The sequence below is a fragment of the Variovorax paradoxus NBRC 15149 genome (assembly GCF_001591365.1).
Taxonomy (GTDB): Bacteria; Pseudomonadota; Gammaproteobacteria; order Burkholderiales; family Burkholderiaceae_C; genus Variovorax; species Variovorax paradoxus.
This window is the reverse complement of sequence record NZ_BCUT01000006.1, coordinates 1-56,920: the sequence shown is the minus strand read 5'-3', so window position 1 is coordinate 56,920 and position 56,920 is coordinate 1. Positions and strand designations below refer to the sequence as shown.

Below are 56,920 nucleotides of genomic sequence, written 5' to 3'. Positions count from 1 at the left end.
CGATCAGGCCGAACACGTCGCCCTGGTGGATGTCGAGCGAGAGCGACTGCACGGCGTCGAACACCTCGCCGCTCGGCAGTGCGAATGACTTCTGCACGGATTGAAGACGGATCACGGGCTGCGCGTTGCCGCGGCCCGCATCGGACGGAGGGTTGCTCATAAAAAAGGCAGCGGCGGGCGCGGAGCCGGCCGCAAAGGTTCGCGAAAAGGGGCCGAGTATGAAAACAAAGGCGTCAAAAGGGAACGAACAAATTGGCTCGTGCTTATGCGGAAAAACACATAAGACCTCGGATTGAGCGTTGCGCATTGCCATATCGATATGAAGATTCGTTCGTTCCCAAACGCGCCGGGCAATGCCACATTCGCGCCTTCTTTTTTGTTGTGAAACGCACATCCGATCTATGCAGAACCTCTTTCGCCGCCGCAGCCTCGTCCTTGCCACGCTGGCCGCCTCCCTCATCTTCTGCGGCAGCGCCGCCTTCGCGCAGGACAACGGCAACAAGAACACCGTCAAGGTCGGCATCTCGGTCGGCAGCGCCGAGCAGGTGTTCGAGGTGGTGAAGAAGGTGGCCGCCAAGGACGGCCTGAACATCCAGCTCGTGGTGTTCAACGACTACCAGCTGCCCAATGCCGCGCTGGCCTCGGGCGACCTGGACGCCAACGCCTTCCAGCACCAGCCCTTCCTGGACAACCAGAACAAGGCGCGCGGCTTCGACATCGTGCCCGTGGGCCTCACCATCACCGCGCCGCTGGGCTTCTACTCGCGCAAGATCAAGACGATCGAGCAGTTGCCCGACGGCGCGGCGGTCGGCATCCAGAACGACCCGTCGAACGGCAACCGCGCCCTGCTGCTGTTGCAGTCGGCCGGCCTCATCACGCTGAAGGCCGAGGCGGTGAAGAACAACACGGCCACGCCGCTGGACGTGGTGAGCAACCCCAAGAAGCTCAAGCTCGTGCCGCTGGACGCCGCCCAATTGCCGCGCTCGCTCGATGACCTGGCGATTGCCGCCATCAACAACGACTACGCCGAGAAGGCCGGGCTGTCGCTCAACAAGGACGCCGTGATCAAGGAATCGGCCAAGAGTCCGTATGCCAACCTGATCGCCGTGCGCCGCGCCGACAAGGACAAGCCCTGGGCCAGGCGGCTGGTGGCGGCCTACCAGTCGCCCGAGGTGAGGAGCTTCATCGAGACGCAGTTCAAGGGCTCGCTGGTGCCCGCGTTCTGATCCAAACGCAGATTCCCCCTTGCCCCCTGTGCGCCCGCGCCGCGCACAGGGGGCTTTTTGCTTCTACGGCGGGTTGCCATCGATGACCTCCTCCGGTATTCCCAACCAGAACTACAACCGGAAAATCATCGCGGTCAGTTTTTCAGTAACTTATTGAATTTAAAAGGCTTTCATCCTAAACTAACCAGAACTTAAACCGGAATCCATGTCCGTCAATCCCGCACCTTTGCAGGTCTACGACCAACCTCATCAGTTCGAGCCATTGCTGCCAACGCAAAAACTCGGCGAACTGAGCGAAATCACGCGCCGAATATTCGAGAAGTCGTCCGAGATGAAAGGCTCCGCAAGTCCGCAAGCACGGGCTGCGCTGCGCGAGATCGTCCGATCGATGAACTCGTACTACTCGAACCGCATCGAGGGACAAAGCACACATCCCGTGAACATCGAGCGCGCGCTGAGCAAAGACTTTTCCGACACGCCGGACGTCGCCAGACGGCAGCGTGTCGCACTGGCACACATCGACGCCGAACGGGAACTGGAAGAAATCGTCACCACCGAAGCGGGCGCACTGAGCAGCGGCTTCCTGAAACAAGCGCACGAGAACCTGTACCGCCGCCTCCCGGAACCCGATCGCCTCACCGATGACGGTCGGGTCATCATTCCCGGAAGCCTCCGCACGCATGACGTCGCGGTGGGCCGCCACCAGCCGCCAGCGTGGAAATCGATCCCTCGGTTTCTCAAGAGGATGGATGAGGTCTACGGTGGCCTCAAGGGCATCGATGCTGTGATCTACACCATCGCAGCCGCACATCATCGAATGGCCTGGACGCATCCCTTCGAAGACGGAAACGGGCGTGCCATCCGGCTGCAGACCCATTGCGCCCTGCATTTGATGAGCGGCGGCCTCTGGTCTGTCAATCGCGGCCTGGCTCGCCAGCGCGACCGCTACTTCGGGATGCTGGACAACGCGGACAGCGCAAGGCAGGGAGATCTCGACGGGCGGGGGAATCTCAGCGAAAAAATGCTCTGGGAGTGGTGCCGCTACTTCCTCGAACTGTGCGAAGACCAAGTCAGTTTCATGGCTTCGATGCTCGACCTTTCCAAGCTCAAGGACCGCATGCGCGCCTACTTGCTGGTGCGCGGCGCGACGGAGGGCATCACGGAATATCGCCAGGAGGCACTGCTGCCGCTGCATACGATTGCCGTTGGTGGCACGGTGTCGCGCGGAGAGTTCATCCGGATGACCGGACTGGAAGAGCGAACGGCCCGAAAAGTGATTTCTCGATTCATCAAGGACGGACTTCTGAAAAGCGACAGCCATCGTTCGGAGCTGAGCATCGGTTTTCCGCTGCGCTCGCTGAACATCCTGTTTCCGAACCTCTACCCCGAGGCGGCAACGGCGGTGCTGGAATAGGCCGCACCGAATGCGGGAACCGCCCCCATCCCAGCCTTCTCCCGGAAGGGGAAGGAGCAATACAGGGGCTCTGCAGGGCGGGTTATCGGTCCGTGAGAAAATGCCGGGTTTCCCCCGAACACAGTCAGGACACCCCATGGACGCAGAACAAATCAACCAGATCGGCGCAACGCTTGCAGACCTGAGCGCCCGGACTGCGGATTTACGGAGGTATCTTTGACTACGATGCCAAAGCCGAACGCCTGAGGACGGTCAACGCCTCGCTCGAAGATCCCAACGTCTGGAACGACCCCAAGAAGGCCCAGGAACTGGGCCGCGAGAAAAAGTCGCTCGACGACGTGGTCGTCACGCTCGACCGCCTCACCAGCGGCCTGTCGGACAACACCGAGCTCTACGAGATGTCGAAGGAAGACGGCGACATGGACGGCTTGCAGTCCATTGCCGATGACGCCGCCGCGCTCGAAGCCGACATCAAGCAGCTCGAATTCCGCCGGATGTTCAACAACCCGGCCGATCCGCTCAACGCCTTCGTCGACATCCAGGCCGGCGCCGGCGGCACCGAGGCCTGCGACTGGGCCAGCATGCTGCTGCGCCAGTACCTGAAGTACGCCGAGCGCAAGGGCTTCAAGACGCAGATCGAGGACGAAACCCCGGGCGACACCGCGGGCATCAAGGGCGCGACCATCAAGGTCGAGGGCGACTACGCCTTCGGCCTCTTGCGCACCGAAACCGGCGTGCACCGCCTGGTGCGCAAGTCGCCGTTCGACTCGTCGGGCGGGCGCCACACCAGCTTTGCCTCGATCTTTGTCTACCCGGAAATCGACGACTCCATCGAGATCGAGATCAACCCGGCCGACGTGCGCACCGACACCTTCCGCGCCAGTGGCGCGGGCGGGCAGCACATCAACAAGACCGACTCGGCCGTGCGCCTCACGCACATCCCGACCGGCATCGTGGTGCAGTGCCAGGACGGCCGCAGCCAGCACAGCAACCGCGACGTGGCGTGGAAGCGCCTGCGCTCGCGCCTGTACGACCACGAGATGCGCAAGCGCCAGGAAGAGCAGCAGAAGCTCGAGGACAGCAAGACCGACGTGGGCTGGGGCCACCAGATCCGCAGCTACGTGCTGGACAACAGCCGCATCAAGGACCTGCGCACCAATGTCGAAGTCTCGGCCACGCAAAAGGTGCTCGACGGCGACCTCGATGTGTTCATCGAAGCCTCGCTCAAGCAGGGCGTGTAAGCGATGAGCCTGAAGCACGGGAAGGTCGAAGCCTTCATCTTCGACATGGACGGCACCATGATCGACTCCATGCCGTGGCATGCGCGCTCGTGGGTGGAGTTTGTCGAACGCCACGGCCTCACGCTCGACGTGACCGACATCCTTGCGCGCACCACGGGCCGCACCGGCGCCGAGTGCATGCGCGAATTGTTCCAGCGCGAGCTTTCCGACGCCGAGTGCCTGGGCCTGGTGCACGAGAAGGAAGAAATCTACCGCGCCATGTTCAGCGACAACTTCACCGAAGTGGCCGGCTTCACCGCCTTTGCCAAGGCCGCCGTGGCACGCGGCCTGAAGGTGGCCGTGGGCACCGCCGGCGACCGGCACAACATCGAGTTTGCGATGTCGCGCCTGAAGATGGACCCGTTGCCGCTGGCCATTGTCGGCGGCGACGAAGGCTTTGCCGGCAAGCCCACGCCCGAGATCTTTCTGGAAGCCGCGCGCCGCATCGGCGTGGCGCCCGAGCGCTGCATCGTCTTTGAAGATGCGCCCTTCGGCATCGAGGCCGCGCGCCGCGGCGGCATGCGTGCCGTGGCCGTGTGCAGCACCCATTCCGCCGCCGAGCTTGCCGGCCCCCATGTGATTGCCGCGGTTCGCGACTACGACGAACTCGCCCATTCGAATTTTCTGGAGACACTCGATGCTGCTGCAGCGTGACGCCCAAGGGCAACCGATTGCCATTCGCCGCGAAGACTATGCCGCTCCGGCATTCTGGATCGACACCGTCGACCTCACCTTCGACCTCGACCCCGCCAAGACCCGCGTGCTCAACCGCATGCAGCTGCGCCGCAACCCCGACGCGCCGGCCCAGCCGCTGCGCCTGGACGGCGACGAGCTGAACCTGGCGCGCGTGCTGGTCAACGGCCAGGGCGCATCGTTCCGCATGGAAGGCGACCAGCTCGTCATCGACGGTTTGCCCGATGCCTTCGAGCTCGAGATCTTCACCACCTGCTGCCCCATCAAGAACACCAAGCTGATGGGCCTGTTCGTGAGCGAAGACACCTTCTTCACGCAGTGCGAGGCCGAGGGCTTTCGCCGCATCACCTACTTTCTCGACCGTCCGGACGTGATGGCGATGTACACCGTCACGCTGCGCGCCGCCAAGGCTGCGTATCCGGTGCTGCTGTCGAACGGCAACCTCGTCGAGCAGGGCGATCTGCCCGAAGGCCGCCACTTTGCCAAGTGGGTCGACCCCTTCAAGAAGCCCTGCTACCTGTTCGCGCTGGTGGCCGGCAAGCTGGTGGCGCGCGAGCAACGCATTACCGCGCGCAATGGCAAGGAACACCTGCTGCAGGTGTACGTGCGCGCCGGCGACCTCGACAAGACCGAGCATGCGATGAACTCGCTGGTCAACTCCGTGCTGTGGGACGAAGCGCGCTTCGGCCTGCCGCTGGACCTGGACCGCTTCATGATCGTGGCCACCAGCGACTTCAACATGGGCGCCATGGAGAACAAGGGCCTGAACATCTTCAACACGAAGTACGTTCTGGCCAACCAGGCCACCGCCACCGACGCCGACTACAGCAACATCGAAAGCGTGGTCGGCCACGAGTACTTCCACAACTGGAGCGGCGACCGCGTGACCTGCCGCGACTGGTTCCAGCTCTCGCTGAAGGAAGGCCTCACCGTCTTCCGCGACCAGGAATTCAGCCAGGACCTGTGCGCCGACGCCTCGGCCCGTGCCGTCAAGCGCATCGAGGACGTGCGCGTGCTGCGCACCGCCCAGTTCCCCGAAGACGCCGGCCCCATGGCCCACCCGGTGCGGCCCGACAGCTACATCGAGATCAGCAACTTCTACACCGTCACCATCTACGAAAAGGGTGCCGAGGTGGTGCGCATGATGCAGACGCTGGTCGGCCGCAAGGGCTTCGAGAAGGGCATCACGCTCTACTTCGAACGCCACGACGGCCAAGCCGTGACCTGCGACGATTTCGCCCAGGCCATTGCCGACGCCAACCCCGATTCCGAACTCGCCCGCCTGCTGCCGCAGTTCAAGCGCTGGTACAGCCAGGCCGGCACGCCGCGCCTGGCCGCCCACGGCGTGTACGACGCGCAGAACCGCAGCTACACCCTGAGCATCGTCCAGAGCTGCCCACCCACGCCGGGCCAGCCCACCAAGGAGCCCTTCGTCATTCCGGTGAACATCGGCCTGCTCGACGCCAGCGGGCGCGAACTGCCGCTGCAGCTCGAAGGCGAAAGCGAAGTGACCCGCGGCGCGCCGGGCACGCCCTGCACGCGCACCGTGGTGCTCTCGCGCGCCGGCGAGCAGATCACCTTCGTCGGCCTCGACGCCGAACCCGTGCCCTCCATCCTGCGCGGCTTCAGCGCGCCGGTGATCCTCGACTTCGAGTACACCGACGCCCAGCTGCTCACCCTGCTGGCCAACGACCCCGACCCCTTCAACCGCTGGGAAGCCGGCCAGCGCCTGGGCCTGCGCGCCGCGCTGCAGGGCATTGCCGCGCTGGCCACCGACACCACCCCGGTGCTGAACGACGCCTACCTCGACGCCATGCGCAGCGTGCTGCGCAACCCCAAGCTCGACGCCGCCTTCAAGGAACTGGTGCTCACGCTGCCTTCGGAAACCTACATTTCCGAGCAGCTCGACGTGGTCGATCCGCAGCGCGTGCACCTGGTGCGCGAAGCCATGCGCGCGCAGCTGGCCACCGCCCTCTTCCAGGACTGGCAGCAGGTCTACGAAGAAAACCACGACACCGGCGCCTACACGCCCGACCCGACCTCGTCGGGCCGCCGCGCGCTGGCCGGCATGGCGCTCAACTTCCTGTGCCTGGCGGCGCGCTCATCTGGCGACACCGTGTGGCCCGGCAAGACGCTGCAGCGCTTCAAGGACGCCGGCAACATGACCGACCGCTTCAACGCGCTCAACGCGCTGGTGTCGTCGGGCCACACGCTGGCTGCGCAGGCGCTTGCGCGCTTCCATGCCATCTTCAAGGACGAGGCGCTGGTCATCGACAAGTGGTTCTCGCTGCAGGCCGGCGCGCCCGACCGCGGCGGCGACATCCTGCCGCTGGTCAAGCAGCTGATGAAGCACCCGGACTTCTCCATCAAGAACCCCAACCGCGCCCGCAGCGTGATCTTCAGCTACTGCAGCGCCAACCCCGGCGCGTTCCACCGCCCCGACGCGGCCGGCTACGTGTACTGGAGCGAGCGCGTCATCGAGCTGGACGCCATCAACCCCCAGGTGGCCGCCCGCCTCGCCCGCGCGCTCGACCGCTGGAGCAAGCTGGCCGAGCCCTACCGCAGCGCCGCGCGCGAAGCGATTGCCCGCGTGGCGGCCAAGCCCGACCTGAGCAAGGACACGCATGAGGTGGTGACGCGTGCGCTGGCCGGCAACTGAACGCCTTCCGAAGCGGCCGGCACTCGCGGCGGTGCTGATGCTGCTCTGCGCAGCGCTCGCCGGCTGCGCGGGCGGCAGCAGCTCGCGGCAGCCGTGGATCAAGTCTTCGCAGCTGGCCACCCTGCCCGGCTCGACCGTGCAGGTGGTAGCGCCCGATACCGGCATCGGCGTGGAAAACGATCCCGCAGCAGGCTCAAAGCGCATGCGAGCCGTGGGCGCCGGCTTGTCGGCGATTCCCGGCGTGGGAATCATTGGCGCCATGGCCCTCGGTGGCGCGGCCGGGGCCGCCAACCAGGGCTACCAGGCATCGCTTCAGGAAGACAGCGAGTCTCGGTCGGCCCTCTATCTGGCGGTCATGGGAAGCTATGAACTGGCGCCTCAACTCGGCGCGCGCCTTGAAAAGGCATTGCGCACCAGCCCTCACTATCGCGACGCCACCTACCAGCCCCCCACCCGCGATCAGTTCAGGGGCTACCCACTGAACGCCGGCAATGCCCAAACCGTGGTCGAAGGCTGGGCCAGTGTTTCCGACGACGAGGACCAGGCCGTCGTGCGCGCCAATGTGCTCATCGGCTCTGCCGACAAGCGAACGCTCTGGCACGAGTATTCGTACCGCTCGACCGTGTCGCTGTCGGACCTCGTCGGACCTTCGCTGAAACAGGAACTGCGCGGCAAGGACGCCAATACGCAGCGCAGCACCCGCCGCGCGCTGTGGCTGGCAAACCAGGGCAAGCTGCTCAACGAAGGGCTCGCCAAGGCGGCCACCGACGTTGCAACGCGCATCGCCTACGACCTCGGCGCCCCCTGGCCCGAAGACAACGCCGACTGACCCCGGCCAACCACGACATCGCAACCGAACCCCATCCAGGAAGCAGAACCCTATGGCTCAACAAAAGATCTCCCTCACCCGCTACCTCGTCGAACAGCAACGCGCCGACGGCCTCATTCCCGGCCAGCTGCGCCTGTTGCTCGAAGTGGTGGCCCGCGCCTGCAAGAGCATCAGCCAGGCCGTCAACAAGGGCGCGCTGGGAGGAGTGCTCGGCACCGCCGAGAGCGAGAACGTGCAGGGCGAGATCCAGAAGAAGCTGGACATCATCGCCAACGAAGTGCTCATCGAAGCCAACGAATGGGGTGGCCACCTTGCGGCCATGGCCAGCGAGGAAATGGACAGCATCTACGTGGTGCCCAACCGCTACCCGCAGGGCGAATACCTGCTCATGTTCGACCCGCTCGACGGCAGCAGCAACATCGACGTGAACGTGAGCATCGGCACCATCTTCAGCGTGCTGAAGAAGCCCGACGACACCCCCGGCGTGCAGGAAGCCGACTTTTTGCAGCCCGGCACCCAGCAGGTGGCCGCCGGCTACTGCATCTACGGCCCGCAAACGACGCTGGTGCTGACCGTGGGCAACGGCGTGGCCATGTTCACGCTCGACCGCGAGCAAGGCAGCTTCGTGCTCACGCAGGAAGACATCCAGATCCCGGCCGATACAAAAGAATTTGCGGTCAACATGAGCAACATGCGCCACTGGGACGAGCCCATGAAGCGCTACATCGACGAATGCCTGGCCGGTAAGGAAGGCCCGCGCGGCAAGGACTTCAACATGCGCTGGATTGCCAGCATGGTGGCCGACGTGCACCGCATCCTGATGCGCGGCGGCGTGTTCATGTACCCGTGGGACAAGCGCGAGCCCGAAAAGGCCGGCAAGCTGCGCCTGATGTACGAGGCCAACCCCATGAGCTGGCTGGTCGAGCAGGCAGGCGGCGCCGCCACCAACGGCAAGCAGCGCATCCTGGAGCTGCAGCCCACCAAACTGCACGAGCGCGTGAGCGTGATGTTGGGTTCGCGTAACGAAGTCGAGCGTTTGACCAAGTACCACGCAGAAAAGGCCTGACGGTGTTGCTATAATCCGAGGCTTCGCCGGTGTAGCTCAGTCGGTAGAGCAGCTCATTCGTAATGAGAAGGTCGGGTGTTCGATTCATCTCTCCGGCACCAAATAAAAAGCCCCGTTGCTATCAGGACGATAGCGACGGGGCTTTTGTCTTAGGCGATGTAAGAAGGATTTGAGGCATGACTCTGATGCTGTCGCATTCCACGCCGATTCCTACCCGCCATGCGCTTTGGCGCCCGCTGTGCTTGGCCACTGCCCTGTTGGCCATCGCGATCTTCCCAGCCGCGGCGCAACACCCGGTCTATCGCTGCGAGACGAACGGCAAGGTCAGCTACTCGGACGCCCCATGCGTCGGGGCCAAGGTGATCGACGCGACACCCACGCAAGGCATGGACAAGATGAGCGGGCAGTCCCGCAAAGGCCGCGAGGTGCAGCGCGAAGAGTTCAATACGACCTTCGACAATGCACTCCGTCCGCTCCATGGCCGCTCGCATGCCGACATGGACGTGATGCGTCGCCGCGTCAAGCTGCCCAGGGACGATCAGGCCCAGTGCGCCAATCTCGACAATCGTCTATCCCAACTGGAGTCGGACGCAGCGGGAGCATCGGGCGAAGCAAAGGCTCGTGCCGATGTCGACCTTTACAAGGCCCGCAAGCGATTCTTCGATCTGAAGTGCTGAAACGCGCTTTGCACGCTCGGCATCCGGGCGGCAAGCACCGCCGTCCACTCCGCCGGAGTGACCGGGCCGCCGCGTTCCGCTCTTGATCATGTCCCACTCCACGTCGTAAGACCCGCTCGCGAAAGGCTGTCTGATCCAGGTCGCCAAGCTATATACGAGCGATGCCTTCGACATCATCGATTTCGGCAAAGTTGGTGATCTTCACGGCACCATCGGGAAAGCGAGCCACTACCTCCAATTCGCCGCCCATCGCCTTGATGTGGCTACGCAGGGTCGAGAGGTACATATCCGTGCGTCGCTCCAGCTTTGCAATCGACGGCTGCTGCACGTGCAAAACTTCGGCGAGCATCTTCCGAGACAGGCTGCGCGCTTGACGCAGTTCGAAGAGCGGCATTTCTGCCAGCATTTCCAGCACCTTGGTGTTGGAATGTGCCTGAGCATCGGGCTTCATCTTCGCCCGCAGGTCTGCAAATTTCTTAGCCATTGATCAGCCCTTCCTTCCGAAGTTGTTCAAGGTGTTCGTCATAACGGCGATCACAGAGATGCAGTTGCTCGGCCGCTTGCGTGAGGCTGCCGCATCGATCGATCTACGCGACAAGGGAAAATCCGTGACATCGTAGTGCCCCCCCACTCTCCGGAGCCCGCATGCCACCCGCATCTCCCGCCACCCACCCCCACTACGACCGCCTGATCGCCGCAGCGCGCGCCCTCCCACCGCTGCGCGTCGCGGTCGTCCACCCAGCCAACGCCGTCTCGCTCGAAGCCGCCTTGGCTTCAGCCGCGCTCGGTCTCATCGCCCCCACCCTGGTCGGCCCCCGCGCAAAGATCGAGGCTGCGGCACGCGAAGCCAACGCAGATCTCTCCAACATCCCCATCGTCGACGCCCCGCACAGCCACGCCGCAGCCGACGCCGCCGTCACCATGGCCCTGCGCGGCGAGGTCGATGCGTTGATGAAGGGCAGCCTGCACACCGACGAGCTGATGGGCGCGGTGGTGCGGCGCGAAGGCGGGCTGCGCACCTCGCGGCGCATCAGTCACTGCTTCGTGATGGACATTCCGGGCCACTCGCAGCCGCTGATCATTTCGGACGCCGCCATCAACATCGCGCCCACGCTCGATGAAAAGGTCGACATCGTGCAGAACGCGATCGACCTGGCGCATGCGCTGCTGATGCCGGCGGTGCGGGTGGCGATTCTCTCGGCCACGGAGACGGTCAATACCAAGGTGCCTTCCACGCTGGATGCCGCCGCGCTGTGCAAGATGGCCGACCGCGGCCAGATCACCGGGGCGCAGCTCGACGGACCGCTGGCCATGGACAACGCCATCGACCCTGAGGCGGCGCGCATCAAGGGCATCGTCTCGCCGGTGGCGGGCCGCGCCAACGTGCTGATCGTGCCCAGCCTGGACGCGGGCAACATGCTGGCCAAGAGCCTGAGCTTCCTGGGCGGGGCCTATGCGGCGGGCATCGTGCTGGGCACCCGGGCGCCGGTGATCCTGACGAGCCGGGCCGACTCGGAGCCGGCACGCCTGGCCTCCTGCGCGGTGGCTTCGATGCTGGCCAAGGCGGGGCGCGAGCGGCTCATCAAGGCGGTGGGCTGAAAAAACCCCCAGCCACCTACCTCGTTACCGCTGAAACAACCGAACTACGACTTGTATGCCAACGCGGCGCTGACTCGCCATAGGTAGTTTTCCGGCACGCAAGATTGCCGCGCACGCGAGCCAAGTGGCCGCGGAAAGCGCATCATCGCGCTGGACGGACCCCCGGTTCAGACTGTGCGAGGCAGCATGACAAGGTTCAAGAAGGTCTTCTGGATCGGCACTGGACTCGCCGTGGTAGGCGCGCTTGCCACTTTTGCGGTGGTCGACGAGCTGAAGACCTCCCGATGGCAATCGGCCCTGTGGCGCGACTTTGCCAGCGGCGCGGGCTTCAGCGTCGTTGACGGCGCCAGCGACGCCATCCGCTTTCCTCATAGCGGGCCGTACGACGCGCGGCTCGGCTACCACGATCTTCCCGACTTCATCGAACGCCTGCAGCCGCGGGGCTTTGCCATCACGCGCCAGGCGCGCATGTCGCCGCGGCTGGTCGAACTGCAAGAGCGCGGGCTTTTCACGCCCTACCGCGAGAAGAACCAGGCCGGCCTGACGGTGCGCGACTGCCGCAACACGGCGCTGCTGCACACGCGCGTGCCCCAGCGCGCCTACGAGCGCTTCGAAGACGTGCCGCCGCTGCTGGTGAGCGCCCTGCTGTTCGTCGAGGACCGCCATCTGCTCGACGCGGAGCCGGCGCAGCGCAATCCCGCGCTCGATCCGGAGCGCTTTGCCAAGGCCGCGGTCGAGCAGGGGCTGCGGGTGTTCAGCCCGGGCGCGACCGCGACCGGCGGCAGCACGCTGGCCACGCAGATCGAAAAGTACCGCCATTCGCCGCAGGGGCGCACCGGGTCGGTCCGCGAGAAGCTGCGCCAGATGGCCTCGGCCTCGGTGCGCGCCTACCAGGACGGCGACGACACGCTGGCACGCCGCCGCCAGATCGTCGTCGACTACCTCGACACCGTGCCGCTGGCCGCGCGCCCCGGCATCGGCGAAGTGCACGGCATGGGCGATGGCCTGTGGGCCTGGTACGGGCGCGACTTCCGCGAGGTCAACCGCCTGCTCGCCGACAACGCGGAAGGGGCGACCACGCCCACGCCCGAGGCGCTCCAGCGCCAGGCCGAGGCCTTCAAGCAGGCGCTGTCGCTGATGATCGCGCAGCGCCGCCCTTCGCAGCACCTGCTCGGCGACGGCACCGGCCTGGCGCGGCTGACCGACAGCTACCTGCGGCTGATGGGCGATGCGGGCCTGATCGCGCCCACGCTGCGCGATGCGGCGCTGCCGCTGCCGCTGAATCTGCGGCCCGAACTGCCGACCAGGCCGCGCACGGACTTCGTGCAGCGCAAGGCCACCATCGCGCTGCGCACCCACATCTCCACGCTGCTCGACGTGCCGCGCGCCTACGACCTGGAACGGCTCGACCTGGAGGCTGAGACCAGCCTGGACGGCGAAGCGCAGGCGCTGGCGGCGCAGGTGCTGACCGGCCTGCGCACGCCCGCCGCCGCCAAGGCCGCGGGCTTGTTCGGCGCCCACATGCTCGACCCGGGCGCGGACCCGGCCCCGCTGATCTACAGCTTCACGCTGTTCGAGCGCGGCGCGCAGGCCAACCTGCTGCGCGTGCAGGCCGACAACATCAACCAGCCTTTCGACGTGAACCAGGGCGCGCGGCTGGACCTGGGTTCCACCGCCAAGCTGCGCACGCTGGTGAGTTACCTCGAGATCGTGGCCGAGCTGCATGCCCGCTGGGCGGACCTGGGCGCCGCCCAGCTGACGGCGCTGCCGAACAACCCGCGCGATCCGCTCGGCGCGTGGGCGCGGCAGTACCTGTTGCGCGCCAAGGATCGCCGCCTCACGCCGATGCTCGAGGCGGCCATGGAGCGCAAGTATTCGGCGAACCCCGGCGAATCGTTCTTCACGGGTGGCGGCCTGCACCAGTTCGAGAATTTCGAGCGCTCGCGCAACAGCGAATCGATGACGGTGCGCGAAGGCTTCAAGCATTCGGTCAACCTGGTGTTCATCCGCCTGATGCGCGACGTGGTGCGCCACCGCATGTTCGGCGGCGCATCGGATGCCGAGAGCCTGCTGAAGGACCCGGCCGACCCGCGCCGGCGCGAGATGCTCGAGCGCTTTGCCGACCGCGAAGGCTCGGCCTACCTGATCCGCTTCTATCGCAAGTACCAGCGCCAGTCGGCCGCGGGCGCCGAGGCACTGCTGCTGCGCAGCCTGAAGCCATCGGCGCCGCGCCTGGCAAGCGCGCTGTTCACGATCGAGCCCGGGGCCAGCGAAGAACGGCTCGACGAGCTGCTCACGCAGCGGCTGGGCAAGGGCGCCGGCTCGCCGCGCGCACTGCGGGCGCTGCACACCACCTACTCGGGCCTGTCGCTCGCGGACCGCGGCTACGTCGCGCGCGTGCATCCGCTCGAACTCTGGCTGGTGGGATACCTGCGGCGCCACCCCGGCGCAACCCTGACCGAGGTGCTCGACGCGAGCGCGAGCGAACGCCAGGAGGTCTACGCCTGGCTCTTCAAGACGCGGCACAAGAGCGCACAGGACAAGCGCTTGCGCGAGCTAGTCGAGCTCGATGCGTTCGCGGAAATCCATCGCTCGTGGCAGCGCCTGGGCTACCCCTTCGAATCGCTGACGCCGTCCTATGCGAGCGCCATTGGCGCCTCGGGCGACCGGCCGGCCGCATTGGCGGAACTGATGGGCATCATCGCCAGCGACGGCGTACGGCGGCCGGTGCAGCGCGTCGGCGCACTGCACTTTGCGCGCGACACGCCCTACGAGACGCGGCTCGAGGCGCAAGGCGCGGGCGCCGAGCGCGTGCTGCCCGCCGAAGTGGCCGCAACGCTGCGCCGCGCGCTGGTGCAGGTGGTGCAGGACGGCACGGCGCGGCGCCTGAAGGATGCCCTGGTGGACGCGAACGGCCGGGCGATAGAGATCGGCGGCAAGACCGGCACCGGCGACCACCGCTACGGCCACAACGGCCGCGGCGCTGGCGCGGGCCCGGAGCGCAAGATCAGCCGCTCGGCCACCTTCGTGTTCACCATCGGCGACCGCTACTTCGGCACCATCATGGCCTACGTGAACGAGCCGTACGCCGCGCGCTACCGGTTCACGAGCGCACTGCCGACGCAGCTGCTGAAGTCGCTCGGGCCGCAATTGCTGCCGGTGCTGGAGCGCGGGGGATGCGGAGGGGATTGACTCGCCTCCCGCAGCAGGTATTAAAAAAACCGATGCCTGCAACAAGCTATCGATAGCTAAGCTGGGGAATCGACGCCCCTCGACAGCGCATGGGCCACGCCCCGCACGACGAGGCTCCTTCATCGATCGATCCATCCCCAGGTGCCACACACGATGACATCCCTCCTTTCCGATGAACGGCAGGCCGATGATTTGCCTGACGACGATAACGACAACAGCAACCCTCTTCTCCCCTCACCCGCCGGCCAGCTGACCCGCCGCGCCTTCCTTGCGGAAAGCGGGACGACCGGCATCGCCGGCATCCTGGCGTCCGCGCCCATGGCAGCGTCCGTCGCAACGGCCGCGCAGGCGAATGCCGATCCAGCGCCGCCCTCTTCGTCTTCCATGGCCCTGGCCCTGCGCGTCAACGGCAAGCCGCATGCGCTGCAAGTCGATCCGCGCACGACCCTGCTCGACCTGCTGCGCGAGCAGATGGCGCTGCCGGGTACGAAGAAAGGCTGCGACCACGGCCAATGCGGCGCGTGCACGGTGCTCGTCAATGGCCGGCGCATCAACTCCTGCCTGGCGCTCGCGCTCTCGCACGACGGGGCGGAAGTCACCACCATCGAGGGGCTGGCGCGCGGCAGCGAGCTGCATCCGATGCAGGCCGCCTTCATCAAGCACGACGGGTTCCAGTGCGGCTATTGCACCTCGGGGCAGATCTGCTCGGCCGTGGGCATGCTGCGCGAGGCGGAGCAAGGCGCGCCGAGCCATGTCACGGCCGATGTGCGGCGCACCGGGCCGGTGGCGCAGCTGAGCGACGCCGAGATCCGCGAGCGCATGTCGGGCAACATCTGCCGCTGCGGCGCCTACCCGGGCATCGTGGCCGCGGTGCGCGAAGTGAGCCTGATGCCGCGTGCGGGCAACGGCCGAAGGAGCCGCGCATGAAGCCCTTCGCATTCACCCGCGCCACCGACGTGGACACGGCCGTCCGGGCGGCCACGCAGCCGGGCGCCCGGTTCCTGGCCGGTGGCACCAACATCGTCGACCTGATGAAGGAAGGCGTGGAAGCGCCCGACCAGCTGGTGGACATCAACCGCCTGCCGCTCGCGGCCATCGAGGCGCAGCCCGGTGGCGGGCTCCGGCTGGGCGCGCTGGCGCGCAACAGCGACACGGCCAGCCACCCCGTGCTGCGCACGCGCTATCCGCTGGTGGCGCAGGCCATTCTTGCGGGCGCCTCGGGCCAGCTGCGCAATGCGGCTACCAACGGCGGCAACCTGCGCCAGCGCACGCGCTGCCCCTACTTCTACGACGTGACCCAGCCCTGCAACAAGCGCGAGCCGGGCACGGGCTGCAGCGCGCTGCAGGGCTTCAATCGCAACCACGCGGTGCTGGGCACCAGCGCGAAGTGCATCGCGAGCTACCCGGGCGACATGGCGCAGGCGCTGCACGCGCTCGATGCGGTGGTGCAGCTGCAGGGGCCCTCAGGCCGCAGGACGATTCCGATTGCGCAGTTCCACCGCCTGCCGGGCGAGACGCCCGAACTCGATGCCAACCTTGCGCCCGGCGAGCTGATCACCGCCATCGACCTGCCGGCCGAAAGCGCCCGCTTCGCGCAGCGCTCGCATTACCTGAAGGTGCGCGACCGTGCCAGCTATGCCTTTGCACTGGTGTCGGTGGCGGCCGCGCTCGACATGGAGGGCAGCCGCATCCGGCAGGCGCGCATCTGCCTGGGCGGCGTGGCGCACATGCCCTGGCGCGCGCGCGAGGCCGAGGCGCTGCTGCAGGGCACCGAGCCCAGCCTGGCGTTGTTCCGCCAGGCGGCGGATGCCGCGCTGGCCGGCGCCACGGGCTTCGAGCACAACCGCTTCAAGATCGAACTGGCCAAGCGAAGCATCGTGCGCGCGCTGGAAACCACGAGCAGGAGCACGGCATGAACAGGCAAGCGACTCCCCTCATCGGCCAGCCCGTCGACCGCGTGGACGGCCGCCTCAAGGTGACCGGCCAGGCGCGCTATGCGGCCGAGTTCTCGTACCCGGGGCTGGTGTACGGCGTTGCGCTGGGCAGCACCGTGGCGGCCGGGCGCGTGCGCGACATCGACACCGCGGCGGCGGAGCAATTGCCCGGCGTGCTGCTGGTGCTCACGCACAAGAACGTGCCCAAAATGGCGCCGCCCGCGCCCGAGACGCCGCAGAACCGCTTCACGCGCGCCACGCCGCTGCTGCAGGACACGGCCATTCACCACCACGGCCAGCTCATCGGCTTCGTGGTGGCCGAAACGCTGGAGCAGGCACGCCATGCGGCCACGCTGGTGAAGGTGAGCTACGACGCGGCGCAGCCCCGCATCGGCTTCGACGCCAACGTCCGCAACGCCTATGCGCCGGCGGCCATCAACGCCGGCTACAAGACCGACACGCGGCGCGGCGACCTCGACCAGGGCCTGCGCGCAGCGGCGGGCACCGTCGATGCGGTCTACAACACGCCCATCGAGCACCACCACCCGATGGAGATGCACGCCACGGTGGCCGCATGGGAGGGCGACAACAAGGTCACGGTGCACCACTCGCTGCAGATGGTGAGCGATGCCGCGCCCGCGATTGCCGCCACCTTCGACATTCCGCGCGAGAACGTGCGCGTGGTGTGCCCCTTCGTGGGCGGCGGCTTCGGCAGCAAGATCCTCACGCGCGACAACGCGATGCTCACGGTGCTGGCCGCGCGCCTCGTGAAGCGGCCGGTCAAGCATGTGCTCACGCGGCAGCAGATGTTCATGGTGGTGGGCCTCCGCCAGCACAACCGCCAGCACATGCGGTTGGGCGCGGATGCGAGCGGCCGGCTCACGGGGCTGGGCCACGACACCGTCACCCACACCTCGGTGCACGAGGAGTTCGTCGAGCAGACCGGCGTCATCTCGCGAATGATGTACGAGGTGCCCAACTCGCAGGTCACCCACCGCGCCTTCAGGCTCAACGTGCAGACGCCGAAGTGGACCCGCGCACCGGGCGAGGCGCCCGGCAGCTTTGCGCTCGAATCGGCGATGGACGAGCTTGCCGAGCAGCTGAAGATCGACCCGGTGGAACTGCGCGTGAGGAACGATGCCCGCACCGACCTCGACACGGGCAAGCCCTTCGGCAGCCGATCGCTCGTCGAATGCCTGCGCATCGGCGCCGAGAAATTCGGCTGGAGCAACCGCAGCGCCATGCCGCGCAGCCGCCGGCAGGGCCACTGGCTCGTGGGCTACGGCATGAGCGCAGCATCGCGCGGCGCACCGCATCGCGGCGCTTCGGCCAATCTTTTGCTTACGCGCAGCGGCCGTGACGTGCGCGCGGTGGTCGAGATGTGCGCGACCGATCTCGGCACCGGCAGCTACACCGTCATTGCGCAGACCGCGGCCGAAACGCTGGGCCTGCCGCTCGACAAGGTGCAGGTGCGGCTCGGCGATTCGGCCCTGCCTCCCACACCCGGCTCGGGCGGCTCCTGGGGCGCCAACACCTTCTGCACCGCGGCGCTCGCGGTCTGCGAAGCGGCCAAGCGGCAGTTGCGCGAGAAGGTCAACCTGCGCTTCGTGCGCGAACCCAGCGTGGCGGAGCTGCTGCAGGCGGCCCAGCTGAACGAATGGCGCGCCAGCAACACGGCCACGCCGGGCGCAGACATCGCCGCCTGGTCGCACTACGCTTTCGGTGCCAACTTTGCCGAAGTGTGGGTCGACGAAGACCTGGGGCTGGTGCGCGTGCCGCGCTACATGGCGGTGATTGCGGCCGGGCGCATCCTCAACCCCAAGACCGCGGCGTCGCAGATCATCGGCGGCATCGTCTGGGGCATTGGCAACGCGCTGATGGAAGAGTCGGTGCTCGACGAGCGCAGCGGCCACTTCGTCACGCGCACGCTGGCCGACTACCACGTGCCCGTGAACGCGGACATCGGCGACGTGCAGGTGCTCTTTGCGCCCGAAACCGACACCCGGGTCAACCGCATGGGCGTGAAGGGCGTGGGCGAGATCGGTATCACCAGCGTGGCCGCCGCCATTGCCAACGCGGTGTACAACGCCACCGGACGCCGCGTGCGGGACCTGCCGATCACGCCCGACAAACTGCTGACGCCGATCCAGGCATGACGTGGGCGCGGCCGGTGATGACGCCAACGGCATCGCGCTGTCGCCTGACGGCCGCACGCTTAGGGGGGCCTGTCCAGGCCTGACCGAAGTCCTTCTTGGTCCGATCCTCAGGACACCACCTGGTAGTACAGGTTCTGCGGATGCTTCGCCTGCGCGAAGAAGAACCAGCGCTCCGCGAGCAGCCCGGGCGCCTGCACCAGCACCGCCAGCAGCCACGGCCACACGGCCCCGCTGGCAACGCCCCACAGCAGCAACAGCGAAGGCAGCACGAAGGCCAGCAGCAGGAAACCGAGCTTCATGTTCCTGAGCGCGGCCAGCGTCGCGCCATGAAAGAACTCGCGCGTGTTGAACGAGCCGGCCGACATGCCCATCGACTTTTGCACGAGCTTCTCGGCGCGGATGCCGGTGGCCGATTGCAGGGTCGACTTGTGGCGGATCGCCGCGTTGCGCCTGAGCGCCCCGCCGCGTGCGGCCCATGCCGCGAGCGTGGCGGCGAGCGCCCAGGGGCCGAACAGGTGCACGAAATGTGCTTCGCCCGACAGCACCGCCATCGCACAGGCCAGCACCAGCCCCGACGACAAACCGATGAGCGTGAAGTTGACGACAGTCAGCGGATGCGCCCATTCCTCGATGAAGCGCAGGCACGCATAGATCATGGCCGTGCAGTACCAGAGCGCGGCCGCGCCGCACAGCACCAGCACCGGCAGCAGCCACGTCCACGGCGCGCCGGCGCCGAAGCGCAGCGACAGCCACCACAGCGCCACCAGTGCGATGAAGGCCGGCAGCACGATGACTTCGCGCGACATCCACGAGGTGCGCCACATCAGCACGGCGCGCCAGGCGCGGCTCTTGCGGCCCAGGTGCATGAACGATGCGGCCAGGCCGGCCACGAGCAGCACTTCGGCCACGCCCAGCGCCAGCGCGAGAAAGCCGGGGGCGAGCGCGAGGCCCAGCAGCACCGCGAGCGCAAGCGCGACGACCAGGCCCTGCGCGGCGCCGGCCAGCGTGGTGAAGAAAAGAATGGAGAACGCGGGATGCATGCTCTTATTCCTCCTGCCCCGCGGTCTGCTGCGTGACGCGGCGCGGCAGGTACTGGTTGGCCGGGCTGGTTTCCCACTCGGGCATCAGTTGGTAGCCGCCGCGTTCGCGGATGGCCCTGGACACTTCGGAGTCCGGGTCCTTCACGTCGCCGAACAGGCGCGCGCCGGTGGGGCAGGCCTTGACGCAGGCGGGCTTGCGGTCTTCCTTGGGCAGGTGCTCGTCGTAGATGCGGTCGACGCACAGCGTGCACTTGGTCATGACCTGGCGCTCCTCGTCGAGCTCGCGTGCGCCGTACGGACAGGCCCATGCGCAGTACTTGCAGCCGATGCACTTGTCGTAGTCGACCAGCACGATGCCGTCTTCCTTGCGCTTGTAGCTGGCACCCGTGGGGCACACGGGCACGCAGGGCGGGTCTTCGCAGTGCAGGCAGCTCTTGGGGAAGTGCACCGTCTGCGTGGCCGGGAAGGTGCCGGCCTCGTAGGTCTGCACGCGGTTGAAGAAAGTGCCGGAGGGGTTGGCGCCGTAGGGCTGCGCGTCGGCCAGCGGGCCGGCGCTGCCGGAGGTGTTCCACTGCTTGCACGAAGTGACGCAGGCATGGCAGCCGACGCAGACGTTGAGGTCGATGACGAGGGCGAGTTGCTTGGCGAGGGTTTCGCCCGGCTCGGCGCGGACGCTGGCATTTCTCCCTCCCCCGGAAGGGGAGGGAGCAGATCCGGGGCCATCAGGTCCTTGAGCCACTGCATCATTTCTTCCCCCTCCCCGCAAAGTACGTCAGCACGCTCGCCGCCTTCCCCAGCACCCCCGGTGCGCTCGGCATGCTCGCCATCTGCGGAAAGCTTTCTTCCGGCTCGCCCGGTTCCGCGGGCCGTATGCGCACGCGCACGTCGTACCAGCCGGCCTGCCCCGTGACCGGATCCGAATTGCTGATGCGGCCGCTCGCGGTGCCTGCGCAAGGCAGTTCCTCGCTGATCAGGTGGTTGAGCAGGAAGCCCTTGCGCGCCTCGTCCGCACCCGGCGCCAGCTGCCAGGCACCATCGGCCTTGCCGATCGCGTTCCAGGTCCACACGGTGCCGGGCTCCACGGCCTCGCTGTAGCGCAGCATGCAGCGCACCTGGCCCCATTGGCTCTCGACCCAGCACCAGCCGCCGTCGGCAATGCCCGCGGCCTGCGCGGTGAGCGGGTTCACGTGCAGGTAGTTGTGGCTGTGGATCTGCCGCAGCCACGCGTTCTGCGAATCCCACGAGTGGTACATCGCCATCGGCCGCTGGGTGATGGCGTTGAGCGGATAGGCGTCGAGATCGGTCGAGGCCTCCTCGAGCGGCGGGTACCAGAAAGGCAGCGGATCAAAGTAGGTGTCGATGCGCTCCCGCAGCGCATCGGGCGGCTGCCGGCCCGCGCTCTTGCCCTGCGCGGCCAGGCGGAAGCTCTGCAGCGTGTCGGAGTACAGCGCCAGCTGCACCGGGTCGTTGCGCTGGCGCCAGCCCTTGTCCTTTGCAAAGTCGAGGTACTCGCGGTTCCAGTTGCGCATGTAGTGCATGGTCTCGGGCATGTGGTACTGGAACACGCAGTTGTTCCGTGCATACGCTTCCCACTGCTTGGGGTTGGGCTCGCCGCGCAGGTGCTCGGTGCCGTCCTTGCCGCGCCAGCCCATCAGAAAGCCGATGCCCGGCTGCGGCTGGAAGTTGACGACAAAGTCCGGATAGCCCGTGAACTTGCGCCCGCCTTCTGGCGTGGTGAAGGCCGGAAACTTCAGGCGCGAGGCCAGCTCGATCAGCACTTCCTGGAAAGGCTTGCACTGGCCGGTGGGCGGCACCACCGGAATGCGCACCGAATCGACCGGGCCGTCGAATTCCGAGATCGGCCGGTCGAGCATGCTCATCACGTCGTGGCGCTCCAGGTAGGTGGTGTCGGGCAGCACCAGGTCGGCAAAGGCCACGGTCTCGCTCTGGAAGGCGTCGCACACCACCAGGAAGGGGATCATGTGCTCGCCCTTCTCGTCCTTGCGGTTGAGCATCTCGCGCACGGCCATGGTGTTCATGCTGGAGTTCCAGGCCATGTTGGCCATGAAGATCAGCAGCGTGTCGATGCGGTAGGGGTCGCCCTTGACCGCATTGGTGATCACGTTGTGCATGAGCCCGTGCGCCGACAGCGGGTGCTCCCACGAGAACGCATGGTCGATGCGGATCGGCGAGCCATCGGGGTTGATGGCCAGCTCTTCCGGGTTGGCCGGAAAGCCCAGCGGCGCGGCATTGAGCGGCGTGTTGGGCTGGATCATTCCGGGGTCGTTGAAGGCGCGGTAGTTGGGCACGATGTGGCGCGGGTACGGCGCCTTGTGGCGGAAGCCACCGGGCGCGTCGATGGTGCCGAGCACGCTCATCAGCACCGCCAGCGCGCGCACGGTCTGGAAGCCGTTCGAATGGGCCGCGAGCCCGCGCATCGCGTGGAAGGCCACAGGCCGCGCCTGCGTGGTCGGGTGCTTCTTGCCCCAGGCATCGGTCCACGCAATGGGCAGCTCGAAGGCCTGGTGCAGCGCGGTCTCGCCCATCTCGCGCGCAAGCTTGCGGATGCGCTCGGCATCGATGCCGGTGATGGCCTCGGCCCATTCGGGCGTGCAGCTGGCCACGCGCTCGCGCAGCAGCTGGAACGAGGGCGCCACGCGCGTGCCGTCGGCCAGCGTGTAGTGGCCTTCGAGCGCGGGATCGCAGCCGTCGGCAATGCCTTCGGGGTAGGCGTTCTTCACGCTGCCGCTCGATCTGTCCCACACCAGCTTGTTGTGCGGATGGCGGCCGTCGCCGGGCGGCCCGCGCGTGGGGTCCGGGTCGAAGGCGAACAGGCCCTGGCGCTCGCAGTCGTCCAGCACCACGAGCTGCGGCGCATTGGTGAAGCGCTTCAAGAAAGCGTGGTCGATCAGGTCGTTCGCGATCAGCTCATGCAGCAGCGCCATGAACAATGCGCCGTCGGTGCCGGGCTTGATCGGAATCCATTCGTCCGCAATGGCCGAGTAGCCCGTGCGCACCGGATTGATCGAGATGAAGCGTCCGCCCGCGCGCTTGAACTTGCTGATGGCGATCTTCATCGGGTTGCTGTGATGGTCCTCGGCCGTGCCGATCATCACGAACAGCTTGGCGCGGTCGAGGTCGGGCCCGCCGAATTCCCAGAAGCTGCCGCCGATGGTGTAGATCATTCCCGCGGCCATGTTGACCGAGCAGAAGCCGCCGTGCGCCGCATAGTTGGGTGTGCCGAACTGGCGTGCGAACAGGCCCGTGAGTGCCTGCATCTGGTCGCGGCCCGTGAAGAGCGCGAACTTCTTCGGATCGGTCGCGCGGATCTTGCCGAGCCGCTCGGCCAGCATGTCGAAGGCGCGCTCCCAGCTGATGGGCTCGAACTCCCCGGCCCCGCGCTCACTGCCGGCCTTGCGCAGCAGCGGCTGCGTGAGGCGCGCGGGCGACACCTGCTTCATGATGCCCGAGGAGCCCTTGGCGCAGATCACGCCCTTGTTCAGCGGATGCTCGGGGTTGCCGTCGATGTAGCGCACCTCCGGGCCATGCTCGCCTTCGCGCAGGTGCACGCGGATGCCGCAGCGGCAGGCGCACATGTAGCAGGTGGTGGTCTTGACCTCGGTGTCCGCCGTGGGCGTGGGGGCGGCGAGCGGATCGTGGACGGGCTCTCGGGACAGGAAACTGAACACTGGCGGTCCTTCGTTTTTTTGTGCGGGGCTGCGCCGATGTTAGAGAGCATCGATCAAACGAAAAAGCGGAGAATATCGCTCACGATGACCGGAAAAACAGATCAGCAGCAGACCGCGCAGCGGCTTCGGCTCAACCTGCGCCAGCTCGAAGTGTTCGTGGCCACGGCCCGGGGCGGCAGCACGCGCGCCGCGGCCGACCGCGTCGCGCGCTCGCAGTCGGCCGCGAGCAGCGCGCTGGCCGACCTGGAGTCTTCCGTGGGCGCCCTGCTGTTCGACCGGCTCGGCCGCCGCCTGGTGCTCAACGAGAACGGCCGCGCGCTGCTGCCCAAGGCCCAGGCCCTGCTCGACCAGGCCGGCGAGGTGGAGGCACTGTTCAGCGGCGAGCATGCGGCGCCGCTGCGCGTGGCAGCCAGCTTCACCATCGGCGAATACCTGCTGCCCGAGCGCGTGTCGCAATGGACGGCGCTCCATCCGCAGAGCCAGGTTCACCTGCACATTGCCAACACGCGCGACGTGATCGAGGCGGTGGCTGGGTTCGACGTGGACGTCGGCTTCATCGAGGGGCCGCAGACGCACCCCGACCTGGTGGTGCGCGCTTGGCGCGAAGACGAGCTGGTGATCGTCGCCGCACCGGGCCATCCGCTCGCCAAGCGCATTGCCACCCACCACCAGCTCTCGCAGGCCACCTGGGTGCTGCGCGAGCACGGATCGGGCACGCGGCAGGTCACCGATGCATGGCTGATCCAGAACCTGGAACAGGTGCGCGTGGGCTTCGAGCTTGGCAGCACCGAGGCCATCAAGCGCGTGGTGGCCTCGGGCACCGGGCTGGCCTGCCTCTCGCGCTACACGGTGGCGCAGGCGCTGGAAGACGGCCACCTGATCGAGCTGCGCACGCGGCTGCCGGCCGGCATGCGGCGGCTGGCCACGGTGATGCACCGGGACAAGCTGCTGGGCCGCGCGACGGCCGACTTCCTGCGGCATTGCGGGGCGACCGTGCCGCGCACGCCGGCCGCGCGATAGGCCGCACGAAGCCGATCAAGCCGGCCGCGACAGCAGGTGCACGTACTCGTACTGCGCCGTGTTGATGGTCGACACGCGGTACTCCACCGGCTTGTCGCCGAAGGTGAGCGCGGTGCGCCGCACCTCCATCACCGGCGCGCCCGGCGCCACGCCCAGGATGCGCACCACGCTGCGGTCGGCCGCCATCGCGCGTGCGCGCTCGCGCGCCAGCGTCACGGTGATGCCGAACTCGGTCTGGTAGAGGTGGTAGATGGTGCTCGGCCGCTCGCGAAAGCGCTTCTCGGTCAGGCCCTTGAAGAGCAGCGCCGGCAGCGTGAGCCGGTCGTGGATCACCGCCCTGCCCTGCAGCAGCAGCCGGTTGTCGATCTGGATGGCGGGCTCGCCGGTTCGCAGGCCCAGCGCCTGCGCCGGCTCCTCGTCCATGCGCACGCGCTCGAAGGCAACGAACTCCACCTGCGGCGCCTGCCTGAGGCCGTCGCTGCGCTCCACGTGGAAGAACTGGAACATGAAGCGGTCGTCGTTGTGCACTGCAACGAAGGTGCCGCGCCCCTGCCGCCGCACGAGGATGTGCTCGGCCACCAGGTCGTCGGTCGCGTGGCGCAGCGTGCCGATCGACACGCCCAGCGCCGCCGCCAGCTCGCTCTCGCTCGGCAGCACGCTGCCGGCCGCGCAGCGCCCCGATTCGATGGCGCGCAGCAGCGAGCGCTTGACGAGCCGGTAGAGCGGCGCACCCGCCGACTCGGCGGGAATCGGTTCGAACGCGGAGATGTCTGTCGAGCGGGGCATGGCGCATTGTGGCGGCCGCATCGCGATTCATCCAAGTCATTCATATGACCTGTTTGACACGCGGAGACGCGCACTCGGACACTGGCCCGGCTGCAAATTCTCAGCGAGTCACAACAGGAGACAACGATGATTCATTTCGTTCTGCACGACGCGAAGGACACGGTCGCGGTCGTGGTGGTGGAAGGCGTCAAGGCCGGCATGTCGCTCAGCGGCTGGATCATGGACGAGGACCGCATGACCAGCGTCGATGCGCGCCAGGACATCCCGATCGGCCACAAGGTCGCGCTCAAGGACATGGCGCCCGGCGACACGGTGTGGAAGTACGGCATCGACATGGGCAAGGTGGTCGCGCCGATCAAGGCCGGCGAGCACGCGCACGTGCAGAACATCAAGACCAAGCGCTGGTAAGACACCGCCCCGCTTCGCCCACTTCCATTCCCCCACGAATCAGAAAGCACCGCATGTCCATCATTTCCAAAGACACCACCTTCCTCGGCTACCGCCGCGAAAACGGCCGCGTCGGCGTGCGCAACCACGTCATCATCCTGCCGCTGGACGACCTCTCCAACGCGGCCGCCGAAGCGGTGGCCCACAACATCAAGGGCGCGCTGGCCATTCCGCATCCCTATGGCCGGCTGCAGTTCGGCGCCGACCTGGAGCTGCATTTCCGCACGCTGATCGGCGCGGGCTGCAACCCGAACGTGGCGGCGGTCGTCGTCATCGGCATCGAGGACAGCTGGACGCAGAAGGTGGTCGACGGCATCGCCGCCACGGGCAAGCCGGTGGCCGGCTTCGGCATCGAGGGCCACGGCGACCACGACACCATCCTGCGCGCGAGCAAGGTGGCGCGCGAGTTCGTGCAAGCGGCCAGCGAGAAGCAGCGCGAGCCCTGCGGCATCCACGAGCTGTGGGTGTCCACCAAGTGCGGCGAGAGCGACACCACCTCGGGCTGCGGCTCCAACCCCACCGTGGGCAACGCCTTCGACAAGCTCTACGAGACCGGCAACACGCTGGTGTTCGGCGAGACCTCCGAGATCACCGGCGGCGAGCGCATCGTGGCCGACCGCTGCCGCACGCCCGACGTGAAGGAGCGCTTCATGTTCATGTTCAACCGCTACCAGGACATGATCAACCGCCACAAGACCAGCGACCTGTCGGACTCGCAACCCACCAAGGGCAACATCGCGGGCGGCCTGACGACCATCGAGGAAAAGGCGCTCGGCAACATCCAGAAGATCGGCAAGAAGTGCATGGTGGACGGCGTGCTCGACAAGGCCGAGGTGCCCACCGGCCCGGGCCTGTGGTTCATGGACTCGTCCAGCGCGGCGGCCGAGATGGTCACGCTGTGCGCCGCATCGGGCTACGCGGTGCACTTCTTCCCCACGGGCCAGGGCAACGTGATCGGCAACCCGATCCTGCCGGTCATCAAGATCTGCGCCAATCCGCGCACCGTGCGGCTCATGAGCGAGCACGTCGACGTCGACACCTCGGGCCTGCTGCAGCGCGAGATGACGCTCGACCAGGCCGGCGACCAGCTGCTCGAATGCATGCTGCGCACCGCCAACGGCCGGCTCACCGCGGCCGAAGCGCTGGGCCACCGCGAGTTCGTGCTGACGCGGCTGTACGAGTCGGCCTGACGGCGCCCGCGCGATGGCAGGCATCATGAAGCGGATAGTGATTGCGGAGTTCATGGACGCCGCCGCGGTTGCGCAGTTGCGCGAGCGGCACGACGTTCTCTACGACGTGGCGCTGGTGGACGACGGCGCCCGGCTCTACAAGGAAGCGAAGTGGGCCCACGCGCTCATCGTGCGCAACCGCACGCAGGTGCGCGGCGAACTGCTGGATGCACTCACGCAGTGCACGGTGGTGGGCCGGCTGGGCGTGGGCCTGGACAACATCGACGTGGCGGGCTGCGAAGCACGCGGCATCCGGGTGATTCCGGCCACGGGCGCCAATGCACTGAGCGTGGCCGAGTACGTGATCGCGAGCGCCATGCTGCTGCTGCGCGGCGCCTACGGCTCCACCGCCGCGGTGGCGGCGGGGCGCTGGCCGCGCAATGCGCTGTCGAACGGGCGCGAGCTGGCGGGCAAGACGCTCGGGCTGGTCGGCTTCGGCGCCATCGGGCAGCTGACGGCGCGGCTTGCGCAGGCGCTCGGCATGCGCACGGTGGCTTTCGACGCCATGATGGACGGCAGCCACCCGGCCTTCGCCGCAACGGGCACGCAGCCACTGGGCCTCGATGCGCTGGTGGCGCAGGCCGACGTGGTGAGCCTGCACCTGCCGCTGGTGGACGGCACGCGCAACCTGTTCCATGCGCCGCGCATCGCGGCCATGAAGGGCGGCGCGGTGCTCGTCAACACATCGCGCGGCGGCATCGTCGACGAAGCCGCCGTGGCGCTTGCGCTGCGCGAAGGCCGGCTCGGCGGCGCGGCGCTCGATGTGTTCGAGGCCGAGCCGCTCGCGGCCAGCCCGCATTTCGAGGGCTGCCCCAACCTGCTGCTGACACCGCACATCGCGGGCGTGACGGCCGAGTCGAACGAGCGCGTGAGCAGCCTCATTGCACAGAAGGTGCTGGAGGCGCTGGAACCATGACGATGCTGAGTCTTGAGGAAGCGCGAAACGCGGTGGCCGCGGCCTTGCGCGCGGCTGGCGCGAACGAGGCGATGGCGGCCGCCGCCGCACGCGCATTGGTGCTGGCCGAGGCGCAGGGCCTGGGCTCGCACGGCCTCTCCCGCGTGGCCCAGTACGCCACGCACCTGCGCAACGGCCGGGTGAATGGCAATGCCATGCCGGCGCTGCGCCGCCAGAAAGGCGCGGTCGTACTGGTCGATGCGCAGGAGGGCCTGGCCTTCGCCGCCTGCGAAATGGCTGTTGCCGAGGCTATCGGCCGCGCGCGCGACTTCGGCATTGCGATTGCGGGCGTCACGGACAGCCACCACTGCGGCGTGGTGGTCGACCATTTGCGGCCGGTGGCCGAGGCCGGCATGGTCGGGCTCGGCTTTGCCAACTCGCCGGCCGCGATGCCGGCGGCCGGCGGGCGCCACCCCATCTTCGGCACCAACCCGGTGGCGGCGATTTTTCCGCGCCGCGGTGCGCTGCCGCTCGCCATCGATCTGAGCCTTTCGGAAGTGGCGCGCGGCAAGGTCATGGTGGCCGCGAAGCAGGGCAAGGCCATACCGATCGGCTGGGCCGTCGACCGCCACGGCCAGCCGACCACCGATGCGCAGGCTGCGCTCGAAGGCTCGATGCTGCCCATCGGCGCGGCCACCAGCCCCAAGGGCGCGATGCTGGCGCTGGTGGTCGAGCTGCTGGTGACGGCGCTGATCGGTGCGCAGTTCGGCTTCGAGGCATCGAGCTTCTTCGAGGATGCCGGCAACCGGCCGCGCATCGGCCAGGCCTTCATCGTCATCGACCCCGGCGCGCTCGCGGGCTCTGCGGGCTACCTCGACCGCGTCGAGGTGCTGGTGGGCGAGATGCTGCGCGACGACGGCGTGCGCCTGCCCGGCACTCGGCGCAAGGAACTTCGGCTGCGCGCCGAGGCAGAGGGCATCGAGGTGCCCGAGGCGCTGCTCGCGCAGTGGCGAAGCTAGGCGCCACGACCCACACAACAACAGGAGACAACACGATGAAACGACGCGAATGGATGCAGGGGACCACCGCCCTGGCTGCGGCGGGATCGCTGGGCGCGCTCATGCCGATGCTGGCACGCGCGCAGGGCGGCGACTACCCCAAGCCGGACGCCACGCTGCGCTACGTGGTGCCCTTTCCGCCGGGCGGCCTGACGGACGTGATGGCGCGGCAGATCGGCCAGCAGCTGGGCGAGCGCTGGAAGGTCAACGTGCTGGTGGACAATCGGCCCGGCGGCAACGGGCAGATCGGCGCCGACCTGGTGGCCAAGGCGCCGCCCGACGGCAACACGCTGCTCGCGGTCACGCTGACGCATGCGGCCAACGTCACGCTGTTTCCGAAGTCGCCGTTCAGCTTCCAGAAGGACCTGCGGCCGGTGGCGCTGCTGGCCGGCAGCCCGATGCTGATCGTGGTGCCCGTGGCCAGCCCCATCCAGGACATGAAGGGCCTGGTCGCGGCGGCGAAGGAGCGCAAGCTCAACGCCGGCTCCAGCGGCAACGGCACGCCGCCCCACCTGACGCTCGCGCTCTTCAACGATCTCAACAAGTCCAACATCCAGCACGTGCCCTACAAGGGCGGCGCGCCGTGCATCACCGACCTCATCGGCGGCCAGCTCGACGTGGTGTTCTCGAACATTCCGGAGTCGATCGCGCATGTGAAGGGCGGCAAGCTGCGCGCGCTCGCCATTGCAAGCAAGACCCGCTACCCCTTGCTGCCCGAGGTGCCGACCACCGCCGAAGCCGGCATGCCCGCGCTGCAGGTCGAGAACTGGACCGGCATGATGGCGCCGGCCGGCATGCCCGATGCCGCGGTGCAGAAGCTGGGCGCGGAGGTGGTGAAGATCCTCGCGCAGCCCGGCCTCGACGAACGCATGCGCCAGCAGGGCTTCGTGATCGATGCGCGCGGGCCGGACCGCTTTGCGGCGTTCCTGGCTGACGAGATCGCGCGCTGGGCGCACGTCATCAAGGCGGCGGCTATCCAGCCTGGCTGAGCCGCAGCAGCCGCGCGGTGTGGCGCGCGATCACGGCCTCTTCGTCGGTGCGCAGCACCCAGGCGCTGACGGGGCTCTCGGGCGTGGTGAGTTGCGCCCTGCCCGCGCGGTTCGCTTCCACGTCGACGCGCAAGCCGAGCCAGCTGCACTGCAGAAGGATGCGCTCGCGCAGCGCGGCGGCGTTCTCGCCGATGCCGCCAGTGAACACGATGGCATCCACGCCGCGCAGCGCCGCAGCCAGCATGCCCATGTGCTGCACCACCTGCTCGATGAAATGCGCGATGGCTTCGGCGGCGGCGGGCACGGCCGAAGCCTCCAGCTCGCGCATGTCGCTGGAAATTCCCGACAGCCCCAGCAGGCCCGATTCGCGGAACAGCAGCTTCTCGACATCGTCCGCCGACATGCCCTGCGAGCGCATCAAATACAGCACCACGGCCGCATCGAGGTGCCCGCAGCGCGTGCCCATGGTGAGGCCGTCGAGCGGCGAGAAGCTCATCGTCGTGGCCACCGACCGGCCCTCGGCCATGCCGCACATCGATGCGCCGTTGCCCAGGTGCGCGACGATCACGCGCTGCCGTGCCAGCTGCGGCGCCAGTTGCGCGAACTGCGTCACGATCGATTCGTAGGACAGGCCGTGGAAGCCGTAGCGCCGCACGCCTGCATCGTGCAGCGCACGCGGCAGCGCGAAGCGGCGGTTCACATCGGGCTGGCTGGCATGAAAGGCGGTGTCGAAGCACGCCACCTGCGGCACGCCATCGAAAGCCTTCATGGCGGCGCGCACGCCCGCGAGGTTGTGCGGCTGGTGCAGCGGCGCAAGCGGCTCGAGCGCGGCCAGTTCGGCCAGCACCGCATCGTCGATGCGCACCGGCGCCACGAAGTTCACGCCGCCATGCACGATGCGATGGCCGACCGCCGCGATGCGGCCGCCGTCGCCTTGTTGTACATGCCATTCGAGCAGCGCGGCCAGCGCACCCTGGTGCGAGCGGCTGTCGCCTTCCAGCGCCGCGTCGTGCAGCGTGCGGCCTTCGCCGTCGCGCACGCGCAGCCGCGCCTTCAGCCCCGCGCCCAGTCCGTCGGCCTGGCCCGACCAGCGGGCGGCAGGCAGCGCGCCGCCCTCGCCCGGCGCGGCGAACAGTGCCACCTTGATCGACGACGACCCGGCGTTGAGGGTGAACAGCGAATCGGTCAGACGTAGTCCTTGTACTTGTCGAGGAAGCGCACCGGCTTGGACAGCGCATCGCGGCGGAACGGATCGCCGAGCTCGCGGGTGCACATGATCTCGATCACGCAGGTCTTCTTCTGGTTCATCTGCATGTCGATGGCCTTCTTCAGTGCCGGGCCCACGTCCTCGAGCCTGTCGACCACGATGCCCTCGGCACCCATGGCCTTGGCAATGCCCGCGAAGCTCTCGCTCTCGAGCTCGCCCGCGACGAAGCGGCGGTTGTAGAAGTCGACCTGGTTCTTCTTCTCGGCGCCCCACTGGCGGTTGTGGAAGACCACGGCCGTCACCGGGATATCGTGCCGCACGGCGGTCATGATCTCGACCATGCTCATGCCCCAGGCGCCATCGCCGGCATAGGCCACGGCCGGGCGGTCGGGCGCCGCGCACTTGGCGCCGATCATGGTCGGCAGCGAGTAGCCGCAGTTGCCGAAGCTCATCGGCGCGAAGAAGCTCCTCGGCTCCTCGAAGCGCAGGTAGCTGTTGGCAATGGCATTGATGTTGCCGATGTCGGTGGAGACCATCACGCGCGGCGGCATGGCCTTCTCGAGCTCGCGCAGCACCTGGCGCGGGTGCAGGTAGGTGCCGCCGGTGGGCGTCTTCTCGCCCTTGGCCTCTTCGATGGCGTCGAGGCTGAATTGGTCGCGCTCGTGGGTCCACTCGTCGAGTTCTTTTTCCCATGCGGCCTTTTCGGCCTTGATCTTGTCGGCGCGCTGGGCCTTGGTGGCGTCGCAGGCCAGGGTCTTGCCCTGCAGGCGCTTGAGCAGTTCCCGGGCAGTGGCCTTGGCGTCGCCGTGGATGCCGACGGTGATCTTCTTCACGAGGCCGAGGTTGGTGTGGTCGGCTTCCACCTGGATGATCTTCGCGTCCTTCGGCCAGTAGTCCATGCCGTGCTGCGGCAAGGTGCCGAAGGGCCCCATGCGCGAGCCGAGCGCCAGCACCACGTCGGCCTGCGCGATCAGCTTCATCGCGGCCTTGGAGCCCTGGTAGCCGAGCGGGCCGGCGGCAAGCGGATGGCTCGCGGGGAACGAGTCGTTGCGGAGATACCCGTTGGCCACGGGCGCGCCCAGGCGCTCGGCCAGCGCCTTGCACTCTTCGACCGCATCGCCCATCACCACGCCGCCGCCCGAGAGGATGACCGGAAACTTGGCCGAGGCCAGCAGCTCGACGGCCGCATTCAGGCTGTTCTCGCCGCCCGCGCCGCGCTCCACGCGCATGGGCTTCGGGATCTCGGTGGTGATCTCGCCGTAGAAGTAGTCGCGCGGAATGTTGAGCTGCGTCGGGCCCATCTCGGAGATGGCGCGGTCGAAGCAGCGCGCGGTGTACTCGGCCATGCGCTTGGGATTGTTGACGTGGCCCTGGTACTTGGTGAACTCCTGGAACATCGGCAGCTGGTTGGCTTCCTGGAAGCCGCCCAGGCCCATGCCCATGGTGCCGGTCTCGGGCGTGATCATCACGACCGGGCTGTGCGCCCAGTAGGCGGCCGCGATGGCCGTCACGCAGTTGCTGATGCCGGGGCCGTTCTGGCCGATCACCACGCCGTGGCGGCCCGAAACGCGCGCATAGCCGTCGGCCATGTGGGCGCCGCCCTGCTCGTGCACCACCGGAATCAGGCGGATGCCGGCGGGCGCGAAGATGTCCATCGCGTCCATGAAGGCCGAGCCCATGATGCCGAAGATGTCGGTCACGCCGTTGGCGACCATGGTTTCGACGAAGGCCTCGGAGGGCGTCATCTTCTGCACGCCGGCGACGGCTTCGCGGGTGGGTGCGGCGGGTTGCTTCTGGCTCATGGAAGGCGTCTCCTGAAGGGAATGGGGCGGTCGGCGGGTTTCAAAAGCCGGAACGGGTTGTTCCGATTTCTCTCCGGCGGAATATAGGACGGCAAGTCCTTGGCGTCAAACAATTTACAAAAACCGGTACGTCTTGTCTTGTTTTTTGTAAAAAGACTATGATCCGGCCCATGAAGATCGTCAAGGGGCCCACGCCCGAAACCCTGGAGCCGGCGCCGGGCGACACGCCCACCATGCGCCTGTTCGGGCTGCTCGAAACCATGGCCGCCAAGGACCAGCGCTACTCGCTGCAGGGCCTGGTGGAAGAGACCGGCATGCCCAAGCCCACCCTGCACCGCATGCTCCAGCAGCTCGAAGGCGCGGGCCTGCTGCAGCGCGAGGGCGACGGCCGCCACTACGGCATCGGCACGCGGCTGCGGCGGCTGGCCGAGAACCTGCTGCTCAACGACAGCCTCCACGGTGCACGCCATACGGTGCTGCGTCAACTGGTGGAAGAAATCGGCGAGAGCTGCAACCTCACCGCGCTCTCGGGCAGCGAGGTGGTGTACCTCGACCGCGTGGAGACCGCCGCGCCGCTGCGCTTCTACCTGCACTCCGGCTCGCGCGTGCCGGTGCACTGCTCGGCCAGCGGCAAGATCTTTCTCGCGCAGATGAGCGCAGCGCAGCGCCGCCGCCTGCTCTCCAACGCGCCGCTGGAGCCCTACACGCCCCGCACGCTCACCGACCCCGAGGCGCTCGAAAAGGAAGTGCAGCGCGTGCGCAAGGACGGCTACGCCATCGACAACGAAGAGTTCCTGCCCGGCCTGCTCTGCATTGCCGCGCTGGTGCCTTCGGGCGACGACGGCCCCTCGAACCTGTGCATCGCGGTGCAGGCGCCGGTCATGCGGCTCGATGCCGCGAAGGCGAAGGCGCTGCTGCCCGCGCTGCAGCGCGCCGCACTGGCGCTGAGCCGCATCGATGCCGACGCGGGCACCACCAGCCGCGCGCAGGCCTGACCCACTCCATTCTGGAAAGCCCACCGTGACCGACATCGCAGACCTTCGGCCCGACCGCATGCTGAGCGTGCGCGAGGTGTTCGGCATCGACACCGACCTGCAAGTGCCCGCCTTCAGCGAACGCGACGACCACGTGCCGGAGATCGATGCGGTCTACCGCTTCAACCCCGACGTGACGCTCGCCATCCTCGCGGGCTTCATGCGCGACCGGCGCGTGATGGTGCAGGGGCTGCACGGCACCGGCAAGTCGACCCACATCGAGCAGGTGGCGGCGCGGCTGAACTGGCCCTGCGTGCGGCTGAACCTCGACGGCCACATCAGCCGGCTTGACCTCGTGGGCAAGGACGCGGTGGTGCTGCGCGAAGGAAAGCAGGTCACCGAGTTCCAGGAAGGCATCGTGCCGTGGTCGCTGCAGCGGCCGGTGGCGCTGGTGTTCGACGAGTACGACGCGGGGCGGCCCGACGTGATGTTCGTGATCCAGCGCATCCTGGAACAGGGCGGCAAGTTCACGCTGATGGACCAGAACCGGGTGCTGCACCCGCACCCCTTCTTCCGCCTCTTCGCCACCGCCAACACGGTCGGCCTGGGCAACCTCAACGGCCTGTATCACGGCGCGCAGCGGCTCAACCATGCGCAGATCGACCGCTGGAACATCGTGGCCTCGCTCAACTACCTGCCGGCCGATGAAGAGATCGCGATCGTGCAGGCGCGCGTGCCTTCGCTGGCGGACGATGCGGGGCGCCGGCTGGTCGCATCGATGGTGGCCGTGGCCGATCTCACGCGCAAGGGCTTCGCCGCGGGCGACCTCTCGACGCTGATGTCGCCGCGCACCGTGATCACCTGGGCCGAGAACGTCGAGATCTTCAAGGATCCGGCGCTGGCGTTCCGCCTGTCCTTCGTCAACAAGTGCGACGACGCGGAGCGGCCTCTGGTGGCCGAATATTTCCAGCGCTGCTTCGACCAGGAACTGAAGGAGTCGCACCAGCTGTCGTCGGGACCGCACGAATGACCGACATGCCCGCGAGCGCCATGCAGCGCCGCGTGCGGCAGGAGGAGCAGGTCGCCGAACTCTGCGCGGGCGTGGTGCGGGCCTTCAGCGGCGAACGCGACCTGCACTTTCGCGGCCGACGCCTGCACCGCGGCCGCGTGGCGCTGCCGTGGTTCGCGCCGCACCTGCATCCTTCGCCCGAAACCGACGACTTCGCCTCCTTTCGCGGCGTGGCCGACGGATTGGCGCTGCGGCTCACGGTGTCCGATGCCGCGCTGCACGACAGCCTGCGGCCCGAAGAGCCCGTCGAACGCATGCTGTTCGAGATGCTCGAGCAGTTCCGCGCCGAAGCCATGGCGCCCGAGGTCATGGCGGGCATGCGCCACAACCTGCGGCACCGCCACGAACAGTGGTCGCTCGCCTTCCACCATTCGGGCCTGACCGACACGGCGCGCGGCCTGCTGCTCTACGCCGTGGCGCAAATCTGCCGCGCCCGCGTGAGCGGCCAGCAGGTGGTGGAAGAAACCGAAGACATGCTCGAAGCCACGCGCTTTCACCTTGCGCCGCTGATCGGCCACGCGCTCGCGGGCCTGCGCCGCGACCGCGCCGACCAGGCCGCCTACGCCGTGCACGCACTCGCCATCGCGCGCACCGTCGCCGCGATGCTGCATGAGGCCGGCGAAGACAGCAGCGACGCACGCGACCCGCATGTGGACGACAAGCGCAGCGTGTTCATGCTGGTCGCCGACATGGACCGCGAGATCATCGAACGCTTCACCACCGCCGAGTCGGGCCGCAGCGCGGTGCTCGACGGCGCGGGCGGCGCCTACCGCGTCTTCACCGCCGCCTACGACCGCGAACACGACGCCGCCGCGCTCGCGCGCAGGGAAGTGCTCGCCGGCCACCGCGAAAAGCTCGACCGCCGCATCGCCGCGCAGGGCGTGAACATCGCGCGCCTGGCCCGCGAACTGCGTGCCCTGCTCGCCGACCCCACGCGCGACGGTTGGGACAGCGGCCAGGAAGAAGGCTTGGTCGACGGCCGCCGGCTCGCGCAGCTGGTGGCCTCGCCGACCGAGCGCCGGCTGTTCCGCACCGAGCGCATGGAGCCGGTGGCCGACTGCATGGTGACGTTCCTGATCGACTGCTCGGGTTCGATGAAGGAGCATGCCGAATCGGTCGCGATGATGGTCGACGTGTTCGCGCGCGCGCTGGAGCAGGCCGGCGTGGCCAGCGAGGTGCTGGGCTTCACCACCGGCGCCTGGAATGGCGGCCGCGCGCAGCGCGAGTGGGTGCGTGCCGGCAGGCCGCCTCACCCCGGCCGCCTCAACGAGCGCTGCCACATCGTCTTCAAGGCCGCCGCCACGCCCTGGCGCCGCGCGCGGCCCGCGATGGCGGCGCTGCTGAAGGCCGACCTGTTCCGCGAGGGCATCGACGGCGAAGCGGTCGACTGGGCCTGCACGCGCCTGCGCGAGCGGCCGGAGGCACGCAAGCTCCTGTTGGTGATTTCCGACGGCTCGCCGATGGACAGCGCGACGCACCTGGCCAACGATGCGCACTATCTCGACCACCACCTGCGCGACGTGGTGGCGCGGCAGGAGCAGCGGCGCGACATCGAGATAGCCGGTATTGGTGTCGGGCTCGATCTGAGCCCGTACTACAGCCGCAGCCATGTGCTGGACCTTGCGACGTCTTGCGGCAATACGATCTTCCGCGAGGTGATCGACCTGATGGCGGGTCGGCATCGGCGCTGAGCGCCACCGAGGCGCTGCTGTTCGGGGCGCGCTCCCGCCGACGGGGTACCTTGCTCCGCGAATGTCCCCCGGCCTTCGGCCTCCTCCTTTATTTCGCTGCGCAAGGCACCCCATCGACGGGAGCGTTGCAAAGAGCGGTGGTTGATCAGCAATACACCAGCAGCGTGCCCAGGTGCACAGAGCATCGGGTGCTCCCCGCAGCGAAATAAAGGAGGAGGCCGCAGGCCGGGGGACATTCGCGGAGGGGAGTACCCGGTGATCTGTGCACGCGCCCTGAACAAAAGCGTCCTGAAAAATAACAAGCAAAACCTGAAACATTTAGAACTACATCCAAGTCCCCGATTGACAAAACAACCGATCAGTCCAAACATCGCGTCTCACATCCAGGAACAACGTTCCAATATTTGGAACACCCAGAACCTCATGGATTCCACCCTCGCCAAAGGCCTTGCCGCCATCGAATGGATGACGCGGCAACAGCGCGACTGCCGCGTCACCGACCTCGCCCAGGCCTTCGGCATGGCGCGCAGCAACGCGCACCGCACCCTGCAGACCCTGGTCGACTGCGGCTGGGCCGTGCAGGACCCGGACACCAGCGCCTACCGCCCGAGCCTGCGACTGTTCGAACTGGGCGCGCTGGTCTCCGAGGCCACCGACATGGGCTCGCTGCTGCGGCCGCACCTCGCGGCGCTGGCGCAGCAGACCGGCGAGACCATCCACCTTGCGGTGCTCGACGGCGCCGAGATCGTCTACCTCGACAAGTTCGACAGCCCCCTGCCCGTGGCCGCCTATTCGCGCATCGGTGGCCGGGCGGCGGCGTACTGCGTGGCTTCGGGCAAGGCCCTGCTTGCCGCGGCCGCGCCGGACCTTTCCGCGCTGCACGAGCGCCTCGGCACGCTCGCGGCGCACACCAAGAACAGCATCACCAGCTTCGATGCCCTTCTCTCGGAACTCGAACGCACGCGCGTTCGCGGCTATGCGGAAAACCGCGAGGAATGGCGCCTCGGCGTCTGCGGTCTGGGCGTGCCGGTGTTCAACGCGCGCGGCGAGGCCGTCGCGGCCGTCGGCATGAGCGTGCCCTCGATCCGCTTCGCGCGGACGCAGGCGCGCGGACTGGCCGACCGCCTCATGGCCTGCGCGCGCGACGCGAGCGTCACGCTCGGCTACCGGGCGAGCCCGCTGCCGACATCCACCACAAGGAGAAGGAGACTCGAATGAACCTGTTGTTCCCCGCCCCCTGGCTGCGCGCTGCGCTGCTGGCCGCGGCCACCCTGGCTCTGCCCTTTGCCGCGCAGGCGCAAAACGGCACCGACTATCCGAACAAGCCGATCCGGCTCGTCGTTCCGTACCCGCCCGGCGGCGGCACCGACGTGATCGCGCGCATCGTGCAGGAGCGCTTCTCGTCGCTGCTCGGCCAGCAGGTGCTCATCGACAACCGCGGCGGCGCGGCCGGCTCCATCGGCACCGAGATCGTGGCCAAGGCCCCGCCCGACGGCTACACGGTGCTGTTCACGCTGTCTTCGCACACCATCAACCCGGCGATCTACACCAAGCTCTCGTTCGACACCGCGAAAGACTTCGCGCCCGTGGGCCTGGTCGCTTCGCTGCCGCAGATCCTGGTGGCCAACACGCAGTTCGCGCCCAACACGGTGGCCGAGCTGGTGGCGCTCGCCAAGGCCAAGCCGGGCTCGCTTTCCTTCGCCTCGGTGGGCAACGGCTCGCCCGGACACCTGGCGGGCGAGCTGCTGAAGCTGCGCACCGGCACCCAGATGACGCACATCCCCTACCGCGGCGGCGGCCCGGCCGTGACCGACGTGATGGGCGGGCAGGTGCCGCTGCTGTGGGTGTCGATTCCCGCGGCCGCGCAGTTCGTGAAGGCCGGCAAGCTCAAGGCGCTGGCGGTGTCGACCACCAAGCGCAGCGCGGCCTTCCCCGACGTGCCCACGATGCAGGAAGCAGGCATTGCCGATTTCGACGTCGACTCCTGGTACGCGGTGTTCGTGCCCGCGAAGACGCCGCAGCCCACCATCGACAAGCTCAACCGCGTCATCAACACGGTGGTCAAGGAACCGGAGATCCGCGACAAGCTGCTGGCGCAGGGCAGCGAAGGCGTCGGCGGCACGCCGGAGCAATTGGGCAAGGTGGTGACCACGGAACTCGTGCGCTGGCAGAAGCTCGCAAAAGAAGCCAGCATCAAGGTGGACTAGAGCTCGCCCCCAGGCTCCGCGCACTTCGTGTCGCTTCTCCCACCCCCTACCGGGGGCAACACCAGCGGCCCGGCAAAGCCGGTTCCGCGGTGTTCCCCGACTGAATACGCAAGGCAAAGATGACGACTATGGAACATTCACCCTCCTCCCCCATCGCCGAACTGGTGGCGCGCGCCCGCGCCGCGCAGCGCATCTACGAAACCTGGTCGCAGGAACAGGTCGACACCGCCGTGGTGGCCGCGGGCTGGGCCATCATCGAGCCGGCGCGCAACCGCGAGCTGGCCGAACTGGCGGTGGCCGACACCGGCGTGGGCAATGCCCCCGACAAGGTGCGAAAGAACCACCGCAAGACCTTCGGCCTGCTGCGCGACCTGCGCGGTGCGCGCTCGGTGGGCGTCATCTCGGAAGACCCGGCGCGCGGCATCATCGAGATTGCGCGGCCCGTGGGCGTGGTGTGCGCGGTCACGCCGTCCACCAACCCGGGCGCCACGCCGGCCAACAAGATCATCAATGCGCTCAAGGGGCGCAACGCGGTCATCGTGGCGCCCTCGCCCAAGGGCTGGTCGACGGCGGCGCGGCTGATCGAGTTCATCCATGCGCAGTTCGACCGCATCGGCGCGCCGCGCGACCTGGTGCAGCTGCTGCCATCGCCGGTCAACAAGCAGTCGACGGCCGAGCTGATGCGCCTGTGCGACCTGGTGGTGGCCACCGGTTCGCAGGCCAACGTGCGCGCGGCCTATGCCAGCGGCACGCCGGCCTTCGGCGTGGGCGCGGGCAACGTGGCGGGCATCGTCGACGAATCGGCCGACGTGAATGCGGCGGCCGACCGCATCCTGCTTTCCAAGACCTTCGACAACGCGACCAGCTGCTCGTCGGAGAACAGCCTGGTGATCGTGGACGCGGTGCGCGCGCAGATGCTCTCGGCACTGAAGGACCGCGGCGCGTTCATGCTCGCGGCCGCGCAGAAGGCCACGCTGCAGTCGCTGATGTGGCCGGATGGCAAGCTCTCCGCCGCCGTCATCGGCCAGTCGGCGCGCGTGATCGCCGAGCGCGCGGCGGCCCTCGACGGCGCCAACCGTGAGGGCTGGCTGGCCATTGCGGCCAGGGACCCGCGCGTCCTCATGGTGGCCGAGGACGGCGTGGGCCACGAGCATCCGTTCTCGGGCGAGAAGCTGAGCCCGGTGCTCGCGATCTATTCGGCGCGCGATTTCGACGAGGCTGCCGCCACGGTCGAGCGCATCTACGCCTACGAAGGCGCGGGCCATTCGGTCGGCCTGCACAGCACGGTGCCCGAGCGCGCGTTGACGCTCGGCCTCACGCTGCCGGTGTCGCGCGTGATCGTCGACCAGGCGCACTGCATCGCCACCGGCGGCAGCTTCGACAACGGCCTGCCGTTCTCGCTGTCGATGGGCTGCGGCACCTGGGGCAAGAACAACTTCTCCGACAACATGAACTACCGGCACTACCTGAACATCACGCGCGTGTCGCGGCCGATTCCGGAGCGGGTGCCCAGCGAGGACGACATCTTCGGCGCCTACTTCGCCGAATACGGTGCAAGCTGACCGTGGCGGCCTCCACCGTTCATGAGCTGATCGAACTGCAGGCGGCGGCACGGCCGCAGGCGGTGTATGCGCTGTCCACCGAAGGCGGGCGCAAGAGCATCGGCTTTGGCGAGCTCGCGCGCGGCTGCCGTACGGTGGCGGCGGTGCTGCACGCGCATGGCGCGCGGCCGGGCGACACGGTGTCGGTGGTCATGCCCAATGGCCTGCAGACGCTGCGCCTGCTGCTCGGCGCCATGCATGGCGGCCTGTGCGTGAACCCGGTCAACCTGCTGTCGCAACCCGAGCAGATGCGCTATGTGCTCGCGCATTCGGATTGCCGCGTGGTGTGCGTCGCGCCCGAGTGGGAAGCACGCGTGCGCGCGATGCTCGATGGCATCGGCCGGCCGGTCGAAGTGCTGGTGGCGAGCCCCGACGCCGATGCGCTGCCGGGCGAAGCGCAGGAGGCGCAGGCGGAGCCCCTGCATGAGGCTGCGCCGCCCGCCGCCGGCGACGTGGCCCTGCTGATGTACACCTCGGGCACCACCGGCATGCCCAAGGGCGTGATGCTCACGCAAGGCAACCTCGCGGCCAATGCGCATGCGATCAGCGCCGAGCACGCGCTGCAGCCCGCCGACCGCGTGCTGGCCGTGCTGCCGCTCTATCACATCAACGCCTTCGCCGTGACCATGCTCGCGCCGCTCGCCCACGGCGGCAGCCTCGCGATGCCGCCGAAGTTCTCGGCCGGCCGCTTCTGGGAGCAGGCAGCGGGCACGCAGTGCAGCTGGATCAACGTGGTGCCCACCATGATCTCGTACCTGCTCGAAGGCGAGGAGCCGCCGCCCGCGCAGACCACTGCCATCCGCTTCTGCCGCTCGGCGTCGGCCGCGCTGCCGCCGGAGCATCACCGCGCCTTCGAGCAGAAGTTCGGCATCGGCATCGTCGAGACCATGGGGCTCACCGAAACCGCGGCGCCGTCTTTTTCGAACCCACTCGACCCCGCGCTGCGCAAGCTGGGCTCGGTGGGCCGCGCCTCGGGCTGCGAGGCGCGCGTCATCGATGCCGCGCTGGCCGAGGTGCCCGACGGCAACACCGGCGAGCTGGCCATCCGCGGCCCCAACGTGATGCGCGGCTACTACAAGAACGAAGAAGCCACGCGCGCGAGCTTCACGCCCGATGGATGGCTGCGCACCGGCGACCTCGGCCACCGCGATGCCGATGGCTTCTTCTTCGTGACCGGCCGCATCAAGGAGCTGATCATCAAGGGCGGCGAGAACATTGCGCCGCGCGAGATCGACGAGGCGCTGCTGCGGCATCCTGCGGTGCTCGAGGCCGCGGCGGTGGGCGTGCCCGACCGCCACTACGGCCAAGAGATCGGCGTGTGCATCGTGCTGCGCGACGGCTGCGCCTGCACCGAAGACGAGCTGCGCGCCTTCAGCGCCGAGGCGCTCGGCCGCTACAAGGCGCCGGGCCACTACCGCTTTGTCACCGACCTGCCGCGCGGGCCTTCTGGAAAGGTGCAACGGCTGAAGCTGCTGCCGCTTTTCAAGGTATGACGGTGGCGGAACTGCTGGTGCCGCCGCTGGCGCCGGCGCTGCTCGCCTACAGCCTGTGCGTGGTGTTCGCGGCCGGCGTGGTGCGCGGCTTTGCGGGCTTCGGCTTCTCGGCGGTCACGGTGGCGGGGCTCTCGCTGGTGGTGTCGCCCGCGCTCGTGGTGCCGGCCATCTTCATGCTCGAGATCCTCGCGAGCCTGAGCCAGCTGCGCGGCATTGCGCGCGACGTCGACATGCCCTGGCTCGGTTGGCTGATGCTGGGCAACCTGCTGTTCATTCCGCTCGGCGTCGCGCTGCTGGCCTGGCTGCCCGAGACGCCGCTGCGCCTGCTGATCGGCGCGCTGCTGATGGCCGCCGCCTTGCTGCTGCGCGCGGGCACGCGTGCCACGCTGGTGCCCACGCGCGCGGTGCGCTTTGCGGCCGGGCTGGCCTCGGGCTTCATCAACGGCGTGGCGGCCATCGGCGGCATTGCCATTGCGGTGCTGCTGAGCACCACCGCGATGGCGCCGGCCGCCCTGCGCGCCACCATGATCGCGCTGCTGCTCTTCAGCGACGTGGTGTCGCTCGCAAGCGCCGCGCTCATGCCCGCGGCCGCGCATGCCGCGTCGGGCCACCACCTGCTCGGGGCCGGCACGCTGAAGTGGGCGCTGTGGCTCGCGCCCGCGATGCTGGCCGGCATCTGGTGGGGCCAGCGCTCGTTCAAGGGCGTGTCGCCCGCGCAGTTCCGCCGGCATGTGCTGAACCTGCTGGTGGCGCTGGCGGCGGTGAGCGTGGCGCGCTCCGTGGCCGCGCTGGCCATGGCCTGAGCGGCAAGATTCCGCACGGCAGCGCCCGCGCTGGCTATGCTGCGCGCGACATGCTGACTTCTTCATTCTTTTCTCGGCCACCGGGACGCGCGCTTGCGGCGGCCACGGTGCTCCTGTTCGCATCGGCGGGTGCCGCCGCCGAATCGGCTTGCCTCAATACCGCCGCGCGGATTCCGCCGCCCCCGCGCGCGCTCGCGATGGTCGCCGCCGCGCAGCGCGAGCACGAGGCTTTCGGCGCGCAGACGATGGACGCCGAAGGCCGGCTCGTCGAATCGGGCCGTTCCGAGGCCGAGGATTCGCGCGCCACGCTCGCAAGCGCCGCGCCGTGGCAGCGCGTGCTCGGCTACTGGGAGGCGGTGCCGCAGCCCCACACCCCGCTGCCTTCGCTGGTGCGCTTCGGCGCGCTGCAACCGGCCGACCGCACGCTGCTGCTGCAGGCGCTCAACCAGGCGAGCGCCTCGCACCTGCGGGGGCTGGGCGTGGGGCCGGACCAGGGCCTCGACGCGGCCGAGCTGCGTGCGATGGCCACCGCGGTCAACCGCGTCGCGGCCATCGACACGCCATGGTCGGCGGCCTTCATGAGCTGGCTCGCGCAGCAGGCGGGGCTGGGCGCGGACGAGTTCGCATTCTCGGAAGCGCATGCGGACTACGCGGGCGCCGCCTGGCAGGCCGGCGCCGCCGAAGCGGCCGGCCACGAGACGCGCTACGCGATGCGCGCCTGCGACCTCGCGCGCACGCCGCCGCGCGTGGGCGACCTGGCCTGCCACACGCGCGGCGCGGCATCGGAGCTCGACAGCTTCGAAAGGATCGGCGCCGTGCTGGCAAAGCGGGCCACGGGCGGCGAGCCGCTGCCGATGCACTGCGACGTGGTGGTGAAGGTCGACGAGCGGGGCTTCGACACCATCGGCGGCAATGTGCTGCAGTCGGTCACGCGCAGGCGGCTCGACTTTGCCCCCGGCACGCGCACCCTTGACCCCAGCTACTACCTGCCCGCCGGCTGCACCGTCGGCGCGGCGGGCTGCACCGAGCGCCACATGAGCTGGCAGCCGTGGTCGCTGCTGCTGCAGTGGCGCTGAGGCGGCGCGCCGCAAGCCAAAGGACCTGCGCTCAGAGCAGCGTGCCCATGCGCTCCGCGGCGGCCTTGAGCGCATCGATGCGCTTCACCGCCTCTTCCATCGACATGCGTGCGGTCGGCGCGTGCACCGCGAGCGCCGCGCGCACCTGCCCGGCCGCGTCGCGCACCGGCACGGCCACGGCCACCAGCCCCGCGATGAATTCCTCGCAGTCGCGCGAATAGCCGCGCCTGGCGATCGCATCGCATTCGGTGCGCAGCGCATCGGCCTTGACGAGCGTGTTGGCCGTCATGCGCGCGAGCGGCAGCCGGTCGATCAGCGCATCGCGCTCCTTCTTCGGCATCTGTGCGAGCAACAGCTTGCCGCTCGCGGTGCAGTGCAGCGGCACGTGCGAGCCGACGTCGAGCGTGAGCCGCAGCGGCCACTTCGCCTCCACGCGGTCGAGGTACAGCACCTGGGCGCCGTCGAGCGTGGTGAGGTTGCAGGTCTCGCCCACCTGCCGCACGAGTTCGGACAGCACCTCGTGCCGCAGGCCGCGCACCGTGCCGTGGTTCAGGGTGTCGAAGGCCAGCTTGCGCAGCGCGGGGCCGACGCTGAACGAACGCTCGTCCACGTCGCGCGCCAGGAAGCCGGTGGCCAGCAGCTGGGTGCAGATGCGGTGCGCCGTGCCCTTGGGCAGCCCCAGCTGCGCGGCCAGGTCGGCGAGCGTGAGGGCGCGGCCTTCGCTGGCCAGCAGGGCCAGCAGGCGCAGGCTGCGCTCGGCCGACGAGCCGGAGGCGGACTCCTCCGCGGCGGGCACGGAAAGCGATGGCGAAGACACGGCGGCTGCGGGGCGCGCGGGACGTGGCATGCGGGTAAACCTTAAAAATGGAACATTGCGTTCCGAAAAACATTAACCTAGGATGCAGACAAGCGAAGCGATTGTTCCACTCCCCGGGTGCCCTGCATGCGTGATGAAGAGTTCGACTACATCGTCGTCGGCGCCGGATCGGCCGGCTGCGTGCTGGCTGGCCGGCTGAGCGAAGATCCGGCCACGCGCGTGCTGCTGCTCGAAGCAGGGCCGGTGGACAGGTCGCTCTGGATCCACCTGCCCATCGGCTACGGCAAGACGATGTGGAGCCCCACCTACAACTGGCGCTTCGAGACCGACCCCGACCCCAACATGAACGGCCGGCGCATCTACTGGCCCCGCGGCAAGACGCTGGGCGGCTCGAGTTCGATCAACGGGCTGATCTACATCCGCGGCCAGCGCGAGGACTACGACCACTGGGCCGCGCTCGGCAATGCGGGCTGGGGCTATGACGAGGTGCTGCCCTACTTCATCCGCAGCGAAGGCAACGAGCGCGGCGCGAACGCCTTCCATGGCGGCGACGGGCCGCTGAAGGTGTCGGACATTGCGGCGAAGCACGAACTCATCGAGGCCTTCATCGGCGGCGCGCAGCAGATCGGCGTGCCGCGCACCGGCGACTTCAACGGCGCCGCGCAGGAAGGCGCGGGCTACTACCAGCTCACCACGCACAAGGGCTGGCGCTGCAGCACCGCCAAGGCCTACCTGGTGCCGGCGCGCCACCGGCCGAACCTGCGCATCGAGACCGATGCGCTGGCCAGCCGGCTGGTGTTCGACGGCCGGCGCGCCGTGGGCGTCACCTATCGCCAAGGCGGCGAGATGAAAACCGCGCGCTGCCGCGCCGAGGTGCTGTTGTCGGCCGGTTCGATCCAGTCGCCGCAGCTGCTGCAGCTCTCGGGCATCGGTCCGCGCGCGCTGCTCGAGCGCATGGGCATTGCGCCGGTGCAGGTGCTGCCCGGCGTGGGCGAGAACCTGCAGGACCACCTGCAGATCCGGCTGGGCTACGAGTGCAGCAAGCCCATCACCACCAACGACCAGCTCAACTCCTGGTTCGGCCAGGCGAGCATGGGCCTGGAATGGCTGATGCGCCGCACCGGCCCGCTCGCGGTGGGCATCAACCAGGGCGGCTGCTTCATGCGCGCGCTGAAGGACGCAAACGGCCGGCCGGTGGCCGCGACGCCCGACATCCAGTTCCACGTGGCCACGCTCTCGGCCGACATGGCGGGCGGCAAGGTGCATCCGTACTCGGGCTTCACGATGTCGGTGTGCCAGCTGCGGCCCGAGTCGCGCGGGCACGTGCGCATCCGCTCGCTCGACGCGGCGGAGCCGCCTGAGATGCAGCCCAACTACCTGGCCACCGAGCTCGACCGCGCCACCACCGTGGCCGGCGTGAAGGCGGCGCGCGCCATTGCCGAGGCGCCCGCGATGCGGCCCTACGTGAAGCGCGAGGTCAAGCCCGGCCCCGAGGCCGCGAGCGATGCCGAGCTGCTGGAGTTCTGCCGCAACAACGGCGCCACCATCTTCCATCCCACGGGCACCTGCCGCATGGGCAGCGACCCGCTCGCGGTGGTCGATGCGCGCCTCTGCGTCCACGGCGTGGCCGGGCTGCGCGTGGTCGACTGCTCGGCCATGCCCACGCTGGTGTCGGGCAACACCAACGCACCGGCCGTGATGATGGCCGAGAAGGCCGTCGACATGATCAGGGAGGACGTGAGGGCGGCAGCCGCCGCGACAACCACATCGGAGACAACGACATGAGCACAAGCGACGAGAAAGCGATTCGCAGGGTGGTGGCTTCGGCCCTGGTGGGCGCCACCATCGAGTGGTACGACTTCTTCCTGTACGGCGTGGTGGCCGGCATCGTGTTCAACAAGCTCTACTTCCCGGGCAGCGACCCGGTGGTGTCGACCTTGCTGGCCTACACCACCTTTGCCGTGGGCTTTGTCACGCGGCCGCTGGGCGGCGTGATCTTCGGCCACTTCGGCGACAAGATCGGCCGCAAGAGCATGCTGATCATCACGCTGATGATCATGGGCGTGGCCACCTTCCTGATCGGCCTGGTGCCCACCTATGCGCAGATCGGCATCGCGGCGCCCCTGCTGCTGCTCCTGCTTCGCGTGGCGCAGGGCATCGGCCTGGGCGGCGAATGGGGCGGCGCGGTGCTGATGGCGTATGAATACGCGCCCAAGGGCAAGCGCGGCTTCTATGCGTCGCTGCCGCAGATCGGGCTGGCCATTGGCCTGTGCATGGCCTCGGGCGTGGTGGCGCTGCTGTCGTGGCTGCTGACCGACGAGCAGTTCCTGGCATGGGGCTGGCGCATCGCGTTCCTGATCTCAGGCGTGATGGTGGGCGTGGGCATGTACATCCGGCTCCACGTGCAGGAAACGCCGGAGTTCGCGGCCGTGAAGGCGCGCAACGCCGAGCTGCGCATTCCGTTCATGGACATGCTGCGGCGCTATCCGGGCAACGTGCTCAAGGGCATGGGCGCGCGCTACATCGACGGGGTGTTCTTCAACATCTTCGGGGTGTTCTCCATCAACTACCTGACCGGCACGCTCAAGATCAGCCGCACCGACGCGCTGCTGGGCGTGATGGCCGCCGCGGTGGTGATGATCTTCTTCATTCCCTTCTTCGGCCGCCTGTCCGACCGGATGGGGCGCGGCAAGGTCTACATGTGGGGCTCGCTGATCACTGCGGTGTCGGCGTTTCCGGGCTTCTGGCTCATGACGCACAGCGGCGGCAGCGTGCTGCTGGTGTGGCTCGCGATCATCATTCCCTTCGGCATCCTGTATGCCTCGGTGTACGGGCCGGAGGCGGCGCTGTTCTGCGACCTGTTCGACGCCAAGGTGCGCTACACCGGCATCTCCTTCGTCTACCAGTTCTCGGGCATCTTTGCCTCGGGCATCACGCCGATCGTCGCGACCGCGCTGCTCAAGTCGGGCGGCGGCCAGCCGTGGCAGATCTGCATGTACGTGCTGTTCGCCGGCGTGGTGTCGGCGGCGTGCGCCTGGATGATCGGGCGGTCCGCATCGCCGACCGATGCGCCGGTGGCGGTGGCCTCGCGCTGAGGGCATCAGTTCAGGGCGCGTGCACAGGACACCGGGTACTCCCCTCCGCGAATGTCCCCCGTCGGCGTGATCGCGCCCTGAACAAAGCAGACCGCAGACAGGATCTCAGGAGGTCCTGCCCATGGCAAGCGCGCGCACCACGGCCGCGGTGCGCGTCTCGACGCCCAGCTTCACGTACACATGCTCCAGGTGCTTGTGGACGGTGCGCGGGCTGATCTCCAGCAGCGCGGCGATCTCGGCGTCGGTCTTGCCGCGCGAGAGCCAGTGCATGACGTCGCCCTCGCGCGGTGTGAGGCCGGCCAGCGGGGCATCGGAGAGCGGCACATCAGGCAGCGGAACCGCGGCGCGGCAGGCGAGCCGGTACAGGAAGGCCACCGCCACCGCATGCTCCAGCCCCGCGCGCCGGTAGCGGTCGGCCTGCCATGCGGCGCGGCGGAACTCGCTGCGGCCCGGTGCCTTGGCGGCGATGCGCGGACTTGTGCGCAGGCCGCTGCTGCCGGCGCCATGGGGCCGCATCGGCGAATGCCCGGACTCCAGCTGCTCCAGCAGGCGAAGCGCGCCCGCACGGTCGTTGCGCATCAGGTGTGTCATGGCATGCCCCTTTCACGGTGCATACGCATTGCTGCGTATGGCGCCTGCACGCATCGAGACGCAGGATGCTCGCAGGCCCTTTGCCACCAAAGTTCACCACCAAAGCAGTATAGGCAGACACGGGGCGCGCAGGCCGCCTGCCGGCGGCGGGGATACACATGGCCATCGACGAAACACGGTTTGACGCCTGCATGGGTAGCCCCCAGCCGGCCCCTGCCGGCCGGCCTGGCCTTCGAATCACGCCCGAAAGGGCATTCCAGGAGCCACCATGTCACGCCAATACATCGACTGCCGCGAGTTTCCAAGCACGATGAACTGCAGTGTCGCGCTCTCCGCCGATAGCGAGAGCGAACTGCTCGATGCCGCCATCCAGCACGCCGTGGCCGTCCACGGCCACGCCGACACGCCGGAATTGCGCGCGCAGCTCGCAAGCATGTTCAAGACCGGCACGCCGCCGCTGCAGGCGCCTGCGCAGGCGACCCCCGCCTGAGACTTTCGCGGGTCTCGGCCGCCGTCTCCGCACGGCGATGAATACCTTCGGGTGCGTTCGATGAGCACCCGTCGATGAAGTCCGGGCAACCCGGTCGATCGCTGCCCTGCCCGCCAAGCGCGCTTTCCGAAGTCGCGCTATGGTTCGCTGCCACCCACGGCGAACCCCAGAGAAAAGGCAGGGCCCATGATCGATCTCAACATCAACGGCCAGTCCGTTGCCGTCAACGCGCCCGAGGACATGCCCCTGCTCTGGGCATTGCGCGACATCGTCGGCCTGACCGGCACCAAGTTCGGTTGCGGCATCGCCCAGTGCGGCGCCTGCACCGTGCACCTCGACGGCCAGCCCGTGCGCTCGTGCGTGCTGCCGGTCGGCTCGATCGGCAAGAAGGCCATCACCACCATCGAAGCCGTCTCGCAGACCCCTGCGGGCAAGAGCATCCAGAAAGCCTGGCTCGACGTCGACGTGGTGCAGTGCGGCTACTGCCAGTCCGGCCAGATCATGTCGGCGGCCGCGCTGATCCAGCGCACGCCCAACCCGAGCGATGCCGACATCGACCTGGCCATGGCGGGCAACGTCTGCCGGTGCTGTACCTACTCGCGGATCCGCGCGGCCATCAAGCAGGCCGCGACCGGCAAGGCCGAGGTGCTGCAGTCGGTGGTTGCCATGCCGGCCAGGAGCGCATCGTGAAGCCCGCCGCAGGCATCAGCCGGCGCAGCGCGCTGCAGGCCGGCGGCCTGGCGCTGGCCTTCACCTGGTTCGGCGCGGGCAAGGCCTTTGCCGCGATCAGCCCCAGGCAGCAGCCGGGCGACGCGGCCGCCGCGCTCGCGGACGGCAGCCCGGCATTCGCGCCGAATGCCTTTGTCCGCATCGATGCCGACGGCGGCGTGCGCCTCGTGATGCCGATGGCCGAGATGGGCCAGGCAATCTACACCGGCTCGGCGATGCTGCTGGCCGAGGAACTGGGCGTCGAGCTCGACCAGGTGCGCGTGGAACATTCGCCGCCGAGCGAAGCGCTCTACGGCATGCCGCTGCTCGGCGGCCAGATCACCGGCGGCTCGACCAGCACGCGCGGCACCTACGGCGTGCTGCGCGAGGCGGGCGCGGTGGCGCGCACGCTGCTGGTGGGCGCCGCCGCCGCGCAGTGGAAGGTCGACCCCGCGGGCTGCACGGTCGCGCGCGGCGTGGTGAGCCATGCGCCTTCGGGGCAGCAGCTCGGTTTCGGCGCACTCGCCGGTGCCGCTGCCAAATTGCCGATGCCGGAAAAGGTGACGCTGAAGGAGCCGAAGGATTTCAAGCTGATCGGCCAGCCCCTGCGGCGCGTCGATTCGGCCGGCAAGGTCGACGGCTCCACGCAATTCGGCATCGACGTGCGCCTGCCGGGCATGAAGGTGGCCACGGTCAGGGCCTGCCCCACGCTCGGAGGCGTGCTGGCCTCGGTGGACGACAAGGCGGCGCGGGCGATTCCCGGCGTGGTCGACGTGCTGCGCATCAAGGACGCGGTGGCCGTGGTGGGCGAGCATTTCTGGGCCGCGAAGCGCGGACTCGATGCATTGAAGGTGCAGTGGACGCCGGGGCAGAACGCCGCGCTCACGACGCAGCAGTTGCGCGCGTCGCTGGCCAACGCGCTGGCCAAGGACAAGGCCATCGTCGGCAAGGAAACCGGCAAGCGGCCCGAAGGCACGCTGGTGCAGGCCACCTACGACCTGCCGATGCTGGCCCACGCCACGATGGAGCCGCTCAACACCACGGTGCACGTGCGGCCCGACCAGTGCGAGATCTGGGTCGGCACGCAGGTGCCGACGCGCTGCGTGAGCGCCGCGGCCAAGATCGCGGGCGTTGCCGAAGACAAGGTCGTGCTGCACAACCAGTACCTGGGCGGCGGCTTCGGCCGCCGGCTGGAGACCGATTCGGTCGAGCAGGCCGTGGCCTTCGCCAAGCAGGTGCCCTACCCGCTCAAGGTGGTATGGACGCGCGAGGAAGACATCCGCCACGACATCGTGCGCCCGATGTACCACGACGACATCTCGGCCGTGGTCGACGGCGACGGCCAGATCCTCTGGTTCGGCGACCGCATCGCGGGCGGCACGGTGCTGGGCCGCTGGGCCCCCGCCTTCATGGGCAAGGACGGCATGGACAGCGACCTGATCGAATGCGTCGCCGAACCTTGCTACGACCTGCCGAACCTCAAGGTCGAGTGGGTGCGGCACGACATGCCGGCGGGCCTGAACGTCGGCTGGTGGCGCGGCGTGGGGCCGACGCACAACCTCTTCGTGATGGAGAGCTTCATCGACGAGCTCGCGCACCGCGCGAAGAAAGACCCCGTGGCCTACCGGCGCGCCATGCTGAAGAAGAACCCGCGCACGCTCGCGGTGCTCGACCTGGCGGCCGGCAAGATCGGCTGGGGCCAGGGCGCGCTGGCGGCGCGCGTCGGGCGCGGCGTGGCCGTGGGCGATGCCTTCGGCAGCCGCGTGTGCGCCATCGTCGAGGCCGAGGTCACGCCGCAGGGCGAAGTGCGCATGCGGCGCGCGGTGGTCGCGGTCGATTGCGGCATTGCCGTGAACACAGGCTCCATCGAGGCGCAGATCCAGGGCGGGCTGCTGTTCGGGCTGAGCGCGGCGCTCTTCAGCGAGATCACGCTGCGCGAGGGGGCCATCGAGCAGAGCAACTTCCACGACTACCGGATGCTGCGCATCAACGAGGCGCCGACGGTCGAGGTCCACACCGTGAAGAGCGGCGAAGCGCCCGGCGGGCTTGGCGAAGTCGGCACCGCCATCGCCGCGCCGGCGCTGGCCAACGCGATCTTCGCGGCGACGGGCGTGCGGCTGCGCGCGCTGCCGGTGAACCGCGCACTGCTGGCGCAGGACAAGGAGGCGCTGAAGAAGAAGATCGCCGATGCGGGGCCCTCCGGGCTCGGCGCAAGGAGTGCAGCATGAAGCGGCTGTTCAACCTGCTGGTGGCGGTGTTCGTCGTGGGTGCGGCGCTGTATTTCTTCCTGAACCGCAGCGACAAGTCCGAAGGCGAGGCGCCGGTGCTGGCCGGCGCGCCCGCCAATGCGGCGCTGCTCGTGCGCGGCGAATACCTCACCAAGGCGGCCGACTGCATCGCATGCCACACCGTGCCCGGCGGCAAGGGGCAGCCCTTCGCGGGCGGCCTGCCCTTCGTGCTGCCTTTCGGCACGATCTACTCGTCGAACATCACCGCGGACCCGGAAACGGGCATCGGCAAATGGAGCGACGACGACTTCGTGCGCGCGCTGCACGACGGCGTGCGCGCGGACGGAAAACGCCTGTACCCGGCGTTCCCGTATACCTCGTACACCGCGCTGAGCCGCAATGACGTGCTCGCGATCAAGGCCTACCTGTTCAGCCTGCCCAAGGTGAGCCAGCCGAACCGGGAGGCCGACCTGGGCTTTCCGTTCAACCAGCGCTGGGCGATGGGCTTGTGGAACGCGGCCTTCTTCAAGAGCAGCCGCTTCGAGGCCGATGCATCGAAGCCGCCCGCGTGGAACCAGGGCAAGTACCTTGCCACGGCGCTCGGCCACTGCGCGGAATGCCACACGCCGCGCAACTTCGCCTTCGCGATGGATGCGGACAACAACCTCGCGGGCGAATCGATCCAGGGCTGGCGCGCCTACAACATCACGTCGGACGCGAAGCACGGCATCGGCGCCTGGAGCGATGCCGAGGTTGCCTCGTACCTGACGACCGGCCACGCAGCGGGCCGCGGCTCGGCCTCGGGGCCGATGGGCGAGGCGGTGGAGCACAGCCTGCAGTACCTGAAGCCGGAGGACGCCTCGGCGCTCGTGAGCTACCTGCGCACGGTGCCCGCGAAGGCCGGCAAGAACCCGATCGAAATCGATGCGAAGGCGCCATGGGCCGTGGCCGCGAGCGCGGCAGCGCCCGCCACCAGCACGGCCGAAGGCCACGAGCAGGGGCTGCGGCTCTTCGCCGCGGCGTGCGCGAGCTGCCACCAGTGGAACGGACAAGGCCAGCAGAGCGCCAACGCGTCGCTGCTGGGGACGCGCGGCGTGAACGACCCGGACGGCGCCAATGTCACGCAGATGATCCTGCAGGGCGTGAAGATGCGCGTGCGCGACCAGGAGGTCTACATGCCGGCGTTCGGCAAGGCCTACACGGACACCGAGGTCGCGGCGCTCGCCAACTACGTCATCGCGCAATTCGGGAACAAGCAGGGCGCAGCGGTGACCCCGGAGTTCGTGGCGAAGCAGCGCACGCGCTAGGGAGGAAAAACGGGGGATGCCCCTACGGCCCGCGGCCCCACCCCCGATGCTGGAACAATGCGCCCATCATGGACGGCCTCGATCTCATCAAAACATTCCGCGAAGTGGCGTTCCGGCGCAGCTTCTCCCGCGCGGCCATTTCGCTCGGCATGTCGAAAGCCACGGTCAGCCGCTACGTGGCGGAACTCGAAACGCGCAGCGGCGTGCGCCTGCTCAACCGCTCCACCCGTTCGCTGAGCCTGACCGATGCCGGCCAGGTGCTGCTCGACCGCAGCACCGAACTGGTGGCCATGGCCGAGAACACGCTCAACGACCTGCAGGCCCACGGCTCGCACCCGCAGGGGCGGCTTCGCATGAGCGCGCCGCACGGGCTGATCGCGGGCTGGCTGTCCGACGTGATCGCCGAGTTCATCCAGCTCTACCCCGACGTGTACGTGAGCCTGGTGTTCACCAACGACGACCTCGACCTGATCGAAGAAGGCATCGACATCCACCTGACGGGCGGGCGCATCGACGACATGAACCTGATCGTGCGCCGGCTGGTGCCTTTCGACATGGTGGTCTGCGCGAGCCCGGCCTACTGGGCGCGGCGCGGCATTCCCGCGGTGCCCGAAGACCTGGGCCGCCACGACGTGCTCACCTACTCGGCCAAGCCCACCACCCACCTGCCCTTCGAGACCGGCGGCAAGGCGGTCGAGGTGCCGGTGCACAGCCGCATGGAGGCCAACGACGCCGTTGCGCTCATCGAGCTGGCGCTGCGCGGCGCGGGCGTGGCCTACGTGCCCGAGCCGCTGGCGCAGTCGCACCTGGAGCGCGGCGCGCTGGTGCCGGTGCTGCGCGAGCACATGCCGAGCGACCACTGGCTGTATGCCGCCTACTCGCAGCGCCGCCACAACAGCGCCGCGATGCGCACCATGCTCGACTTCCTGGAGCAGTCGATGGCCCGGCACGGCAATCCGCCCGCGATGCCGCCGCTGCCGCCCGCGCTGCAGGTGCTGGCCTCTCCTCCCTCTTCTTCTGTGGCTACTGCTGCTACATGCGCCCTTTCCAGGGTACCAGGCGCCGCTCGAGCCACCGCATCAGCAGGTCGAACAGATAGGCCACCACGCCGATGACGATGATGCCCATGATCACGATGTCGGTGCGCAGGAAGTTCGACGCGTTCAGCACCATCTGGCCCAGGCCCATGTTGGCCGCCACCATCTCGGCGGCCACCAGCGTGGTCCAGCCGAAGCCGATGGCAATGCGCATGCCCACCAGGATGTCGGGCAGCGCCGACGGCAATATGACGTGCCGTATCACCTGCATGTAGCTCGCACCCATCGAATACGCGGCGTTGATCTGCTCCTGCGAGGCGCTGCGCATGCCCGAGCGCGCGGCCAGCGCGAGCGGCGCGAAGCAGCTCAAAAAGATCAGCAGCACCTTGGGCAGCTCGTCGATGCCGAACCAGATGATGATCAGCGGCAGGTAGGCCAGCGGCGGCAGCGGCCGGTAGAACTCCAGCGGCGGATCGAAGATGCCGCGCCAGAAGCGGCTCATGCCCATCGCGATGCCCACCGGAATGGCCGTGATGCAGGCCAGCAGGAACGCCGAGAACACGCGGAACATGCTCGCGAGGAAGTGCTGCCACAGCGGCTTGTCGTTGGCCTGCCCGGTGAGGTATTCGTAGAACTGCTGGAACACCGCCTGCGGCGTCGGCAGGAACAGCGGCTTGACCCAGCCCATGTTGGTCACGAGGAACCACAGCGCGACCAGCGCCACCACCGTGACCACGCTGATGGTCACGCTCGAGCCCTCGCCCGGCACCTTGAAGGCGCTGGTCTTGAGCTTGGCGCCGGCCGCCACCGGCGGCGGCGCGGCGGGCTTGGAAGGGGGTGTCATGGCGGCAGGCGTTGCAATGGTGGCCTCAGGCATGGGCAGCCTCGCGATGATGAATGATCGAAAGAACCTCTTCGCGCATGCGGATGAATTCGGGCTCCGACTTCACCTTGCGCGAATCGCCGTGCGACAGGAACTGGCGCGAGAACGGAACCTCGTCGTAGATGTGCGAGATGCGCCCCGGGCTCGGGCTCATCACGATCAGCCGGGTGGCCAGGAACAGCGCCTCCTCGACCGAATGCGTGATGAAGAACACCATCTTGTTCGACTTGGACCAGGCCTTGAGCAGGATCTCCTGCACCTGCTCGCGCGTGAACGCGTCGAGCGCGCCCATGGGCTCGTCCATGAGCAGCACGGCCGGGTCGCTGGCCAGCGCGCGCGCAATGCCCACGCGCTGCTGCATGCCGCCAGAGAGTTCGTACACCGCGCGGTCCGCGTACTGCTGCAGGCCCACCAGCGCGAGCTTTTCTTCCGCGACGCGGTCGCGCTCGGCCTTGCCCGCGCCGGCCAGGCGCAGGCCCAGCGCCACGTTGTCGCGCACGTTGAGCCAGGGCATCAGCGCATGCTTCTGGAACACCACGCCGCGGTCGGCGCCGGGGCCGACCACGGGCTTGCCGTCGAGCAGGATGTCGCCGGTGGAAGGCGGCAGAAAGCCGGCAATGCTGTTGAGCAGCGTGGTCTTGCCGCAGCCCGAGGCGCCGAGCGCCACGACGAAGTCGCCGTCGCGCATCGTGAGGTTGACCGGCGCCAGCGCCTGCAGCGTGCCGCCCTTGACGGCGTAGTTGACCGTGAGGTCGCGGATGTCGAGCGTGGGCATGCGGCTTACTTCCCCATGGCTTTCTCGACGTAGGCCGTGGTCACGAAGGCGCTGTAGTCGGGCTTGACCTCCTGCACCCGGCCCTGCTCCTTCAGGAACGCCGCCGTGCCCGCCATCGCCTTGGCCGCGCCGCCGCCCAGCCAGGTGGGCGAGACCTGCTCGGCCATGGTCGGGAAGCTGTAGAGCGCCATCGCGGCCGACACGTCCTTCGGATCGGCCTTGGTCCACTTGGCCATTGCCTTGGTCTGCGGCGAATCGGGCGTCCAGCTCTTGCCGCTGGCCTTGTATTCCTCGTTCGCGCGGTTCAGCGCCTTCACGAAGGCGATCATGAACGGTTCGTTGGCGGCGGCCCACTTGGCGTTGACCACGATGCCCTCGAAGGTGGGCGCGCCGCGCTTGCCGATGCTGCCCGAAGTGGCGATGGTCTTGCCCGTACCCTTGATCTTGGAGAGCACCGGGTCCCAGATGAAAGTGGCGTCGATGTCGCCGCGCTCCCAGGCCGCCGCGATCTCGGGCGGGCGCATGTTCATCACGTTGACGCTCCTGGGGTCGACGCCGTCCATCTTCATGCCGGCCATGAGCTGGTAGTGCGCGGTCGAGACGAACGGCGTGGCCACCTTCTTGCCGGCCAGGTCCTTCATGCTGTTGATGCCCGACGCGTTGCGCGCAATGAGCGCCTCGGCATTGGCGATGTCGGCCGAGATCCAGAACAGCTTGATGTCCTGCCCCTGGCTGGCCGCGGCCGTGAGCGGGCTGGAGCCGGTTTCGCCCATCTGCACGTCGCCCGACGCCATGGCGCGGATCACGTCGCCGCCGCCGGAGAACATGCGCCAGTTGATCTTGTAGCCCGTGGCTTTCTCGACCTCGCCCGATTCCATGACGAGGCGCAGGGGGACCAGCATGTCCTGGTGGGCGAAGGTGAGTTCCTTGGCCTGCTGTGCAAAAGCGCTGCCGCACAAGGCTGCCAGCGTGGTGGCGAGCACGGCCAGTTGCAGGGGGAGACGGCGGGACATGGTCATCGGGTTTCTCCGGTAGGTGAATCTCGCAGCGACTTTGCACTCATCGCATCCAGCCAGGAAGTACCAGCACCGGGGCGAACATGGAGCCAGCCTGTCCGTGAATACCCTTGTTCTGGTGCGATGGCTGTTTGGTGTGCACGGGGGAGGTGCGTTTTTTTGTTTTCCGGGG

At 68.2% G+C, this 56,920-nt stretch carries 48 protein-coding genes and 1 tRNA gene (1 of these 49 cut by a window edge); 36 read left to right on the top strand and 13 right to left on the bottom strand.

What is annotated here, in order from left to right:
- On the bottom strand, nt 1-160 hold the beginning of the coding sequence (locus tag VPA02S_RS24320) for a methionine ABC transporter ATP-binding protein (RefSeq protein ID WP_062366107.1). 713 nt of this gene lie to the left of the window's left edge; the window shows 160 of its 873 coding nt (coding positions 1-160); it begins with the start codon at nt 158-160; its stop codon lies beyond the left edge, outside the window.
- 241 nt (nt 161-401) lie between these two features.
- Here VPA02S_RS24320 and VPA02S_RS24315 point away from each other — a divergent pair, with 241 nt between their 5' ends.
- The 9 genes from VPA02S_RS24315 (at nt 402) to VPA02S_RS24275 (ending at nt 9,844) form a co-directional block, all read left to right on the top strand.
- Nucleotides 402-1,226, top strand: a complete 825-nt coding sequence (locus VPA02S_RS24315) for a MetQ/NlpA family ABC transporter substrate-binding protein (RefSeq protein WP_062366105.1) — start codon at nt 402-404, stop codon at nt 1,224-1,226.
- Between the two features lie 205 nt (nt 1,227-1,431).
- On the top strand, nt 1,432-2,640 hold the full coding sequence (locus VPA02S_RS24310; RefSeq protein ID WP_062366103.1) for a Fic family protein: 1,209 nt from the start codon (nt 1,432-1,434) through the stop codon (nt 2,638-2,640).
- 136 nt (nt 2,641-2,776) lie between these two features.
- Nucleotides 2,777-3,881 (top strand): peptide chain release factor 2 gene (prfB, locus tag VPA02S_RS24305; RefSeq protein WP_125964635.1). Its coding sequence is split into 2 segments (ribosomal slippage): nt 2,777-2,857 and nt 2,859-3,881, totalling 1,104 coding nucleotides; the frame shifts between segments, so codons are not numbered across the junction.
- Nucleotides 3,882-3,884: 3 nt separating this feature from the next.
- A complete protein-coding gene (locus VPA02S_RS24300) occupies nt 3,885-4,574 on the top strand; it encodes an HAD family hydrolase (protein WP_062366100.1) in 690 nt (229 codons plus the stop codon).
- The gene (gene pepN / locus VPA02S_RS24295) at nt 4,558-7,272 is read left to right on the top strand and encodes an aminopeptidase N (RefSeq protein WP_062366098.1); all 2,715 of its coding nucleotides are present in this window, start codon (nt 4,558-4,560) and stop codon (nt 7,270-7,272) included. Before VPA02S_RS24300 ends, pepN begins: the two co-directional genes overlap by 17 nt.
- A 31-nt stretch (nt 7,273-7,303) precedes the next feature.
- Nucleotides 7,304-8,101, top strand: coding sequence for a hypothetical protein (locus tag VPA02S_RS24290; RefSeq protein WP_155736632.1), 798 nt, complete (start codon nt 7,304-7,306; stop codon nt 8,099-8,101).
- Nucleotides 8,102-8,153: 52 nt separating this feature from the next.
- Nucleotides 8,154-9,167: a class 1 fructose-bisphosphatase gene (locus tag VPA02S_RS24285; protein ID WP_015866572.1), complete on the top strand. Its 1,014-nt coding sequence runs from the start codon at nt 8,154-8,156 to the stop codon at nt 9,165-9,167.
- Nucleotides 9,168-9,192: 25 nt separating this feature from the next.
- A tRNA-Thr gene (locus VPA02S_RS24280) sits at nt 9,193-9,268 on the top strand.
- A 75-nt stretch (nt 9,269-9,343) separates the two neighbouring features.
- Nucleotides 9,344-9,844, top strand: a complete 501-nt coding sequence (locus tag VPA02S_RS24275; RefSeq protein ID WP_027730098.1) for a DUF4124 domain-containing protein — start codon at nt 9,344-9,346, stop codon at nt 9,842-9,844.
- Nucleotides 9,845-9,992: 148 nt separating this feature from the next.
- Here VPA02S_RS24275 and VPA02S_RS24270 read toward each other — a convergent pair whose 3' ends face one another.
- Nucleotides 9,993-10,328 (bottom strand): XRE family transcriptional regulator, encoded by a 336-nt coding sequence (locus VPA02S_RS24270; protein WP_062366095.1) that lies wholly within the window; start codon nt 10,326-10,328, stop codon nt 9,993-9,995.
- A 161-nt stretch (nt 10,329-10,489) separates the two neighbouring features.
- On the opposite strand from VPA02S_RS24270, the gene VPA02S_RS24265 reads away from it, so the two are divergent.
- The 5 genes from VPA02S_RS24265 to VPA02S_RS24245 all read left to right on the top strand — a co-directional run bounded on the left by VPA02S_RS24265 (nt 10,490) and on the right by VPA02S_RS24245 (nt 18,725).
- On the top strand, nt 10,490-11,443 hold the full coding sequence (locus tag VPA02S_RS24265; RefSeq protein WP_062366093.1) for a phosphate acetyltransferase: 954 nt from the start codon (nt 10,490-10,492) through the stop codon (nt 11,441-11,443).
- Between the two features lie 186 nt (nt 11,444-11,629).
- Entirely contained in the window at nt 11,630-14,635 is a 3,006-nt protein-coding gene (locus tag VPA02S_RS24260; RefSeq protein ID WP_062366092.1) for a transglycosylase domain-containing protein, read from the top strand.
- Nucleotides 14,636-14,788: 153 nt separating this feature from the next.
- Nucleotides 14,789-15,562, top strand: coding sequence for a 2Fe-2S iron-sulfur cluster-binding protein (locus VPA02S_RS24255; RefSeq protein ID WP_062366090.1), 774 nt, complete (start codon nt 14,789-14,791; stop codon nt 15,560-15,562).
- Nucleotides 15,559-16,551: an FAD binding domain-containing protein gene (locus VPA02S_RS24250; RefSeq protein ID WP_018905429.1), complete on the top strand. Its 993-nt coding sequence runs from the start codon at nt 15,559-15,561 to the stop codon at nt 16,549-16,551. The genes VPA02S_RS24255 and VPA02S_RS24250 overlap by 4 nt, the downstream gene beginning before the upstream one ends.
- Nucleotides 16,548-18,725 (top strand): xanthine dehydrogenase family protein molybdopterin-binding subunit, encoded by a 2,178-nt coding sequence (locus tag VPA02S_RS24245; RefSeq protein WP_062366089.1) that lies wholly within the window; start codon nt 16,548-16,550, stop codon nt 18,723-18,725. The genes VPA02S_RS24250 and VPA02S_RS24245 overlap by 4 nt, the downstream gene beginning before the upstream one ends.
- Nucleotides 18,726-18,832: 107 nt before the next feature.
- Here VPA02S_RS24245 and VPA02S_RS24240 read toward each other — a convergent pair whose 3' ends face one another.
- The 3 genes from VPA02S_RS24240 to VPA02S_RS24230 are packed head-to-tail and all read right to left on the bottom strand — an operon-like array spanning nt 18,833 to nt 23,454.
- A complete protein-coding gene (locus VPA02S_RS24240) occupies nt 18,833-19,765 on the bottom strand; it encodes a dimethyl sulfoxide reductase anchor subunit family protein (protein WP_018905428.1) in 933 nt (310 codons plus the stop codon).
- A 4-nt stretch (nt 19,766-19,769) separates the two neighbouring features.
- On the bottom strand, nt 19,770-20,504 hold the full coding sequence (locus VPA02S_RS24235) for a 4Fe-4S dicluster domain-containing protein (protein WP_218002187.1): 735 nt from the start codon (nt 20,502-20,504) through the stop codon (nt 19,770-19,772).
- A gap of 4 nt (nt 20,505-20,508) precedes the next feature.
- Nucleotides 20,509-23,454, bottom strand: coding sequence for a molybdopterin oxidoreductase family protein (locus VPA02S_RS24230; RefSeq protein ID WP_062366087.1), 2,946 nt, complete (start codon nt 23,452-23,454; stop codon nt 20,509-20,511).
- A gap of 84 nt (nt 23,455-23,538) precedes the next feature.
- Here VPA02S_RS24230 and VPA02S_RS24225 point away from each other — a divergent pair, with 84 nt between their 5' ends.
- Nucleotides 23,539-24,474, top strand: coding sequence for a LysR family transcriptional regulator (locus tag VPA02S_RS24225; RefSeq protein WP_062366086.1), 936 nt, complete (start codon nt 23,539-23,541; stop codon nt 24,472-24,474).
- A gap of 15 nt (nt 24,475-24,489) precedes the next feature.
- Here VPA02S_RS24225 and VPA02S_RS24220 read toward each other — a convergent pair whose 3' ends face one another.
- Nucleotides 24,490-25,260 carry a GntR family transcriptional regulator gene (locus VPA02S_RS24220; protein WP_021008462.1) on the bottom strand — a complete coding sequence of 257 codons (771 nt, stop codon included), beginning with the start codon at nt 25,258-25,260 and terminating at the stop codon, nt 24,490-24,492.
- Between the two features lie 126 nt (nt 25,261-25,386).
- Between VPA02S_RS24220 and VPA02S_RS24215 the strand changes: the two genes are divergently transcribed.
- From VPA02S_RS24215 to VPA02S_RS24195, 5 genes are read left to right on the top strand one after another with little or no spacing between them, the layout of a single operon-like run.
- Nucleotides 25,387-25,668, top strand: a complete 282-nt coding sequence (locus tag VPA02S_RS24215) for a UxaA family hydrolase (protein WP_015866594.1) — start codon at nt 25,387-25,389, stop codon at nt 25,666-25,668.
- A 53-nt stretch (nt 25,669-25,721) separates the two neighbouring features.
- Nucleotides 25,722-26,897, top strand: a complete 1,176-nt coding sequence (locus tag VPA02S_RS24210) for a UxaA family hydrolase (RefSeq protein WP_062366084.1) — start codon at nt 25,722-25,724, stop codon at nt 26,895-26,897.
- 25 nt (nt 26,898-26,922) lie between these two features.
- Entirely contained in the window at nt 26,923-27,852 is a 930-nt protein-coding gene (locus VPA02S_RS24205; RefSeq protein ID WP_244883735.1) for a hydroxyacid dehydrogenase, read from the top strand.
- On the top strand, nt 27,849-28,850 hold the full coding sequence (locus tag VPA02S_RS24200) for an Ldh family oxidoreductase (protein ID WP_062366081.1): 1,002 nt from the start codon (nt 27,849-27,851) through the stop codon (nt 28,848-28,850). Before VPA02S_RS24205 ends, VPA02S_RS24200 begins: the two co-directional genes overlap by 4 nt.
- A 35-nt stretch (nt 28,851-28,885) precedes the next feature.
- Entirely contained in the window at nt 28,886-29,878 is a 993-nt protein-coding gene (locus tag VPA02S_RS24195; protein ID WP_062366079.1) for a Bug family tripartite tricarboxylate transporter substrate binding protein, read from the top strand.
- Here VPA02S_RS24195 and VPA02S_RS24190 read toward each other — a convergent pair.
- Nucleotides 29,862-31,067 (bottom strand): acetate/propionate family kinase, encoded by a 1,206-nt coding sequence (locus VPA02S_RS24190; RefSeq protein ID WP_081247632.1) that lies wholly within the window; start codon nt 31,065-31,067, stop codon nt 29,862-29,864. The genes VPA02S_RS24195 and VPA02S_RS24190 overlap by 17 nt on opposite strands.
- A complete protein-coding gene (gene xsc / locus VPA02S_RS24185; RefSeq protein WP_018905419.1) occupies nt 31,064-32,887 on the bottom strand; it encodes a sulfoacetaldehyde acetyltransferase in 1,824 nt (607 codons plus the stop codon). Before xsc ends, VPA02S_RS24190 begins: the two co-directional genes overlap by 4 nt.
- Nucleotides 32,888-33,045: 158 nt before the next feature.
- Between xsc and VPA02S_RS24180 the strand changes: the two genes are divergently transcribed.
- The 9 genes from VPA02S_RS24180 (at nt 33,046) to VPA02S_RS24140 (ending at nt 43,801) form a co-directional block, all read left to right on the top strand.
- Complete coding sequence (locus tag VPA02S_RS24180) at nt 33,046-33,882, top strand: IclR family transcriptional regulator (protein ID WP_018905418.1); 837 nt, start codon at nt 33,046-33,048, stop codon at nt 33,880-33,882.
- Nucleotides 33,883-33,907: 25 nt separating this feature from the next.
- Entirely contained in the window at nt 33,908-34,891 is a 984-nt protein-coding gene (locus VPA02S_RS24175; protein WP_062366075.1) for an AAA family ATPase, read from the top strand.
- On the top strand, nt 34,888-36,621 hold the full coding sequence (locus tag VPA02S_RS24170; RefSeq protein WP_062366072.1) for a cobaltochelatase CobT-related protein: 1,734 nt from the start codon (nt 34,888-34,890) through the stop codon (nt 36,619-36,621). The genes VPA02S_RS24175 and VPA02S_RS24170 overlap by 4 nt, the downstream gene beginning before the upstream one ends.
- 423 nt (nt 36,622-37,044) lie before the next feature.
- A complete protein-coding gene (locus VPA02S_RS24165) occupies nt 37,045-37,839 on the top strand; it encodes an IclR family transcriptional regulator (RefSeq protein ID WP_015866605.1) in 795 nt (264 codons plus the stop codon).
- A complete protein-coding gene (locus tag VPA02S_RS24160) occupies nt 37,836-38,828 on the top strand; it encodes a tripartite tricarboxylate transporter substrate binding protein (RefSeq protein WP_015866606.1) in 993 nt (330 codons plus the stop codon). The genes VPA02S_RS24165 and VPA02S_RS24160 overlap by 4 nt, the downstream gene beginning before the upstream one ends.
- A gap of 128 nt (nt 38,829-38,956) precedes the next feature.
- Complete coding sequence (gene sauS, locus VPA02S_RS24155; RefSeq protein ID WP_062366071.1) at nt 38,957-40,390, top strand: acylating sulfoacetaldehyde dehydrogenase; 1,434 nt, start codon at nt 38,957-38,959, stop codon at nt 40,388-40,390.
- Between the two features lie 2 nt (nt 40,391-40,392).
- Complete coding sequence (locus VPA02S_RS24150; protein WP_062366069.1) at nt 40,393-41,922, top strand: AMP-binding protein; 1,530 nt, start codon at nt 40,393-40,395, stop codon at nt 41,920-41,922.
- A complete protein-coding gene (locus VPA02S_RS24145) occupies nt 41,919-42,725 on the top strand; it encodes a sulfite exporter TauE/SafE family protein (protein WP_062366067.1) in 807 nt (268 codons plus the stop codon). The genes VPA02S_RS24150 and VPA02S_RS24145 overlap by 4 nt, the downstream gene beginning before the upstream one ends.
- A gap of 50 nt (nt 42,726-42,775) precedes the next feature.
- On the top strand, nt 42,776-43,801 hold the full coding sequence (locus VPA02S_RS24140) for a DUF2272 domain-containing protein (protein ID WP_062366065.1): 1,026 nt from the start codon (nt 42,776-42,778) through the stop codon (nt 43,799-43,801).
- Nucleotides 43,802-43,832: 31 nt separating this feature from the next.
- Here the strand turns inward: VPA02S_RS24140 and VPA02S_RS24135 are convergent, their stop codons facing one another.
- Nucleotides 43,833-44,648: an IclR family transcriptional regulator gene (locus tag VPA02S_RS24135; RefSeq protein ID WP_062366063.1), complete on the bottom strand. Its 816-nt coding sequence runs from the start codon at nt 44,646-44,648 to the stop codon at nt 43,833-43,835.
- Between the two features lie 96 nt (nt 44,649-44,744).
- Here VPA02S_RS24135 and VPA02S_RS24130 point away from each other — a divergent pair, with 96 nt between their 5' ends.
- Nucleotides 44,745-46,403 (top strand): GMC family oxidoreductase, encoded by a 1,659-nt coding sequence (locus tag VPA02S_RS24130; protein ID WP_062366061.1) that lies wholly within the window; start codon nt 44,745-44,747, stop codon nt 46,401-46,403.
- A complete protein-coding gene (locus VPA02S_RS24125) occupies nt 46,400-47,713 on the top strand; it encodes an MFS transporter (protein WP_062366060.1) in 1,314 nt (437 codons plus the stop codon). Before VPA02S_RS24130 ends, VPA02S_RS24125 begins: the two co-directional genes overlap by 4 nt.
- Nucleotides 47,714-47,818: 105 nt before the next feature.
- On the opposite strand, the gene VPA02S_RS32385 is transcribed toward VPA02S_RS24125, so the two are convergent.
- Nucleotides 47,819-48,304 carry a helix-turn-helix transcriptional regulator gene (locus VPA02S_RS32385; RefSeq protein ID WP_062366057.1) on the bottom strand — a complete coding sequence of 162 codons (486 nt, stop codon included), beginning with the start codon at nt 48,302-48,304 and terminating at the stop codon, nt 47,819-47,821.
- Nucleotides 48,305-48,572: 268 nt separating this feature from the next.
- Between VPA02S_RS32385 and VPA02S_RS24115 the strand changes: the two genes are divergently transcribed.
- From VPA02S_RS24115 to VPA02S_RS24095, 5 genes are all read left to right on the top strand, one after another.
- Nucleotides 48,573-48,794 carry a DUF1059 domain-containing protein gene (locus tag VPA02S_RS24115; RefSeq protein WP_062366055.1) on the top strand — a complete coding sequence of 74 codons (222 nt, stop codon included), beginning with the start codon at nt 48,573-48,575 and terminating at the stop codon, nt 48,792-48,794.
- 186 nt (nt 48,795-48,980) lie between these two features.
- Nucleotides 48,981-49,484 carry a (2Fe-2S)-binding protein gene (locus VPA02S_RS24110; RefSeq protein ID WP_015866616.1) on the top strand — a complete coding sequence of 168 codons (504 nt, stop codon included), beginning with the start codon at nt 48,981-48,983 and terminating at the stop codon, nt 49,482-49,484.
- The gene (locus tag VPA02S_RS24105) at nt 49,481-51,730 is read left to right on the top strand and encodes a xanthine dehydrogenase family protein molybdopterin-binding subunit (protein WP_062366053.1); all 2,250 of its coding nucleotides are present in this window, start codon (nt 49,481-49,483) and stop codon (nt 51,728-51,730) included. Before VPA02S_RS24110 ends, VPA02S_RS24105 begins: the two co-directional genes overlap by 4 nt.
- Nucleotides 51,727-53,037: a c-type cytochrome gene (locus VPA02S_RS24100; protein ID WP_062366051.1), complete on the top strand. Its 1,311-nt coding sequence runs from the start codon at nt 51,727-51,729 to the stop codon at nt 53,035-53,037. The genes VPA02S_RS24105 and VPA02S_RS24100 overlap by 4 nt, the downstream gene beginning before the upstream one ends.
- A 68-nt stretch (nt 53,038-53,105) precedes the next feature.
- Complete coding sequence (locus tag VPA02S_RS24095) at nt 53,106-54,152, top strand: LysR family transcriptional regulator (RefSeq protein ID WP_062366049.1); 1,047 nt, start codon at nt 53,106-53,108, stop codon at nt 54,150-54,152.
- Here VPA02S_RS24095 and VPA02S_RS24090 read toward each other — a convergent pair.
- The 3 genes from VPA02S_RS24090 to tauA are packed head-to-tail and all read right to left on the bottom strand — an operon-like array spanning nt 54,070 to nt 56,751.
- Entirely contained in the window at nt 54,070-54,951 is an 882-nt protein-coding gene (locus VPA02S_RS24090; protein ID WP_062366047.1) for an ABC transporter permease subunit, read from the bottom strand. The two genes, VPA02S_RS24095 and VPA02S_RS24090, sit on opposite strands and share 83 nt — an antisense overlap.
- On the bottom strand, nt 54,944-55,732 hold the full coding sequence (locus tag VPA02S_RS24085; protein ID WP_015866621.1) for a taurine ABC transporter ATP-binding protein: 789 nt from the start codon (nt 55,730-55,732) through the stop codon (nt 54,944-54,946). The genes VPA02S_RS24090 and VPA02S_RS24085 overlap by 8 nt, the downstream gene beginning before the upstream one ends.
- 5 nt (nt 55,733-55,737) lie before the next feature.
- Complete coding sequence (gene tauA / locus VPA02S_RS24080; RefSeq protein WP_062366045.1) at nt 55,738-56,751, bottom strand: taurine ABC transporter substrate-binding protein; 1,014 nt, start codon at nt 56,749-56,751, stop codon at nt 55,738-55,740.
- Nucleotides 56,752-56,920: the final 169 nt, after the last annotated feature.

What these genes read in the sequence shown, in the direction of transcription:
- VPA02S_RS24100 (WP_062366051.1), top strand. Translation starts at nt 51,727, where the DNA reads ATGAAGCGGCTGTTCAACCTGCTGGTGGCGGTGTTCGTCGTGGGTGCG.
- VPA02S_RS24085 (WP_015866621.1), bottom strand. Translation starts at nt 55,732, where the DNA reads ATGCCCACGCTCGACATCCGCGACCTCACGGTCAACTACGCCGTCAAG.
- VPA02S_RS32385 (WP_062366057.1), bottom strand. Translation starts at nt 48,304, where the DNA reads ATGACACACCTGATGCGCAACGACCGTGCGGGCGCGCTTCGCCTGCTG.
- VPA02S_RS24275 (WP_027730098.1), top strand. Translation starts at nt 9,344, where the DNA reads ATGACTCTGATGCTGTCGCATTCCACGCCGATTCCTACCCGCCATGCG.
- VPA02S_RS24140 (WP_062366065.1), top strand. Translation starts at nt 42,776, where the DNA reads ATGCTGACTTCTTCATTCTTTTCTCGGCCACCGGGACGCGCGCTTGCG.
- tauA (WP_062366045.1), bottom strand. Translation starts at nt 56,751, where the DNA reads ATGACCATGTCCCGCCGTCTCCCCCTGCAACTGGCCGTGCTCGCCACC.
- VPA02S_RS24115 (WP_062366055.1), top strand. Translation starts at nt 48,573, where the DNA reads ATGTCACGCCAATACATCGACTGCCGCGAGTTTCCAAGCACGATGAAC.
- VPA02S_RS24285 (WP_015866572.1), top strand. Translation starts at nt 8,154, where the DNA reads ATGGCTCAACAAAAGATCTCCCTCACCCGCTACCTCGTCGAACAGCAA.
- VPA02S_RS24095 (WP_062366049.1), top strand. Translation starts at nt 53,106, where the DNA reads ATGGACGGCCTCGATCTCATCAAAACATTCCGCGAAGTGGCGTTCCGG.
- VPA02S_RS24170 (WP_062366072.1), top strand. Translation starts at nt 34,888, where the DNA reads ATGACCGACATGCCCGCGAGCGCCATGCAGCGCCGCGTGCGGCAGGAG.
- VPA02S_RS24110 (WP_015866616.1), top strand. Translation starts at nt 48,981, where the DNA reads ATGATCGATCTCAACATCAACGGCCAGTCCGTTGCCGTCAACGCGCCC.
- VPA02S_RS24240 (WP_018905428.1), bottom strand. Translation starts at nt 19,765, where the DNA reads ATGCATCCCGCGTTCTCCATTCTTTTCTTCACCACGCTGGCCGGCGCC.
- VPA02S_RS24180 (WP_018905418.1), top strand. Translation starts at nt 33,046, where the DNA reads ATGATCCGGCCCATGAAGATCGTCAAGGGGCCCACGCCCGAAACCCTG.
- VPA02S_RS24125 (WP_062366060.1), top strand. Translation starts at nt 46,400, where the DNA reads ATGAGCACAAGCGACGAGAAAGCGATTCGCAGGGTGGTGGCTTCGGCC.
- VPA02S_RS24260 (WP_062366092.1), top strand. Translation starts at nt 11,630, where the DNA reads ATGACAAGGTTCAAGAAGGTCTTCTGGATCGGCACTGGACTCGCCGTG.
- VPA02S_RS24195 (WP_062366079.1), top strand. Translation starts at nt 28,886, where the DNA reads ATGAAACGACGCGAATGGATGCAGGGGACCACCGCCCTGGCTGCGGCG.
- VPA02S_RS24245 (WP_062366089.1), top strand. Translation starts at nt 16,548, where the DNA reads ATGAACAGGCAAGCGACTCCCCTCATCGGCCAGCCCGTCGACCGCGTG.
- VPA02S_RS24210 (WP_062366084.1), top strand. Translation starts at nt 25,722, where the DNA reads ATGTCCATCATTTCCAAAGACACCACCTTCCTCGGCTACCGCCGCGAA.
- VPA02S_RS24160 (WP_015866606.1), top strand. Translation starts at nt 37,836, where the DNA reads ATGAACCTGTTGTTCCCCGCCCCCTGGCTGCGCGCTGCGCTGCTGGCC.
- VPA02S_RS24315 (WP_062366105.1), top strand. Translation starts at nt 402, where the DNA reads ATGCAGAACCTCTTTCGCCGCCGCAGCCTCGTCCTTGCCACGCTGGCC.
- VPA02S_RS24310 (WP_062366103.1), top strand. Translation starts at nt 1,432, where the DNA reads ATGTCCGTCAATCCCGCACCTTTGCAGGTCTACGACCAACCTCATCAG.
- pepN (WP_062366098.1), top strand. Translation starts at nt 4,558, where the DNA reads ATGCTGCTGCAGCGTGACGCCCAAGGGCAACCGATTGCCATTCGCCGC.
- VPA02S_RS24255 (WP_062366090.1), top strand. Translation starts at nt 14,789, where the DNA reads ATGACATCCCTCCTTTCCGATGAACGGCAGGCCGATGATTTGCCTGAC.
- VPA02S_RS24135 (WP_062366063.1), bottom strand. Translation starts at nt 44,648, where the DNA reads ATGCCACGTCCCGCGCGCCCCGCAGCCGCCGTGTCTTCGCCATCGCTT.
- VPA02S_RS24205 (WP_244883735.1), top strand. Translation starts at nt 26,923, where the DNA reads ATGAAGCGGATAGTGATTGCGGAGTTCATGGACGCCGCCGCGGTTGCG.
- VPA02S_RS24165 (WP_015866605.1), top strand. Translation starts at nt 37,045, where the DNA reads ATGGATTCCACCCTCGCCAAAGGCCTTGCCGCCATCGAATGGATGACG.
- VPA02S_RS24225 (WP_062366086.1), top strand. Translation starts at nt 23,539, where the DNA reads ATGACCGGAAAAACAGATCAGCAGCAGACCGCGCAGCGGCTTCGGCTC.
- VPA02S_RS24090 (WP_062366047.1), bottom strand. Translation starts at nt 54,951, where the DNA reads ATGCCTGAGGCCACCATTGCAACGCCTGCCGCCATGACACCCCCTTCC.
- VPA02S_RS24130 (WP_062366061.1), top strand. Translation starts at nt 44,745, where the DNA reads ATGCGTGATGAAGAGTTCGACTACATCGTCGTCGGCGCCGGATCGGCC.
- sauS (WP_062366071.1), top strand. Translation starts at nt 38,957, where the DNA reads ATGGAACATTCACCCTCCTCCCCCATCGCCGAACTGGTGGCGCGCGCC.
- xsc (WP_018905419.1), bottom strand. Translation starts at nt 32,887, where the DNA reads ATGAGCCAGAAGCAACCCGCCGCACCCACCCGCGAAGCCGTCGCCGGC.
- VPA02S_RS24300 (WP_062366100.1), top strand. Translation starts at nt 3,885, where the DNA reads ATGAGCCTGAAGCACGGGAAGGTCGAAGCCTTCATCTTCGACATGGAC.
- VPA02S_RS24145 (WP_062366067.1), top strand. Translation starts at nt 41,919, where the DNA reads ATGACGGTGGCGGAACTGCTGGTGCCGCCGCTGGCGCCGGCGCTGCTC.
- VPA02S_RS24270 (WP_062366095.1), bottom strand. Translation starts at nt 10,328, where the DNA reads ATGGCTAAGAAATTTGCAGACCTGCGGGCGAAGATGAAGCCCGATGCT.
- VPA02S_RS24220 (WP_021008462.1), bottom strand. Translation starts at nt 25,260, where the DNA reads ATGCCCCGCTCGACAGACATCTCCGCGTTCGAACCGATTCCCGCCGAG.
- VPA02S_RS24215 (WP_015866594.1), top strand. Translation starts at nt 25,387, where the DNA reads ATGATTCATTTCGTTCTGCACGACGCGAAGGACACGGTCGCGGTCGTG.
- VPA02S_RS24250 (WP_018905429.1), top strand. Translation starts at nt 15,559, where the DNA reads ATGAAGCCCTTCGCATTCACCCGCGCCACCGACGTGGACACGGCCGTC.
- VPA02S_RS24200 (WP_062366081.1), top strand. Translation starts at nt 27,849, where the DNA reads ATGACGATGCTGAGTCTTGAGGAAGCGCGAAACGCGGTGGCCGCGGCC.
- VPA02S_RS24265 (WP_062366093.1), top strand. Translation starts at nt 10,490, where the DNA reads ATGCCACCCGCATCTCCCGCCACCCACCCCCACTACGACCGCCTGATC.